The 57671-nt window shown below is 53.4% G+C and carries 48 protein-coding genes and 4 pseudogenes (2 of these 52 cut by a window edge); 32 read left to right on the forward strand and 20 right to left on the reverse strand.

Translation table 11 applies throughout. From position 1 onward, the window contains the following. From ACMGGR_RS07400 to ACMGGR_RS07415, 4 genes are all read left to right on the forward strand, one after another. A protein-coding gene (locus ACMGGR_RS07400; protein ID WP_414148538.1) for an amino acid adenylation domain-containing protein crosses the window boundary here: on the forward strand, nt 1-4493 show its 3' portion. 3907 nt of this gene lie to the left of the window's left edge; 4493 of the gene's 8400 nt are visible here — the last part of the coding sequence; its start codon lies off the left edge, out of view; it ends in the stop codon at nt 4491-4493. After that, a complete protein-coding gene (locus tag ACMGGR_RS07405) occupies nt 4493-5233 on the forward strand; it encodes a glycosyltransferase family 32 protein (protein ID WP_414148539.1) in 741 nt (246 codons plus the stop codon). The genes ACMGGR_RS07400 and ACMGGR_RS07405 overlap by 1 nt, the downstream gene beginning before the upstream one ends. A 122-nt stretch (nt 5234-5355) precedes the next feature. Further along, on the forward strand, nt 5356-6045 hold the full coding sequence (locus ACMGGR_RS07410) for a thioesterase II family protein (protein ID WP_414148540.1): 690 nt from the start codon (nt 5356-5358) through the stop codon (nt 6043-6045). 65 nt (nt 6046-6110) lie between these two features. Beyond that, entirely contained in the window at nt 6111-9221 is a 3111-nt protein-coding gene (locus ACMGGR_RS07415; protein ID WP_414148541.1) for a multidrug efflux RND transporter permease subunit, read from the forward strand. A gap of 48 nt (nt 9222-9269) precedes the next feature. Here ACMGGR_RS07415 and ACMGGR_RS07420 read toward each other — a convergent pair whose 3' ends face one another. Further along, nucleotides 9270-10004, reverse strand: coding sequence for an SDR family oxidoreductase (locus tag ACMGGR_RS07420; RefSeq protein WP_414148542.1), 735 nt, complete (start codon nt 10002-10004; stop codon nt 9270-9272). 99 nt (nt 10005-10103) lie between these two features. On the opposite strand from ACMGGR_RS07420, the gene ACMGGR_RS07425 reads away from it, so the two are divergent. After that, nucleotides 10104-10997 (forward strand): AraC family transcriptional regulator, encoded by an 894-nt coding sequence (locus ACMGGR_RS07425; RefSeq protein WP_414148543.1) that lies wholly within the window; start codon nt 10104-10106, stop codon nt 10995-10997. A gap of 25 nt (nt 10998-11022) precedes the next feature. Here the strand turns inward: ACMGGR_RS07425 and ACMGGR_RS07430 are convergent. Then, a pseudogene (locus tag ACMGGR_RS07430) lies at nt 11023-11612 on the reverse strand (hypothetical protein). Nucleotides 11613-11928: 316 nt separating this feature from the next. On the opposite strand from ACMGGR_RS07430, the gene ACMGGR_RS07435 reads away from it, so the two are divergent. From ACMGGR_RS07435 to ACMGGR_RS07445, 3 genes are all read left to right on the forward strand, one after another. After that, entirely contained in the window at nt 11929-12486 is a 558-nt protein-coding gene (locus ACMGGR_RS07435; protein ID WP_414148544.1) for a GNAT family N-acetyltransferase, read from the forward strand. Nucleotides 12487-12593: 107 nt separating this feature from the next. Then, complete coding sequence (locus tag ACMGGR_RS07440; protein WP_414148545.1) at nt 12594-13076, forward strand: glutathione peroxidase; 483 nt, start codon at nt 12594-12596, stop codon at nt 13074-13076. 220 nt (nt 13077-13296) lie between these two features. Next, nucleotides 13297-14025 (forward strand): SDR family NAD(P)-dependent oxidoreductase, encoded by a 729-nt coding sequence (locus ACMGGR_RS07445; RefSeq protein ID WP_246757669.1) that lies wholly within the window; start codon nt 13297-13299, stop codon nt 14023-14025. 153 nt (nt 14026-14178) lie between these two features. On the opposite strand, the gene ACMGGR_RS07450 is transcribed toward ACMGGR_RS07445, so the two are convergent. After that, nucleotides 14179-15129: a GNAT family N-acetyltransferase gene (locus tag ACMGGR_RS07450; protein ID WP_414148546.1), complete on the reverse strand. Its 951-nt coding sequence runs from the start codon at nt 15127-15129 to the stop codon at nt 14179-14181. Nucleotides 15130-15689: 560 nt separating this feature from the next. Here ACMGGR_RS07450 and ACMGGR_RS07455 point away from each other — a divergent pair. Both ACMGGR_RS07455 and ACMGGR_RS07460 read left to right on the forward strand, forming a co-directional pair. After that, a pseudogene (locus ACMGGR_RS07455) lies at nt 15690-15845 on the forward strand (integrase); the annotation flags it as partial. Between the two features lie 179 nt (nt 15846-16024). Then, a complete protein-coding gene (locus tag ACMGGR_RS07460) occupies nt 16025-16594 on the forward strand; it encodes a hypothetical protein (protein WP_414148547.1) in 570 nt (189 codons plus the stop codon). A 460-nt stretch (nt 16595-17054) separates the two neighbouring features. Here ACMGGR_RS07460 and ACMGGR_RS07465 read toward each other — a convergent pair whose 3' ends face one another. Further along, a complete protein-coding gene (locus ACMGGR_RS07465; protein WP_414148548.1) occupies nt 17055-17510 on the reverse strand; it encodes a GNAT family N-acetyltransferase in 456 nt (151 codons plus the stop codon). Nucleotides 17511-18087: 577 nt separating this feature from the next. On the opposite strand from ACMGGR_RS07465, the gene ACMGGR_RS07470 reads away from it, so the two are divergent. From ACMGGR_RS07470 to ACMGGR_RS07480, 3 genes are read left to right on the forward strand one after another with little or no spacing between them, the layout of a single operon-like run. After that, nucleotides 18088-19143, forward strand: a complete 1056-nt coding sequence (locus ACMGGR_RS07470) for an amidohydrolase family protein (protein ID WP_246757664.1) — start codon at nt 18088-18090, stop codon at nt 19141-19143. Further along, entirely contained in the window at nt 19133-20401 is a 1269-nt protein-coding gene (locus ACMGGR_RS07475) for an MFS transporter (RefSeq protein ID WP_414148549.1), read from the forward strand. Before ACMGGR_RS07470 ends, ACMGGR_RS07475 begins: the two co-directional genes overlap by 11 nt. Before the next feature lie 58 nt (nt 20402-20459). Next, a complete protein-coding gene (locus ACMGGR_RS07480; protein WP_246757662.1) occupies nt 20460-21794 on the forward strand; it encodes an MFS transporter in 1335 nt (444 codons plus the stop codon). A gap of 39 nt (nt 21795-21833) precedes the next feature. Here ACMGGR_RS07480 and ACMGGR_RS07485 read toward each other — a convergent pair whose 3' ends face one another. Then, nucleotides 21834-22550, reverse strand: a complete 717-nt coding sequence (locus ACMGGR_RS07485) for an IclR family transcriptional regulator (RefSeq protein ID WP_414148550.1) — start codon at nt 22548-22550, stop codon at nt 21834-21836. A gap of 166 nt (nt 22551-22716) precedes the next feature. Here ACMGGR_RS07485 and ACMGGR_RS07490 point away from each other — a divergent pair, with 166 nt between their 5' ends. Together ACMGGR_RS07490 and ACMGGR_RS07495 are read left to right on the forward strand one after the other, a co-directional pair. Continuing rightward, nucleotides 22717-23412 carry an RraA family protein gene (locus tag ACMGGR_RS07490; protein WP_414148551.1) on the forward strand — a complete coding sequence of 232 codons (696 nt, stop codon included), beginning with the start codon at nt 22717-22719 and terminating at the stop codon, nt 23410-23412. After that, a complete protein-coding gene (locus ACMGGR_RS07495) occupies nt 23409-24356 on the forward strand; it encodes a hydroxyacid dehydrogenase (protein WP_414148552.1) in 948 nt (315 codons plus the stop codon). The genes ACMGGR_RS07490 and ACMGGR_RS07495 overlap by 4 nt, the downstream gene beginning before the upstream one ends. Before the next feature lie 189 nt (nt 24357-24545). On the opposite strand, the gene ACMGGR_RS07500 is transcribed toward ACMGGR_RS07495, so the two are convergent. Then, nucleotides 24546-25451: a LysR family transcriptional regulator gene (locus ACMGGR_RS07500; protein WP_414148923.1), complete on the reverse strand. Its 906-nt coding sequence runs from the start codon at nt 25449-25451 to the stop codon at nt 24546-24548. Nucleotides 25452-25878: 427 nt separating this feature from the next. Here ACMGGR_RS07500 and ACMGGR_RS07505 point away from each other — a divergent pair, with 427 nt between their 5' ends. Further along, nucleotides 25879-26172 carry a DUF1330 domain-containing protein gene (locus tag ACMGGR_RS07505; protein WP_246757658.1) on the forward strand — a complete coding sequence of 98 codons (294 nt, stop codon included), beginning with the start codon at nt 25879-25881 and terminating at the stop codon, nt 26170-26172. 185 nt (nt 26173-26357) lie between these two features. Here ACMGGR_RS07505 and ACMGGR_RS07510 read toward each other — a convergent pair whose 3' ends face one another. Beyond that, on the reverse strand, nt 26358-26789 hold the full coding sequence (locus ACMGGR_RS07510; protein ID WP_246757657.1) for a carboxymuconolactone decarboxylase family protein: 432 nt from the start codon (nt 26787-26789) through the stop codon (nt 26358-26360). A 291-nt stretch (nt 26790-27080) separates the two neighbouring features. Here ACMGGR_RS07510 and ACMGGR_RS07515 point away from each other — a divergent pair, with 291 nt between their 5' ends. Beyond that, nucleotides 27081-27533, forward strand: coding sequence for an acyltransferase (locus ACMGGR_RS07515; protein WP_414148553.1), 453 nt, complete (start codon nt 27081-27083; stop codon nt 27531-27533). 151 nt (nt 27534-27684) lie between these two features. Here the strand turns inward: ACMGGR_RS07515 and ACMGGR_RS07520 are convergent, their stop codons facing one another. From ACMGGR_RS07520 to ACMGGR_RS07535, 4 genes and pseudogenes are all read right to left on the reverse strand, one after another. Then, on the reverse strand, nt 27685-28401 hold the full coding sequence (locus ACMGGR_RS07520) for an N-acyl homoserine lactonase family protein (protein WP_246757655.1): 717 nt from the start codon (nt 28399-28401) through the stop codon (nt 27685-27687). A 233-nt stretch (nt 28402-28634) separates the two neighbouring features. After that, nucleotides 28635-29141 carry an AAA family ATPase gene (locus tag ACMGGR_RS07525; RefSeq protein ID WP_414148554.1) on the reverse strand — a complete coding sequence of 169 codons (507 nt, stop codon included), beginning with the start codon at nt 29139-29141 and terminating at the stop codon, nt 28635-28637. 272 nt (nt 29142-29413) lie between these two features. Beyond that, nucleotides 29414-29494 (reverse strand): annotated as a pseudogene (locus tag ACMGGR_RS07530) (DUF1471 domain-containing protein); the annotation flags it as partial. Between the two features lie 438 nt (nt 29495-29932). Further along, the gene (locus ACMGGR_RS07535; RefSeq protein WP_414148555.1) at nt 29933-30631 is read right to left on the reverse strand and encodes a glutathione S-transferase family protein; all 699 of its coding nucleotides are present in this window, start codon (nt 30629-30631) and stop codon (nt 29933-29935) included. A gap of 165 nt (nt 30632-30796) precedes the next feature. Between ACMGGR_RS07535 and ACMGGR_RS07540 the strand changes: the two genes are divergently transcribed. Further along, entirely contained in the window at nt 30797-31708 is a 912-nt protein-coding gene (locus ACMGGR_RS07540) for a LysR family transcriptional regulator (protein ID WP_414148556.1), read from the forward strand. Between the two features lie 17 nt (nt 31709-31725). Next, nucleotides 31726-31974 (forward strand): annotated as a pseudogene (locus ACMGGR_RS07545) (hypothetical protein); the annotation flags it as partial. 290 nt (nt 31975-32264) lie between these two features. On the opposite strand, the gene ACMGGR_RS07550 reads toward ACMGGR_RS07545, so the two are convergent. Then, on the reverse strand, nt 32265-33053 hold the full coding sequence (locus ACMGGR_RS07550; protein ID WP_414148557.1) for a sulfite exporter TauE/SafE family protein: 789 nt from the start codon (nt 33051-33053) through the stop codon (nt 32265-32267). Nucleotides 33054-33161: 108 nt separating this feature from the next. Here ACMGGR_RS07550 and ACMGGR_RS07555 point away from each other — a divergent pair, with 108 nt between their 5' ends. The 8 genes from ACMGGR_RS07555 to ACMGGR_RS07590 all read left to right on the forward strand — a co-directional run bounded on the left by ACMGGR_RS07555 (nt 33162) and on the right by ACMGGR_RS07590 (nt 43063). Continuing rightward, the gene (locus ACMGGR_RS07555; protein WP_414148558.1) at nt 33162-33929 is read left to right on the forward strand and encodes an AraC family transcriptional regulator; all 768 of its coding nucleotides are present in this window, start codon (nt 33162-33164) and stop codon (nt 33927-33929) included. Between the two features lie 680 nt (nt 33930-34609). Next, on the forward strand, nt 34610-35815 hold the full coding sequence (locus ACMGGR_RS07560; RefSeq protein ID WP_414148559.1) for a bifunctional succinylornithine transaminase/acetylornithine transaminase: 1206 nt from the start codon (nt 34610-34612) through the stop codon (nt 35813-35815). Between the two features lie 15 nt (nt 35816-35830). Then, on the forward strand, nt 35831-36865 hold the full coding sequence (gene astA / locus ACMGGR_RS07565) for an arginine N-succinyltransferase (RefSeq protein WP_246757646.1): 1035 nt from the start codon (nt 35831-35833) through the stop codon (nt 36863-36865). Further along, nucleotides 36862-38328, forward strand: a complete 1467-nt coding sequence (gene astD / locus ACMGGR_RS07570) for a succinylglutamate-semialdehyde dehydrogenase (protein WP_414148560.1) — start codon at nt 36862-36864, stop codon at nt 38326-38328. Before astA ends, astD begins: the two co-directional genes overlap by 4 nt. 13 nt (nt 38329-38341) lie before the next feature. Next, nucleotides 38342-39685 carry an N-succinylarginine dihydrolase gene (astB, locus tag ACMGGR_RS07575; protein WP_246757644.1) on the forward strand — a complete coding sequence of 448 codons (1344 nt, stop codon included), beginning with the start codon at nt 38342-38344 and terminating at the stop codon, nt 39683-39685. Beyond that, nucleotides 39669-40673: a succinylglutamate desuccinylase gene (gene astE / locus ACMGGR_RS07580; protein WP_414148561.1), complete on the forward strand. Its 1005-nt coding sequence runs from the start codon at nt 39669-39671 to the stop codon at nt 40671-40673. The genes astB and astE overlap by 17 nt, the downstream gene beginning before the upstream one ends. A gap of 10 nt (nt 40674-40683) precedes the next feature. Next, nucleotides 40684-42102, forward strand: a complete 1419-nt coding sequence (locus ACMGGR_RS07585; protein ID WP_246757642.1) for an amino acid permease — start codon at nt 40684-40686, stop codon at nt 42100-42102. A 220-nt stretch (nt 42103-42322) separates the two neighbouring features. Then, entirely contained in the window at nt 42323-43063 is a 741-nt protein-coding gene (locus ACMGGR_RS07590; RefSeq protein WP_414148924.1) for an SDR family oxidoreductase, read from the forward strand. Between the two features lie 590 nt (nt 43064-43653). On the opposite strand, the gene ACMGGR_RS07595 is transcribed toward ACMGGR_RS07590, so the two are convergent. Continuing rightward, nucleotides 43654-43956, reverse strand: a complete 303-nt coding sequence (locus tag ACMGGR_RS07595) for a hypothetical protein (RefSeq protein WP_246757640.1) — start codon at nt 43954-43956, stop codon at nt 43654-43656. Nucleotides 43957-44196: 240 nt separating this feature from the next. Here ACMGGR_RS07595 and ACMGGR_RS07600 point away from each other — a divergent pair, with 240 nt between their 5' ends. Together ACMGGR_RS07600 and ACMGGR_RS07605 are read left to right on the forward strand one after the other, a co-directional pair. Next, nucleotides 44197-44727 (forward strand): DUF2778 domain-containing protein, encoded by a 531-nt coding sequence (locus tag ACMGGR_RS07600; RefSeq protein WP_246757639.1) that lies wholly within the window; start codon nt 44197-44199, stop codon nt 44725-44727. Then, nucleotides 44705-44977 (forward strand): hypothetical protein, encoded by a 273-nt coding sequence (locus ACMGGR_RS07605; protein WP_246757638.1) that lies wholly within the window; start codon nt 44705-44707, stop codon nt 44975-44977. The genes ACMGGR_RS07600 and ACMGGR_RS07605 overlap by 23 nt, the downstream gene beginning before the upstream one ends. A gap of 281 nt (nt 44978-45258) precedes the next feature. On the opposite strand, the gene ACMGGR_RS07610 is transcribed toward ACMGGR_RS07605, so the two are convergent. Continuing rightward, the gene (locus ACMGGR_RS07610; protein WP_414148562.1) at nt 45259-46176 is read right to left on the reverse strand and encodes a LysR family transcriptional regulator; all 918 of its coding nucleotides are present in this window, start codon (nt 46174-46176) and stop codon (nt 45259-45261) included. A 103-nt stretch (nt 46177-46279) separates the two neighbouring features. Here ACMGGR_RS07610 and ACMGGR_RS07615 point away from each other — a divergent pair, with 103 nt between their 5' ends. After that, nucleotides 46280-47476 carry an MFS transporter gene (locus tag ACMGGR_RS07615; RefSeq protein WP_414148563.1) on the forward strand — a complete coding sequence of 399 codons (1197 nt, stop codon included), beginning with the start codon at nt 46280-46282 and terminating at the stop codon, nt 47474-47476. A 165-nt stretch (nt 47477-47641) separates the two neighbouring features. On the opposite strand, the gene ACMGGR_RS07620 is transcribed toward ACMGGR_RS07615, so the two are convergent. The 4 genes from ACMGGR_RS07620 to ACMGGR_RS07635 all read right to left on the reverse strand — a co-directional run bounded on the left by ACMGGR_RS07620 (nt 47642) and on the right by ACMGGR_RS07635 (nt 52359). Continuing rightward, entirely contained in the window at nt 47642-48196 is a 555-nt protein-coding gene (locus tag ACMGGR_RS07620; protein ID WP_414148564.1) for an AAA family ATPase, read from the reverse strand. 176 nt (nt 48197-48372) lie between these two features. Continuing rightward, complete coding sequence (locus ACMGGR_RS07625) at nt 48373-49416, reverse strand: NAD-dependent epimerase/dehydratase family protein (RefSeq protein WP_414148565.1); 1044 nt, start codon at nt 49414-49416, stop codon at nt 48373-48375. A gap of 268 nt (nt 49417-49684) precedes the next feature. Next, nucleotides 49685-50428 carry an alpha/beta fold hydrolase gene (locus tag ACMGGR_RS07630; protein WP_414148566.1) on the reverse strand — a complete coding sequence of 248 codons (744 nt, stop codon included), beginning with the start codon at nt 50426-50428 and terminating at the stop codon, nt 49685-49687. 155 nt (nt 50429-50583) lie between these two features. After that, a complete protein-coding gene (locus tag ACMGGR_RS07635) occupies nt 50584-52359 on the reverse strand; it encodes a sensor domain-containing phosphodiesterase (RefSeq protein ID WP_246757632.1) in 1776 nt (591 codons plus the stop codon). 801 nt (nt 52360-53160) lie between these two features. On the opposite strand from ACMGGR_RS07635, the gene ACMGGR_RS07640 reads away from it, so the two are divergent. After that, entirely contained in the window at nt 53161-55287 is a 2127-nt protein-coding gene (locus ACMGGR_RS07640; protein WP_246758060.1) for an EAL domain-containing protein, read from the forward strand. Here the strand turns inward: ACMGGR_RS07640 and ACMGGR_RS07645 are convergent. Then, nucleotides 55284-56204, reverse strand: a complete 921-nt coding sequence (locus ACMGGR_RS07645; protein ID WP_414148567.1) for an AraC family transcriptional regulator — start codon at nt 56202-56204, stop codon at nt 55284-55286. The two genes, ACMGGR_RS07640 and ACMGGR_RS07645, sit on opposite strands and share 4 nt — an antisense overlap. 105 nt (nt 56205-56309) lie before the next feature. Between ACMGGR_RS07645 and ACMGGR_RS07650 the strand changes: the two genes are divergently transcribed. Then, a complete protein-coding gene (locus ACMGGR_RS07650; RefSeq protein ID WP_414148568.1) occupies nt 56310-57143 on the forward strand; it encodes an oxidoreductase in 834 nt (277 codons plus the stop codon). Between the two features lie 95 nt (nt 57144-57238). On the opposite strand, the gene putA is transcribed toward ACMGGR_RS07650, so the two are convergent. Further along, on the reverse strand, nt 57239-57671 hold the 3' end of the coding sequence (gene putA / locus ACMGGR_RS07655) for a trifunctional transcriptional regulator/proline dehydrogenase/L-glutamate gamma-semialdehyde dehydrogenase (protein WP_414148569.1). It continues 3518 nt past the right edge of the window; the window shows 433 of its 3951 coding nt (coding positions 3519-3951); its start codon lies beyond the right edge, outside the window; its stop codon occupies nt 57239-57241.

Below are 57671 nucleotides of genomic sequence, written 5' to 3' on the forward strand. Positions count from 1 at the left end.
CCAGCAATGCAGCGCTGCCTGCTTTTACGCCTGCCGTCAGTCGTGATACGGAGCTTACCCGCTTCTTCAACGTTCCCGTCCAGCTGAGAGAGGGAGACGCGCTGGCAACGACGCTGCGTAGTTACCTTTCCGCTTATCTTCCTGACTATATGCTGCCGGCGGTGTACGTGCCGCTGGACGTTTTCCCGCTGACCATAAACGGCAAGCTCGACTTTGCCGCGCTGCCGGAAGCGGGCCAGGAAATAAAAGAAGCCGCCGCAGAACAGGATCAGCAGTTAAGCGAGACCGAACGCAAGGTGGCAGACGTCTGGGCCGAGGTACTCCAGCTGGCCCGGCCAGCGCTGCACGCCAACTTCTTTGAAACGGGCGGCCACTCGCTGCTGGCAACGCAGGTGATTTCGCGCCTTAACGCGGCGTTTGCGGTGAAGCTGCCGTTAAGAAGCCTGTTCGATCGGCCGACCATCGCCGGGCTGGCGGCCTTACTGGATGATTTGCAGAAGAAAACCGCCTCTGCTCTGCCGCAGCCCGCCGCCATCAGGCCGGTGCCGCGCGAAGGCCTGCTGCCGTTAGCCTATACCCAGCAACGGTTCTGGTTTATGGAGCAGATAGATCAGGGGCCTGTCGGCTCGCATAACATTTCACTGGCGCTGAGGCTGCGCGGGCAGCTAGCGCCTGCCGCGCTGCGTACGGCTATCCAGGCTATCGTGACGCGTCACGAGGCGCTGCGCACCCTGTTTATTCAACATGATGGCGAGCCTGCGCAGCTGATAAGAGCAGAGTGGACGCCAGCGATTGAGGAAGCGGATTTCAGCCATCTTCCCCGCGACGAGGCCGAAACGGCGCTGAGAACATTGCTGTCCGTGCAGGCCAATACGCGCTTCAGCCTTGATGTCGCACCGCCTTTGCGCCTGAACCTGGTGCGGATGGGAGAGCAGGAGCACGTGCTGCAACTTACCCTGCATCACGCTATCTGCGACGGCTGGTCGCTGGGCGTGATGGTGCGCGAATTCAGCGAATGCTATTCCGCCTGCCTGGCCGGACGATCGCCACAGCTGGCGACGCTGCCCGTGCAGCTGGCTGACTTTGCCGTCTGGCAGCGGTCGGAGATGGCGGGCGCGCGTTTGCAGTCTATCCTGCAGCAGTGGAAACAGCGTTTGCAGGGCGTGCCTTACGGTCTGGCACTGCCTTTTGAAAGAGCGCCGCACGCCGACACGCCACAGATGGGCAAAATCATCTATTTCAATTTCGATGCGCTTCAGCTGGGTCAGCTGAAACGCTTTGCTGAAACAAACGGCGCAACCCTGTTTATGGCGCTGGCGGCAGGATACGCCGCGCTGTTGGGGCGCTACAGCGGCGTGGATGATGTGGTCATCGGCACGCCAATCGCCCAGCGTCAGCAGAAGGAGCTGGAAGGCATTGTCGGCTGCTTCCTGAATACGCTTGCGCTGCGTATTCAGGGCGAGGGCGGATTAAGCGGGCAGGCGCTGCTGGCGCACGTGCGTGAACGCGTGCTGGAAGCTTACGAATGGCAGGATGCACCGTTTGACGCGGTCGTCAGCGAGCTTAGCCCGGAACGCTCACGCGATAGCCATGCGCTGTTCCAGACCATGCTGACTCTGCAAAATATGCCGCTGGGCAACTTCACGCTGCCGGGGCTGGAGGTTGAACCTCTTCAGGGCCAGGAAGGCGTGGCGGGCTTCGATCTCAGCCTGACCTTTATTGAAACGGCTGACGCCAGCGGCCAGGCCGGTTTGCAGGGCATGCTCGAATACGATGCGAATAAGTTTTTATATGCGTCGGTAGAGCACTTCGCCACCCAGCTGAAAACGCTGCTGCTGGCGATGGCGGCAAAACCAGAGATGCCGGTCAACAGGCTGGATCTGCTGGCAGCGGACGAGCGCCAGTGGCTGCTGGAAACGCTAAACGCTACCCGCCAGCAGATCCCGCAGCTGTGCCTGCATGAACTTATCGCTCAGCAGGCCTCGCGTACGCCGGACAGCATCGCCATTCGTGATGCCGCTGGCGAGATCAGCTATGCAGAGCTGGAGGCGCGAGCTAACGCGTTAGCCTGCGCTCTGCACGATCGGGGCGTCGGGCCTGACACTATCGTGGGGCTCTGTACCGAGCGCGATCGCGGGATGGTTATCGGGCTGCTGGGAATTATGAAGGCCGGTGCCGCCTATCTGCCGCTGGATCCGGCTTATCCGACCGAGCGTCTTGATTTGATCCTGGCCGATGCCCGGCCGCCGGTGCTGGTCACCCAGACCGCGCTGACGTCGACCACCTCTTTTAGCGGGCCGAAAATTCTGCTGGAAGAACTGGGCCAGGCCAGCCGCTGTCCGGCCAGCGGCGCGACGCTCGCGAACCTTGCCTATATCATCTACACCTCTGGTTCTACGGGCGTGCCGAAAGGAGTAATGATTACCCATGGCGCTATCGTTAACTACCTGAGCTGGGCGCTGGATAACTATATGCCAGGCAGCGAGGGCAGCGTATTGATGACGCCTTCCTACGCCTTCGACGGCAGTATGACCACGCTGTTTACGCCGCTGTTAAGCGGACGCTGTATGCAGCTGATGCTGCGCGATGATGTGCTTTCCCGCATCAGAAACTCTTTGCTGGAGAGCAAAGAGCCGCTGGCGCTGATTGACTGCGGCCCGGCACAGCTGGAGGTGTTGCAGCACGTGCTGCAACCTGAACAGCTGGCCGCCAGCCAGGTCGACGCCATCGTGATCGGCGGCGAGGCGCTGCATGCTGCTACCGTAGAACAGTGGCGTCGCCACGCGCCTGCCACCCGCCTGTACAATGAATATGGCCCAACCGAAGCGACGGTAGGCTGCTGTAATTATCACATTACCGCCGACACCCCCTGGTTTGGCGCGGTGCCGATTGGTCGCGGTATCTGGAACGTCAGGATTTACGTGCTGGATGACTATCTTCAGCCGTTGCCCGTGGGAATGCCTGGCGATCTCTACGTGGCGGGTGAAGGTCTGGCGCGTGGCTATGCAGGGAAACCGGCGTTAACCGCGCAAAGTTTTATTCCGGATCCGTTCTCGGCAGGCGGGCGTCTCTACCGTACGGGCGATCGCGCCTGCTGGGGAACAGGCGGCGTTATCCACTATCTGGGCCGCAGCGATAACCAGGTTAAATTCCGCGGCTTCCGCATTGAACCTGGCGAGATTGAGGAAAAAATCCGTCTCTATCCGGGCGTGTCTGAAGCGGCGGTGAAGGTGCATACGGACGGGCAGGGCGTAAGCCGTCTGGTGGCCTGGCTGGCGGCCGAAAACCACGACGGTCTGGATGCCTGGCTGCGCGAAAGTCTGCCTGGCTTTATGGTGCCTTCGCACTATGTGCTGCTGCCGACGCTGCCCATCTCCGTGAGCGGCAAAGTGGATCGTAACGCTTTGCCGTCGCCTGCGATTATCCACCAGCCTCAGGCATCAGGCGAAAGCCGAGCGCTGAACGCCACCGAACAGCGGCTGGCGGCAATCTGGCAGGAAGTGGTCGGCCATCCGGTCAGCGATCCGCAGGCCAACTTCTTTGAAGCGGGGGGCGATTCACTGCGGGCGGTGAAGCTGATTTTCCTGATTGAGCGCGAGTTTAAACGCGTATTGCCGCTGGCGAGCCTTTTCGGGCTGCACACGCTGGAGGCGCAGGCGGCAGCGCTAACCTCTGACAGCAACGCGGCCACCGACGCGCTGGTGCCGATCCACGTACGTGAAAATGCGCCCAGCGTGGTGCTGGTGCATGATATCTCCGGCCAGATACTTTCCTATCGTTCACTGGCCGAAGAGCTTACCACGTTTGGCGTCTACGCTATCCAGGCGCTGGCCGAGCAGCACACCCGTGCGCCTTCGGTTACCGAGATGGCAGAGCTGTATGCTCGCGCCATTGTGGAAGCCAGACTCCCCGGCCCGCTGATCCTGGTTGGTCACTCCTTTGGTGCGCAGGTGGCTACCGAGCTGTCGCGCAAGCTGACCACCTTGGGCAAAACGCCGCTGCTGCTGGCGATTCTTGACGGCATAGCGGAGCCGGACAGGGAGTCTTTGCAACAGCTTCCCCGCGACGATCTGGATCTGATGGATTACATGATCCGCACCATTGAGCTTTCTATGGATAAACGCATCGATGTGGATGCCGCTCGCCTGCGCGCGCTGCCTGAAGGTGAACGTGAAAGCTGGATTACCGCCAGCATCACCGAGGCGGGCGTCGTTCCTGAACACACCTCACCGGAGCATGTTATGCAGCTGTTTACCATTTACAAAAACAACCTGGAGAGCCTGCACGGCTATCAGCCAGGCCGGGTAGCGTGTCCGGTGACGTTATGGGCCACCGACGCGCTCGCGCAACAGGGAGACGCAGGCTGGGAAAAATATGCCGATCGGGTCACTGTCTACCAGGCCAGCGGCGATCACGTCGGCATGCTTAAGCCCCCGCACGTACAGGAACTGGCCGCAAGCCTGACTAAAGCCATCAACGACGAGATGCGATAATGAGTATTCCACGTATAGTTCATCAGATTTGGTATCAGGGTGAAGACCAGGTTCCGGAGAAATACCGGCGTTACCGCAAAACCTGGCAACAGCATCATCCGGACTGGCAGTGCCTGCTGTGGGATGCACACTCCCTGCGTGAACACGTGGCCAGCCACTGGCCGCAGTTCTTGCCGGTTTACGACGCTTATCCGCAGGACGTGCAGCGGATGGACAGCGCCCGCTACTGCCTGCTGGCCACGCTGGGCGGCCTGTATGCCGACCTGGACATCGAATGTTTGCGGCCTGTCGATGAGCTGCTGACCGGCCATGAACTTATCCTTTCCGAAACCGTGGGCTACAACATCGCCTTTATCGCCAGCGCCGCCGCCCATCCCCTGTGGGAAACGGTATTGCATCACTTAACCCACAAAATCAGCGCCGATTTGAGCGACGTACCTTCCTTTATGCGGGAAAACGTGGCGATGCAAATCGCGGTGGTCTCCGGGCCGCGTTTCTTCACGCTGTGCGTAGAGGAAAGCGGCGTGCTGGCCTTGCCGGGAACGCTGGCCTGCCCTGGCGAATATTTTGAGGGCACCGCCACGCCGGGTTATGTCCACGATAAGCAACAGGACTGGATCCCCTACGGGCGGCACGACATGGATTTGAACTGGATGTCGCCTTCGGCCCGGCTGCTTTCCAGGCTGGCGCGCGGCTTCTCAACGGTAGTCAGCGGCATGCGCGCGCTCGTCAGACAGTAAGTACGGTCAATAAAACAGGGCAGGGCCAGCCGCTGCCCGTAAAGCCGTGATAACTATGTGTGCCAGCGGCGTGGCGGTGAAACAGCCGCGCCGCTTTTAGAGAGAAAAGGAGAGAGTTTCTGATGCGACTGATTTGTTTCCCTTATGCAGGCGGCAGTATGGCAATTTTTCGTGGGCTGGCGCAGTTGCTGCCTGATATCGAGGTACATACTCCCGAACTACCCGGACGCGGTTCGCGGATGAACGAAGCGGCGCACGCCTCGATAGAAGAGCTGGCCGGGCGCATGATCGCGGAGCTACGTCCTCATTTTGCCAGCCCGTTTGCGCTGTTTGGCCACAGTATGGGCGCCGCGCTGTCATTTGAAATCGTTAGTCAGCTGTCTTTGGCCGAGCGCGCCAACCTGCGCCATCTGTTTGTTAGCGCCTGTCCCGCGCCCGGTTTTGCGGCTAATCGACGCAGATCTCTACAGGGGCTTAACGATGCTGACTTTATTGAAGAGCTGCGTCTTCTTGGCGGCACGCCGTCGGAAATCCTGGAAAATGCAGAGCTGATGGCGCTGCTGCTTCCCATGCTGCGGGCCGATTTTACCGCCGTTGAAAACCATCGGGCGAAATCTGACACCGTTCTGGACGCCAGCGTTACCGCTTTAGCAGGCGACAGGGATGAAAGGGTCACTGCCGAAGCCGTTTTTGGATGGCGGCAGGCGACGCGCGGCAGCTTTGAATCGCATCTGTTACGGGGCGACCATTTTTTCCTTAAGCCACAGTTTCCCGCTATCGCTAATATCATCAATTTGCGACTGGCAGCGTAGCTATAGCAGGGCGCTTCAGGATAGCCCTGGTTTGCAAGCCCTGATTCACTCTATGGAAATCCCCGATGTCGCCGTTTTTTATTAACCGACCCATCTTTGCATGGGTCATTGCCCTGTTTATTGTTCTGGCAGGCTTGATTGCCATCCCTCAACTTCCCGTTGCCCAGTATCCGTCAGTGGCACCACCCAGCGTCAGCGTCAGCGTGACCTATCCGGGCGCTACGCCAGAGACGATGAACGAGTCCGTGATCTCACTGCTGGAGCGCGAAATTTCCGGCGTGGATAACATGCTCTATTTCGAATCCTCCAGCGACACCTCGGGCACGGCGAGTATTACCATTACCTTCCGGCCCGGAACCGATATCAAACTGGCCCAGGTGGATGTACAGAATAAACTTAAGGTTGTGGAAGCCCGCCTGCCGCAAACGGTTCGGCAAAACGGCATCCAGGTAGAGGCGGCTAACTCAGGATTCCTGATGATTGTCGGCCTGCGATCGCCCTCCGGTGCCTGGACCGACCAGGATCTGAGCGACTATTTTGCGCGTAACGTTTCGGATGAGCTGCAGCGCGTGCCCGGCGTCGGGAAAGTGCAGTTCTTTGGCGCTGAAAAAGCGATGCGGGTTTGGTTAGATCCCAATAAGCTGTTTACCTATAATTTGTCCGCTTCCGACGTTATCACCGCCTTAACGCAGCAAAACGCCCAGGTTTCGCCGGGACGCGTCGGCGATGAGCCTGCCCGGCCAGGCCAGAAGGTTACCTATCAGCTAAACGTTCAGGGACAGCTTTCTTCCATTGAGGAATTTCGTAACATCACCCTTAAGGCGCAGCCCGACGGTTCTCGCGTGCGGCTGGGCGACGTGGCCCGCATTGAGCACGGCCTGCAAAACTACTCTTTTGCCATTCGTGAAAACGGCAAGCCCGCTACGGCTGCGGCCATCCAGCTGACGCCCGGCGCTAACGCGGTCAGCACGGCGGAAGGGGTGCGGGCGCGACTCGATGAACTCTCTACGGCGCTGCCGGAAGGCATGGCGTTCTCCGTGCCTTTTGATACCGCGCCCTTTGTGAAGCTGTCGATTGAGAAAGTCATCCACACGTTCATTGAAGCGATGGTGCTGGTTTTTCTGGTAATGCTGCTGTTTTTACAAAAGCTGCGCTACACCTTTATTCCAGCCATCGTGGCCCCCGTGGCGCTGCTTGGCACCTTCACTATTATGCTGCTGAGCGGCTTTTCTATTAACGTGCTGACCATGTTCGGCATGGTGCTGGCGATTGGTATTATCGTGGACGATGCCATCGTGGTAGTGGAAAACGTTGAGCGCCTGATGGCAGAGCAAGGGATGTCGCCAAAGGAGGCAACGCGCGAGGCGATGCGCGAGATCACGCCAGCCATCATTGGCATCACGCTGGTGCTGACGGCGGTATTTATCCCGATGGGGTTCGCCAGCGGGTCAGTTGGCGTGATTTACCGCCAGTTTACGCTCTCTATGGCCGTCTCTATTCTCTTTTCGGCCTTCCTCGCCTTAACGCTGACGCCGGCTTTATGCGCTTCTTTGCTGCATCCCGTTACCACGCGCGGTAAGGACAGAAAAGGCTTTTTCGGCTGGTTTAACCGGCGTTTTAATCGGCTGGCAAACGGCTATCGTTCGGGGCTGCGGTTTAGCTTAAAGCGCAGCGGCAGAATGATGATCCTGTACGCCCTGTTATGCGGCATCGTTTTTATGGCTTACCGCACGTTACCTTCTTCCTTTTTGCCTGATGAAGATCAGGGATATTTTATGACGGCTATTCAGCTGCCGTCAGAGGCTACCCAGGAGCGAACCCGCAAGGTGGCCGAACATCTGGAATCTGTCGTGGGTAAGCGGGCCGGGATAAACGGCAATATTACCGTCTTTGGCTACGGTTTTTCCGGCTCTAGCCCGAATACGGCGCTGGCGTTTACCACCCTGAAAGACTGGGGCCAGCGCAACGGGGCGACGGCGGAAGGCGAGGCGGCGTTTGTACAGCAGGAGATGGATACGCAGCCTGATGCGATGGCAATGAGCCTGCTGCCGCCAGCGATTGCCGATATGGGCACTTCCTCCGGTTTTACCTTCTATCTGGAAGACCGGGGCGGAAAAGGCTATGCCGCGTTACTGCAGGCAGCCACAAAGTTAACGGAGCTGGCCGCAGGCAGCAGCATAGTCAGCGGCGTTTACACCGACGGATTGCCCGAAGGCGTCAGCGCCAGGCTGAATATCGATCGGGAAAAAGCGCAGGCGATGGGGGTGTCATTTGATGAGATTAACCAGACCTTATCGGTGGCGACCGGCTCTTACTACGTCAATGATTATGTCGACGACGGCCGCGTGCAGCAGGTAATTGTGCAGGCGGATGCGCCATACCGCATGCAGCTTCAGGATCTGCTTAAGCTCTACGTGCGCAACAGTAAGGAGGAGATGGTGCCGCTCTCTGCATTTATCACCACCAGCTGGACGCAGCTTCCGCAGCAGCTCAATCGCTATCAGGGCTATCCGGCGATAAAGATTAGCGGCAGCACGGCGCCGGGCTACTCCAGCGGGGCGGCAATGGCAGAGATGGAACGGCTTGCCGCCACCTTACCCAAAGGTTTTATGGCGGAGTGGAGCGGAACTTCACTTCAGGAGAAGAACTCGGCGGCGCAGATGCCGATGCTGCTGACTTTATCGGTGCTGGTGGTCTTTATGGTGTTGGCCGCCCTGTATGAAAGCTGGTCGGTGCCGTTTTCGGTGTTGCTGGTAGTGCCGCTTGGCCTGGCTGGCGCGCTGGCGGCGGTTTACCTTGCGGGCATGCCAAACGACGTCTTTTTCAAAGTCGGCATGATTATGCTGATCGGGCTTTCAGCGAAAAACGCCATTCTTATCGTCGAGTTTGCCCGGCAGCTGCATGCGCAGGGGGCGACGGTTTTCGAGGCCACCATCGAGGCGGCAAGCCTGCGCCTGCGGCCGATTATTATGACCTCGCTGGCCTTCACGCTGGGGGTAGTGCCGCTGATGCTGGCAACGGGAGCCAGCGAGCGTACCCAGCATGCCATCGGCACCGGCGTCTTTGGCGGGATGATCAGCGGCACGCTGCTGGCGATTTACTTCGTCCCCGTTTTCTTTATCAGCGTTTGCGCCGTGGTGGCGAAATGCTCTTCGGTGATTAAAAAAGGGGCGTAATAAGGGCGGTAAGCCTGTGTTTCTGACCGGCTTACCGCCACTTTTGGGCTATGCCAGCGCCACCGCGTCTTCACCAGCAGGAATGCGCAAAGGGGCAGCGGGATCGGTCGCCGCACGCCATATCGCAGCGGTAACATCATCTGCCGTAGTGACGGGCTGCGGTTGCCGCATCTGCTGCATTATCCCTTCCATCATCGGCTGATAAGCCTCCAGCAGCGTGTTTTCAATACGCGGCATCGCATTTTTAGCGAAGTCGGTTGCAGGGGCCATGCCCGGTAAAACCAGACGCACGTTAATGTTAAAAGGTTCTAATTCCAGCGCCAGCGACTCAGTAAAAGCATTTACCGCTGCCTTACTGCCTGTATAGACTGCCAGCAGCGGCAGGGGCTTAAGAGTCACTGATGAGGTGACGTTAATTATCGTCCCGCTGCGCTTCGCCCGGAAGAGCGGCAACACCGCCTGCGTCAGCGCAATAGTGCCTAGCGTATTAGTCTCAAACACGTCACGCACCGTCGACATCGGGGTGCCTTCCAGAGAGGTCAGCACGCCAATGCCTGCGTTATTCACCAGCACGTCGATATCGCCCGCTTCGGCAATGGCCTTACGGATGCTTTCGGCATTGCTGACATCCAGCGCCAGCAGACGTAAATGTTCTGAAGCCGGGAACAGGTCGGGGTCTGGCGTGCGCATGGTCGCAATGACTTTCCAGCCGCGTTGCAGAAAATAGCGCGCCGTGGCGTGACCAAAGCCGGAGGAACAGCCGGTAATCAGGATCGTTTTCATCTTTTATTCCTGCATTGTCATGGGTGAACACTCACTATAGAGTCTGCGCTCTGGACGCCCTACAATGCAGAGTCCGGTTTTCATTCGCAGGAGTCCAGAATGATCGATCCTCTCGCTGAAATGGTGTCGCTGCTGCAACCGCAGGCGGCTTTCTCCAAACGCGCCTGCGCCAATGGCCGCTGGCGCGTGCACCGCAGTGAAACCGGCGAGCCGTTCTACTGCCTGGTACTTGAAGGCCGTATATGGCTGAATATGAAAGGCTATGAGCCGGTAGCGCTTGAGCAAGGGGATTTTGTCCTGATACCCGCAGCGTGGGAGTTTTTTATGACCAGCTATGAACCACCGGACGCCGCTGCTCCTGACATGCTGCCTGAGATGCTAAGCCCGGGTGAATTCTGGATAGGCGACAAACAGCGGCCCGCCGAGACGCAAACGCTGATTGGCTATTGCCGGTTCAGTTCTCCCGACGCTGGCCTGATTGTTTCTCTGTTACCGCAGTTTATTCATATTCGCGGTGAATCACGGCTTACCACCCTGGTTCAGTTAGCAATGGATGAATGCCGTGCTCAGCGTCCGGCAAGACAGGTAATAATTGAAAAGTTGCAGGAGCTGTTGCTGATTGAAGCGCTGCGATCGCTGCCGCCAGGCCCTACCAGCCCCGGTATCATGCAGGGGCTGGCCGACGATCGTCTGGCGTGGGCCATCCGGGAGATCCACGCCAGGCCCGGCCATTCATGGACAGTTGCCCAGCTGGCAAAAGCTGCCGCGCTTTCACGTTCGGCCTTCTTTGTGCGTTTTCGTGATGCGGTGGGCGTTTCGCCTATGGTTTATCTGCTTACCTGGCGCATGGCGCTGGCGAAAAATCTGCTGCTCAGCAAAAAAATCTCCATCGCCGACGTCGCCGAACAGGTGGGCTATCGCTCGGCCAGCGCTTTTAGCGTCGCTTTTACCCGCTATGCGGGGCAGACTCCCGTAAGTTTTGCGGCGGGTTAGGGGAGAGGCGAGCGGAGGCCATATTTCAACATTTGTTATCAAGACTGGACTTTACGGCCTCTAACATCCTTTTTCGGATCAGGCCGCTGCCCGCGCCGCCGCCAGCCAGTAAACCGCCATTTTCAGATGCGAGGCTCTGTCCGGACAGTGGATAAAGGTTTCTGTCAGTAGTTCATATTTATTTTCAGCAAGCGGCTTAACCTGATAGCGCAGTAACAGCTTTGCGCCGCCTGGTCTGGCTGGGAGCTGATAAGCACTGGCATCAGGCACCGTTTCCAGCCCAAAATCCGCCCGCCAGAACTGTCCCCTTAAGCCATAACAAAGCTCGGATGCCGAGCGTGTTAAAAGCGTAAAGCTCTGTAATCCAAAGCTGTTAAGCGTCTCACGTGACCTGCTGCTTTGAAGTTTTTGCGGAAGTTGTCGCACTGACATTAAAGCATGAAGGACAACCTCTTTCTGGATATCGAATCCTGCTACCAGCGAAAGGATTTTTTCAGGGAATAGGGTGGTAATGACGGCCCGATGTTTCTCATGGAACTGAAATTGAGGCAGTAACGAAGGAACATCCTGCCATTCAGTCAGCGCTTTTCTGGTGACGAATCCCGGGTTTAGCATGGTGATTTCCTTTTATCCACAGAGTCCTTCTGGGGTTACTGATGCCCCGGCCTTTACGCTATCCGTAAAAATTATCCAAAAATTTCACGAAACTATCAGCGATTTATATTGAGGAAAGTGACAGGCTGGCAACAACTACTTCTGCACGATGAAAGCGCTATTTCAGCATTACGATGGAAGTCCTTGAACAGAATGAACGTGCCTGTAATTTCTACAACAAGCAAGGTATGCGGTACATTAAAGACATCATTTTTAAAACTGCTTCACAGCAGAGCATACTCAAAATCATGGGAATGCCTTTACGGGACGTCTGATTATGCATCTTGATGAAATTCCAACTTGTTTTTTACAGCACGAAAGATTTTACCTTACTGCACCTGCTATGAGCCGCACGGAAGAAATGCAATATAAGCTGAACGCATTCACTGCGCTTCATCATGCATTTTTGCTCTGGTCACCCGGCTTTCATTCTTTTGCTTCCGTTCAAAAAAACATGGCCACTGCCGTAGATAATTTTTCAAATGATAATGAAGAATATAAATTTTTAATTATTGATCGTGAGACTGACGAGCTGATCGGCTGTATAAGCTTGTTCATTCGCAACCCGACTATCCCTTTCTATGAAATTGGCTACTGGCTTGCCACAAATGCGATGGGCAAAGGAATAATGAGTGCTGCATGTCAAATGGTCACAAACATAGCTTCAGAATTTTTCCGCGCAAAAAGAATTGAAATTCGTACGGCCAGGCGTAACGTGCGGAGTCAGGCTGTTGCGTTGAAATGCGGCTTCAGGCTTGAAGCTATATTGGCTAATGAGCGACTGGACAGCGCGGGGAAGATTGATGATACCTTTGTCTACACCTGTAGCAGCTAACAGTATCATTCAAGAACTTTTATCATGCATTTAGCGCTTTCGCTGTGTAGTGGTGTGGTTGACAGTTCTGACCTTGAATCTTCACAGGCAATGCTAAGGATTACGACATGGCCACTTTTTATCAATTTACCGCCGTTAGTCTTCATGGCCAGCTCATCTCTATGGCTGATTATGCGGGCAAGCTGGTTATTGTGGTTAATACCGCCAGCCATTGTGGATTTACGCGGCAATACGCAGGGCTGGAAGCGCTCTACAAGAAGTATGCTGCCCGGGGGCTGGTGGTGCTTGGTTTTCCCTGCAACCAGTTCGGTAAGCAGGAGCCCGGCGGCTCTGAAGAAATCGCGCAGACCTGCCATATCAATTACGGTGTAAGCTTCCCGATGTTTGAAAAAATTGAGGTTAACGGCGCTGCTACGCACCCGATGTTTCGTTATCTGAAAGACGAATTGCCTGGCGTGCTGGGTGGACGAATCAAATGGAACTTCACTAAGTTTCTGATTGGACGCGATGGTAAACCGCTCAGGCGTTTTGCACCGTTTACTACCCCGGAGAAGATGGAAACCGTCATTCTTGCAGCACTTGAAGCCTGAGTTAATGCGAAGAGTCTACTTTTAAAGAGCCTTCGGCAGGCTGTTTATATCCTTGGGAGATGAATGTCCGCTTTTCACTCGTTGTGGGCGGTTTACTCCTTTTTGCCAAAGGCGGGCGTGCATGGGATACCTCTGCAAAAACGGGTGTACCCATAGATTTCGTATTCAGGCGTCCCTGATTCGGGGATGCGGCAGTGCTGCATCAAAGTGGAGAAGAGTAATGGAAATAGCAGATAAAGTTTTTATAGTGACAGGCGCGTCGTCAGGAATTGGCCTGGCAACAGCTACGGCGCTAACAGAGCGAGGTGCAAAAGTTGCACTCGTCGCACGTAGTACCGATGTATTGCAGACGTTAGCTGGCACTTTGAATGGCAGCCTGGCGGTAAATGCCGACATGACCGATATCGCCTCGGTGCGTTCAGCCATTCAGCAAATCCACGATCACTATGGTCGTATCGATGGCCTGATAAATAACGCTGGCCGCAGCTATGCAACCTCTGTTGAGGAAATAGATCCAGAGCTTTTCGATGAGATTTTCCACCTCAACGTCCTTGGGCCCATTGTGGCGATGCAGTCAGTCATTCCTGTTATGCGAGCGCAAGGAGTGGGGGCTATTGTCAACGTCAACTCGGGCACCGCCTTTATGACGATACCGGGCTACAGCGTGTATTCTGCATCGAAGCGGGCATTACTCGGATTTAGCATGACCGCACGGCTGGAATTGCAAAAAGATGGCATTGTCGTATCTGAGGTATACCCATACATCACGGCAACTAACTTTGGAAAAGCACGTATGGGTAGCCATGAAGATAAGGGGGGTGGTCCAGCCTCCGACTATGCGAACGGGGACACGCCAGAGTTTGTGGCCGGCCTGATCCTGAAAGCCATTGAGGAAGGGCAGGCACAGTACTTTGCAAACGATAAGCTTAAAAAACTGGCGGGTCAGTAAGTTAGCGATGGTTCTGTCATCATCACTGCTACAAACGCCGACATATCCTCTGATTGCATTCTGACAATATTAAATTCAATGCACGCCCGCAGCCGCGGGCTTTTTTACTATGTCTGCAATTCGCTCTGCAAAGAAACAAGTAACCAGAGTTGCCTAGTTAATTTTACGTGTAAACTGCTGCTCAGTGATAGGACTGCCCCACTGAACGCCTTCCCACTCTTTTGACAATTCAAACCCGAATGTTTCGTAAAGTCTTCTGGCCGCCGTAAGTTTATTGAATGTCCACAGCTGAACCGCAGAAAAGCTTTGTTCATCGCAAAAGTTCACTGCTTCCGCGATTAGCTTTTTGCCCAGGCCGCTGCCACGGCAACCATCGTCAAGGATGAACCAGCGTAGATGCGCTTCATTATTTCCCAGGTCTTGACCGTCGATTGCGACAGAACCGACTATGCGCTCGTTTATCATTGCCAGCCAAATCTGATTACATGGCTTATCAATACGGGCAACAAAGTCCACAAGCCCCGCTGCTACCTTCCCTTCAAAAAAAGAGCCAAAGTCATGCTCTCTTGCATAATAACTACCGTGCATTTCAGTAATACGGCCAATCATACCTGCGTGATAGCCCGTAACGATTTTAATGCTGCCACGCTCATTGATATCGGTGTTATCACGACAAGCTTGCAGGGCCCGTGCATAGGAAGAAAGACCCTGAGAAACAGCATCTTGTTTAAACGGATCCAGCTTTTTCAATGCAGCTATGACACGCTCGTCGCCGTATCTGTTTATAGCGGCCACGGTCTGTTGACCCTTTTCGGTCAGACTTAACAGTTTAGTTCTCATGTCTTCAGGGGAGACGCTTTCTTTCAGTTCTCCGGCCTCAACAAGCTTTGCCAGCATGCGACTGACGCTGGACTTTTCAAGCCCCAGAATATGTACCAGCTGAGCCGCTGTAATTGAACCTTTTGTTTCGACTTCCAGTAAGGTATGGACGGCAGAGGGAGGATAATCAGTCGCCGCAAGAGTATTGTTCATAAAACCCAGCTCCCGCACCATTAAACGAGAAGCTAAGCGTATCTCTTTGATAATTTTTGATTCTGCACTCATTCCTGTAACCTCTTGCGCTATAGTTGTATGATACAACCATATGCGACCAGATGTTGTCAATTAATTACTGATGTCCGCTTTCGTATAACAGCCTGTAAATCAGTCGTAGGGTTTTTTTTGCCGTTCGCCACAAGAACCAGGACGGGTGGTTCGGAACATATCCGTGCAGTGGCGGCATTTATTGACTCTGCCGGCGAGCGCAGTAGGAGCGTCTCCTCAGCAATGCCGGAACGCCAGAGGAGGCCTCGGAATATTGATGTTTGCTATGTGCCAGAAGTGGACATAAAAATTGTACGAATACACCACTTCAGGCGAACCTTTCCAGTGCACCTGTCAGATAACTGATGATAACGGTCGAGATTACTTATCCATAATCTATGGGTGTTGCTTGCTACATTCTGATGCACAAGAGTTTAAATCGACTCGAAATTCACCTTAAAGTTAGCCAGTTTATCCTCAGCTTTTCGCTCATAGCAGATAGTGTCTGACCAGTTGTCGCTTTGTGCCAGAAGGGTAAGTAGCTAACAATAGCCCGTGTTGATTCACGGGGAGCAGGGCATATCCGCAGAACTAAACCATATCTCATCTACAAAAAAACGAAAAATCCAGGGGGGAGCCAGCTACTGTTGGGTCATAAAAAACGCGAAAGCACAGTTCGTTACCCTGGTATTGAAGTCGATGATGTCCTTGAGATATCTGAGACGATTGAAGTTTGACTCATAGGGCTGCAACAGCAGACCTGCGCCAGTAGTAGACTAAGCAGTCGCGCAGGCTCATATGTCGTACGCGGATGCAACGCATATTCATATCTCTTAAATTTTTTTATCAGCAGGCTTCAGGGTCCCTTTGCTGTTCACCGCTATGCTTACAGCTCTACTTAATAAAGGAAACCAGCATGAAAAACAACACGCTGCGCGCGCTTGCGCTTTTATACGGATTTACAGTCATTTCTTATGCCAGCGCCGATGACGGTGTACATGCTGTCCACGCCGACTCGGCAGAACGGACGGTGAGCAACGGACAGACTCAGCCGCCGGTAAAATTTGCCACCATATGGGCTGATGGTGAAGGGGCGACGCACGTCGGACACTGCCGCTTTGAAGGCCTACAGTTTAAGAGCTATGCTCCCCCTTCAGCGCCGCAGTGGATTGGCGTTTCGCCTGATGAGGTGGAGAGCATTGCCTACGCCGTGCTTCCCCCAGGCTACGTCGGCAGCTGGCATCATGCACCGGGCCCGCAATGGGTCATTACCCTCTCTGGAAAATGGTCCGTGGAAACCACGGACGGCACCACGCTGGTCCAGGGGCCGGGCGAGGTGCAGTTCAATGCTGACAGCAACTCCCGGCCCCGCAGCGATGATAAAAGGGTGGGGCATGTGTCGCGAACGGTGGGAAGTGAGCCGAACGTGCAGCTGATTATTAAACTTAAGCCGGGTGCGCGCACCACCGGTTCCTGTGCAAACTGAGGAAAAAAATGTGTTGCCGCTTTACTAAAACGCCTTTTGTGTTGGCTCTGATGATGACCGGTTTCTCTACCATGGCGGCAGATGTGCCCGGCATAAAAATCGTTACGGAGGCGCCGCGTTTCGCGAGCTGGTAACCAGTAATGCCCGTCCGGAGCTTATTACTGACAGAGCAGTATGGGCCGAGGGCCCGATATGCACTCCCGAGGGACTGTTTATTTTCAGCGACGTGAGGCAGAACCGGGTCATGAACTGGTCAGATGACTGCGGATTTCGCGTCTGAACATCTCAATTGTCCACCTCCGAAGAATAAACTTATACGATTCAAAGAAAAGCCAGGCTGGCGATCGATTCCATACCGGAGAAGCTCGGCCTCCTTCCGGTTTGTGCCAAAAGCGGACTTTGATACGCGGTTTTGATGCTGGAGATGAGCCTGGCAAGCTTATATTGAGTAAATTTTATGTCAGCTTTGCAATGACTTCGAGAAACATATAGCCTCTCCCCGACCTACGTATGGCCCGTAATTCTCGATGCGTATGTATCCGTTTTTCTTATAAAAATTCACGGCTATTTGGTTAACATGACGGGTTTCAAGCCATAGTTCGTTATATCCCAAACTCTTTGCGGATGCTTCCAGAAAAGTAAGTAAAGCACTACCAATGCCGGGTGAGCTTCGGTCCGAATACATCCTTTTGAGTTCAGCTATGTTTTCTGTTAACGGTCGAATAGCGCCGCATCCTATCGCATTACCCTTGCGGTCCTTTGCCAACGCCCAAAGAGCCCTTTCTTCATCCATTAAGGTAATGGTGAAATTGCTTTTGCCACTATCACCAGTAATAGAAGTGAGCTCTACTGACAGTTTTTCTATTAAATAAAGAGAATCTGGAGAAAGCGGATCTGATTTTTCTACTGTTATCATGCCAGTATCCTTTCAATCATCTTTGTCAGGCTGGAAACAAATGATGATAAAGACATTATCTATCAAGTGATAATGCTAAGAAGATAGTTTGCAGCATACTAGCTTAAACGGATATGGCTTTACGTCCGCTTCTCGCTCTTAGCGGACAGTGCCCGGCCAGCTGTCCGCTATGTGCCAGAAGCAGACATAGGTATTGTAGGCAACTATAAATACCGGTAGGAGATTATGGTAATTCTGACATACAAGGGGCGATGAGATGAGTGAAATCTGCCAGAGCATGGCGGCTTCGCTGCATGGCTGATGCCAGACGACTATTGCTTTTTCTTTGGCAGGTGCATACCCACTGAATAGCGTCTGCGTTAATCAGCGTTGAATCAATCTTTAACTCACTGAAAAATAATTACTCCTTCTCAATACTCAACTTTCCTCCTCTTTCACAAGATGAAACATCTGTGATTCACCTCTTATTTACATCATTTAAACCAATCGTTAACTGGATAAAAACGCGACAGCCTCGTTATAGTAGTTTTGTAAAATAAAACACAGTTGTACACAGTGCAACAAATGCGAGGTGTTCATGGAAATCGTTACCGCACCGCATCTTGCGGTCAGAAACGAGTGGCTTGTGCTACATCGTGAGACGCCACTACAACCCGAGCTGCCCATCATTGATGCGCATCATCATCTCTGGGATCGGCAAACCGGACGCTATCTCACCCATGAGTTCAGCGACGATATCCAGACCTCAGGGCATCGCGTTTTCTCATCTGTCTACGTGCAGTGCCGTTCTATGCTGCGTCTCGAAGGGCCGGAAACGCTGAAACCGCTTGGTGAAATCGAGTTTGCCAGTGGCATAGCCGCGATGTTCGCTAGCGGAAATTATGCAAACGCTCTCGGATGTGAAGCCATCATCGGCGGCCTTAGCTTGCTGGCGGGCGATGCGATGCAGCCTGCCATCGAGAGTGCGCTGGCTTTATCAGGCGGGCGGTTGCGCGGAATGCGTAATCCACTGGCCTGGCATCCGGATCCGCGGGTAACGTCCAGCCCGGTTACGCCACCAGCAGGCCTGGCGCTGAGCGCTCCGTTCCGCCAGGGCGCTGTCTGCCTCGCGAAAAATGGATTGTCGCTTGACGTGTGGGTTTACCACACGCAGCTGGATGAAATTGCCGAGCTGGCGCGGCAAATACCAACGCTACAGATTGTGCTCGATCACTGCGGCGGGCCAGTCGGCGTAGGGCCTTATTCAGAAAGGGATCCTGACATGTTTCAGCAGTGGCGAAGCAGTATGAGAAATCTGGCGGCACTGCCGAACGTATGCGTAAAAATTAGCGGCTTTGGCATGACGGTCAGGGGATTTCACTTCGCAATGGCAGAGACACCACCTGATTCGCGAATGCTGGCACAGGCCTGGCAACCGTGGTTTGAGACGATCGTTTCTCTTTTCGGTGTGAACCGCTGCATGTTCGCCAGTAACTTTCCGGTCGACAAAGGCATGTTCAGCTACGGCGTCTTCTGGAATGCCTGCAAACGCCTGGCGCAACAGGCTTCCCCTGACGAACAGGCGCAGTTGTTCTGGCGCACTGCCGCAACCTGCTACCGGATAGCCTCTGTGGAGAATATCAATGACCAGTAAAAGCGAGTTCAAGCAGCTTACTGCGACTAAAGCGACGACAGACTCTTTGCCTCAGCACGTGGCTGAGAAACGAACGCTGACGCTGGGTGGCCTTGGCTGGGCATTTGAAAGCTACGACTCATTCCTGCTCTCATTACTATTGCCGGTATTAGGGGTAGTGTTTGGCGTGAATAAAAGCGAGCTTGGACTGTTTATCAGCGTCACTGCCGGTGGACAAATCGTCGGCGGGATCCTTTTTGGTTTTATCGCCGATAAAATTGGTCGGGTAAAAACGGCCCTGACCTGTATCGCCATCTATTCACTCTTTTCCGGACTGTTAGCCTTTACGCACGATCAACAGCATTTCGCACTTTTGCGTTTTTGTGGTGCGCTGGGTATGGGCGGAATGTGGACGTCAGGTGCGGCGCTGATTGCTGAAACCTGGCGGCCTGAACGGCGTGCGCGCGGCGGCGCTTTGATGCAAATGGGCTTACCTGTTGGCGCTATTCTGGCTATCAGCCTGACGGCAATCGTGAGTTCGGTTAACGGCGGCCTGGAGCAGGGCGCATGGCGCTATCTGTTTATGATCGGCGCGCTGCCGGTATTCATTATGAGCGTGGTGGCCAGGTTCACGCCGGAATCAGAGGTTTGGCTTGCACGGCAGCAGGGGAAAGCTAAGCACACTCAACCAGCCTCGAAGCTGGGCAAACAAAATCTGAAAGGCCTGCTGCTGGCTTTCGTCTTTATCTTTTTTATTCAGTATCTGTTCTGGGGTGTATTTACCTGGACACCAACCTATCTACGGGAAGTAAAACATCTGGATTTTCTGCACAGCCTGAAATTTGTGCTCGCGCTGCAGGTCGGGGCGATCGCAGGTTTTCTGGTCTTTTCAGTGCTGGCGGATAAATGGGGGCGTCGTCCGATGTTCCTGATTTATCTGTTAACGGGCGCCATAGCTGTTGCGCTTTACCTTGTTACTACTCAACCCCTCATTCTGATGCTGGCGATTTTCATGGCTGGTTTTGGTGTTAACGGTATTTTTGCGGGCTCGGGACCCTTCCTGGCTGAAATCATCGGAGACACGTCATCGCGTGGCTTCCTGATGGGGCTCGCCTACAACGGAGGCCGGCTGGGCGGGTTTATCGCGCCCCTGCTAATCGGCGCCGTGGCCAGCGCTGGCGGTTTCACCGCGGGACTGGCGACTACCGTGGTCGCCTTCCTGGCGGCAATGGTGGTGGTGTGGCTGGCGCCGGAAACCAGAGGCGTCAAGCTGAAGTAAGGTATGACATCTCTACATCGTTTTCCTGATAAACATAATGAAACCCTGCGAGGAAACAATGACCGATCAATTACCGAATAGCGCTATCGACAACGACGCGCTGGAAAAAGAGACCATGCGGCGGGTTATCTGGCGCATCCTGCCTTTCCTGGTCGTAAGCTATCTGGTCTCGATTATTGACCGGGGCAATATAGGTATGGCTGCGCTACAGATGAATGAGGATCTGGGCCTGAGCAAGGCGGCTTTTGGCTTCGCCAGCAGCTTATATTTTGTGGCCTACTTTATATTTGAGGTACCCAGCAACCTGGCGATGCAGAAGGTCGGCGCACGATTGTGGCTCCCGCGGATTATGATCAGTTGGGGAATGGTATCGATGTGTATGGCGCTGGTGCAAAATACAACCTCCCTTTATATCGTGCGTTTTCTGCTGGGAGCGGCGGAAGCGGGCTTTTTCCCGGGCGTGGTGCTCTATCTTACCTGGTGGATCCCTTCGCGTTACCGTGCGCGCATTATTGCCTCTTTTATGGTGGCCATTCCGCTGGCTAACTTTATTGGTTCACCGCTTTCAGGTTTGATCCTGACGCTGGATGGCTGGTTCGGGCTGCGCGGCTGGCATCTGTTATTCATTATTGAGGGGCTGCCTGCGGTGCTGCTGGGGATAGCCGCATTTTTTATCCTGCGGGACCGCCCGCATCAGGCTGGCTGGTTGAACGAGCGGCAGAAAGCGTGGCTGGAAAACACGTTAGATGCCGAGCGCCAACAGCAGAAACAGATCGGCCACATCAGCACTTGGCAGCTGTTGAAGCACCGCCAAATCTGGCTTATGGCGCTGATTTACGCCGGCGCGTCCTCTGCTGGAACCACGCTTAGCGTCTGGTCTCCACAGCTACTAAAGTCATTCCATCTTGATAACCTGACTACCGGGCTGCTTAATGCCATCCCCTATGGCCTGGCCTCGGTGCTGATGATTGTCTGGGGACGGAGCTCGGACCGCACCAATGAACGCCGCTGGCACACGGCTCTCACCCTCTTTATGATTGCGGCTGGCGTGTTCGCTGCGTTCATCAATCTGTCGCTGCCGATTACCATTGTTATTCTCAGTACCATATTAATTGGCGCTTATTCGGCGAAGGGGCCATTCTGGGCGATGGCCTCAGGCTGGATGAGCAGCACATCAGTCGCCGCGGGGCTGGCGGCAATCGGCGCGATAGCCAACCTGATTGGCGGAGTGGTGATGGTGAATGCCTACGGTATTATTAGCGAACAGACAGGAAGCCATACGCTGGCGATGCTACCACTGGCTGGCTTGTGCCTGGCAGGCGGCATTGCGGTGCTGATCATGGGGCGTCATTACTCGCAGCCTGCCGGTCAGGAAAAACCGGTCACCCATTAATAAGCAAAGGCGGGATTTTTCCCGCCTTTTCAACATACGTTATTCTTTTATACCGTAAAATTTTTCGCAGAAGGGTTTACTGGCCCCTAACTTGATCGACAGGCGGTTAGCCGTCTCCCGCATAAGCTGGCTGAGGCCGCTCTCTTTGCGGTCTGCAGTCAGACGCGATGACGGTCCTGTCAGCGCCAGTGCCGCGATGGGGTTATCGTGGACGCCAAAAACCGGCATCGCAAAGGCCGCAGTGTGCGGATCTCGCGCGCCAGAGGTATAGAACGGCAGCGTTTCTTCGTCTTCCGGCAGCGCCTCACCCAGTCCCCAATGACGTAAAACTTTGCTGATAGCGGAACCATCCAGTGGGAATTGACTGCCGGGCAGGTTGCTATGGCGTAATCCCTCTGAAGTTTCGGCGCGGAACAGACACAGGCGTTGGCCGCCCTCTATCACATACCAGCTCGCACTTTCACTGGAGGCCTGAGACAGCGCCTGCAATTCCGGTTGTACAATTCTCGCAAGCTGAAATGATTGCTCAAAAAGTTTGCCGAGATAGAGCAGACGGTGGCCGAGCGTATAGGTGCCATCGTCATGCCGGATAATGTAGTTCATACGCTCAAGCGAATTCATTAAGCGATAAACGGTGGTTTTGTGGTATCCCGAAAGCTGGGCCAGCTCAGTTAACGTCAGGCTGTCATTACCGGGACGGAAGCAATCCAGTAAAGCGAGCGCCTTTTCAACGGCAATTACGCCTTCATTCCCCATCACTTTCTCCTTTTGGCCGAACAAAATTGTACCTGAATTTTGTGATTAACTTCGTGTTTACATCACAAACAAGCTCGCAACTCTGGCGAAAAGAGAAGCAATGCTCGTATAGTTGTTTTATATAGTACATCAATGTTGTACACAGTAAAACAAATGGAGACTAACCATGCCTGCCTCACAACAGAAATTAATAAATTTGAATATTGAGCGCGTTAGCGCGGAAGAGGTCCGTCAGGCCGCCGAATATCAGGCGGCGATTCTCGCTGATGTGGCCGGACGCCGCGGCACATTACATGGACGTATCAAGCCACTGGCGCCGCACATGGCTGTGGCTGGCCCGGCGATTACCGTAGAGGTCCGCCCGGGAGATAACCTGGCTATTCACGCTGCGATGGCCGTCGCCAAACCTGGCGACGTGTTAGTGATAGACGGCAAGGGCGATCTCTCTTGCGCTTTACTGGGTGAGATCATGGCAACGCAGGCACAGGCCAGCGGCATCGCAGGTATCATCATTGACGGCGCAGTTCGCGATGCTGAAACCTTAAGTAAACAAAGCTTTCCTGTTTTTGCAGCCGGTCTCAATCCGTGCGGCCCTACCAAGTTCATTCCAGGCCGGGTCAATCATGCTATTTCGGTCGCGGGCGCCGCGGTGCAGGCGGGAGACCTGGTGGTTGGGGATATTGACGGCGTCGTGGTTATCCCCCGCGATGAAGTAGGCACCATCATTGAGCTGGCGAAAGGTAAACTGGAAGGGGAGGTAAAACGTCTGTCGGCTATCCACGACGGCGATCTTCGCCCACACTGGCTGGAGAACGCTTTGCGTCAGGCGGGTATGCTGAGCGAAGGGGAGGTATTGCCATGAGCGTTAAAAAAGTCGTACTGGTAACCGGCAGCGATTTGGCTGAAGCGGCGCTCGGCATGCTGGAAGATTATGAACTCGTATTTGCTGGTCGCCAACCATCAGAAAACCAACTAATAGAATTATGCCAGCAGCATAATCCGGTCGCCATATTAGTGCGCTATGGCAAGATTACAGCATCTGTGATGGATGCCGCTCCGGCATTGAAGGTAATTTCCAAACATGGCAGCGGCATTGATGTAATTGACGTCGAAGCGGCGGCGGCGCGCGGCGTGATGGTTCGTGCAGCGACAGGCGCTAACGCCGCGGCGGTTTCAGAACACGCCTGGGCATTAATTCTGGCCTGTGCCAAGTCAATCATTCCGCTTGACCGCCGCCTGCGCGAAGGGCACTGGGATAAATCGACGCATAAATCGCTCGAACTGGAAGGCAAAACGCTGGGGCTGATTGGTCTGGGTGCGATTGGCAGTCGCGTAGCGAAAATTGCCGGCGCCTTCGGTATGAAGGTGCTGGCTTACGATCCTTATGCCGCCACGGTTCCCCCCGGATGCGAACGTGTTGATGTACTCAAAAATCTTCTTACGCAGGCTGATGTTGTATCTCTTCATTGTCCCTTAACGCAACAAAATCGGGGAATGATAAATGCCGTTACGCTGGCACAGTGTAAACCCGGCGCCATCCTGGTCAATACCGCGCGGGGCGGATTGATCGACGATGCGGCGCTGGCAGCGGCATTAAAAGGGGGGACGTTGCGCGGGGCGGCGCTCGATAGCTTTAGCTGTGAACCATTAACCACGCCGCACATCTGGGAGCAGGTCGAAAATGTCATTCTGTCTCCGCACGTTGGTGGCGTAAGCGACGCCTCTTACGTGAAAATGGGTACAACCGCAGCGGCCAACATTTTGCAGGTGCTACAGGAGTTATCTCAGACAGAGACGACGTACTAATTTTTATTCCCTCCTGTTTTTTAACAGCTCCGGCTCGTTCGGGGCTGCTATAACTTATGCATTATTTTTTGTCACAAGAGAAAGGTCAGCTTTTCGCTCTGAGCGGACATTAACCTGCACAGAGTCCACTATGTGTCAGGAACAGACATTGTTTGCTTCATTTTGGACATCGAAAAAATAAAAGCTAACTCAGGCAAAGTAAGGTTTTAAAATTTCTTCTGTCCATTTCATAAAGGCTCTTACGCGCTGAGAAAGGCTGCGTCGGTGCGCGACGACAAAAGAAGCGGCCAGCGGCTCGGGAAGCAAACCGGGCAGTACTTCAGTCAGCGTTCCGCCTTTTATATGAGGCAAGAGAGAGGAATAACCGCCCTGGATTAAGCCTAAACCCGCCAGCCCTGCTTCATGGTAAGCTGGCACACTGTTGACCCTCACCGAGCCAGGTAACAGCAGAGTCTTGTAGCCATTGCCTGTCGGATACTCCCAGCCTTCAGGTTTAGAACCAAAATTTCGCATGTAATGCACCATCCTGTGTCCCTGGCTGACAAGATCATCGAGCGTTTCCGGAACCCCGAACCGGTCCAGATAATCCGGACTTGCCGCATTAATCATGCGCAGATGGCCCAGCGGCCGAGCAATCAGTGTTTCATCAACTATGGGCCCGAGACGGACAACGCAGTCAAATCCTTCCTCGACGAGATCAACACGGCGATCGGTACTTGAAAGTTCTATTTCCAGGTCTGGGTGTGCTTCCAGCAACTCCGGCAAAGCGGGGATTACCACGCTTTGTGCCAGTACAGCGGGCATATCAACGCGTATCCTGCCCCGCAGTGACATGCCGCCCTGAGAAAACATTGCCTGCAGTTCCTCCGCTTCGGATAACAGATCACGCGCACGCGAATAAAACGCCCGCCCGTCTTCCGTTAATTGCACTGTCCTTGTTGTCCGGTGAAGTAGGGTTGCGCCTGTCTGCTGTTCGAGCTCACGCACCAAGACTGACGCGCGTCCTTTATGAATTCCGAGACTTTCTGCAGCCCGGGTAAAACTCTTCATTTCTGCCACTCGTGCAAAAACAATCAGCGCTTCCAGATCTTTCATTGTTAACCAACCGAGTAACAGTGCGTTATTTTTTTCGTTATTTAAGGCAATACTAATACCAAATACACTGCTTTCACAACGCATATCCTCCATGACTCCGTATAAAGGCAACTAAGATGACTGAAATTTTGAAAAGACTGAAGCCGTTGTTATCTATCACTCCGGCTATGGGCATACGGCACGAATGGCGGCGGCGGTAGCTGAAGGTGCCAGTACCTCGCTGATTACTATTAACTCTGAGGGAAATATAACTGAGCAAGACTGGGTAAAACTCTGTGAGGCCGATGTCATTCTGTCCGGTTCGCCAACCTCTATGGAGGACCCAGCTGCACAATTAAGTTGAATATTTTAAAACACTTTAGCTAATTTTACGCCGGTCTGTGTGCTTATGCAGTAATACAGCACCGCTTATAAAGGATAAAGAGAAATGAATAAAGGTTATTTAATCGCTCACGTGACCGTCTCGGATAGGGTTGCCTATTCTGAATATGCCAGAGCCGCAGGGGAGGCGATGCAGGCTTTCAATCCGAAAATAATTGCCTGGTCCGGACAATATGAAAATCTTGAAGGAGAATCTCATGATAAACATGTCATATTTGAATTTGACTCTTTTGATGAGGCCAAACGTTTTTACGAAAGTCCTGAATATCAGGCTGCCAGATTGATACGGGCGGGTGCTGCAACCGGAACGTTTGTGTTGGTTGAAGGGGCAGGCCTCTAATACAATAAACTGACAGGTCCGCTTTTCGCTCAAAGCGGACGTTACTGGACGCATGTCCGCTTTGTGCCAGAAGCGGACGTTGGTTAAACTCGGTTGGGTATGCCCTAAAACAGGGCCGGGATGGTGGCTGTCTGATAAAGCCTTATGAAAGAGGATAGGTAATATCAAGATAAGCTAAAGCCAGATTATTGACGCATTCCAATAGCCAGGCGATTAAAAGCAGACATCAGGGAAATTGCAAAAGTCAGATCAGAAATTTCTGTATCACTAAAGTGAGCTTTCAGAGGGTTAAAATAACTATCCTTTCCGAATGTCTCACTTACGTTGACTAATGCCTCCGTCCAGTCCAGTGCCGCTCTTTCCTTATCATTAAAACGAGAACTTACTTTCCATCCTGAAAGCGCGTCAATTTTTGCATTATCCACACCTGCAGTCCGCAAAGACTTTGCATGCATTTCCAGACAGAAAGCGCAGCCGTTTATCTGTGATATTCGCAGGTAAACGAATTCGATAAGTTCTTTTCCTAACGTACTTTTCTCAAGCGCCTTTTTTGTAGATGCCAGGCCTGCATAGGCTTCTCCCGAAAGCGAGGTATAAGGCAAACGAAGTTGGGACATTGGATATCTCCTTAAGATGTAGGCTGAAGATATTATACGTTTCTGTCTGTCTTGAAGTGATCCAGAGTGCTCCTGAAGGAGCAGGGAAGATGCATGGATCCTGTCCGCTTTTCGCTCATAGCGGACTACACGCCTGCATCTGGCTGCTTCGTGCCAGACATGAGCCTTGCAATCATCATTGTGTTCGAATATGTGAGTAGGTTAGTTTGACCACCAGGTAGGGCTAAAAGACTGTTTAGAGCTTTTTAAGCCATTCTGAGCCGAATCATCTCAAGTAAGGACACAGCTGATATGAAAATTATTGAAAGCGGCATTCGTGGCGTAGAACAAGGTAAAAATGTGAAAGTAGTCATGCCGGTAAACATCTATGAATGTGAGCTGGGCGATGATGTTTTTGTAGGGCCGTTTGTAGAAATACAAAAGGGATGCATTATAGGCGACAGAACCAAAGTACAATCTCACACTTTCGTTTGTGAAAACGTTATCTTAGGTGAGGACTGCTTTATAGGTCATGGTGTAACCTTTGCTAACGACCTTTTCAAAAGTGGTGGTCCTGATGCTTCTGCAAAAAGCTGGATAAATATTGTATTGGGCAACGCAGTAACAGTGGGCAGTGGCGCAACAATTTTAACAACGGAAATTTGTGGTGGTGCGGTAATTGGCGCAGGTAGCGTGGTTACAAAGCCCGTGCAGGTAAAAGGAATATATGCTGGCAATCCCGCTCGGCTTCTGAGAAAACTTTAAACATTATCTCTGCATTTTCCCTAAATTCATCTTCCTTTTAGCCCAAAAGACGTCCGTTTCTCGCTCAAAACTGGCTATTGAACCTTGCATTAAGGCAATTTTGTGCCAGAAGCGGACATTTCAAAAATGTGGTGCATCAATAAGTAGACAGTTATTCATAAAAGGCTGGGGATAGACGTAACGATGCCCACTGTTCAGTATCATGCCCGTAGACCACAAACGCTGCATTTTCACTTGCAGCGATATCTGCAATTTTCCGTGTACTCCGCCTTATACCGGTCTCATCATCCATATCTGTAACGTATATCTGACGTGTAGCCGCATCTGCCATCGAATGATGCATAACAGCATCGGCTGCAAGCAAAACAACCCCTGTTTCAGGAAGTCGCAATAAAAGGGACTGGTGCCCGGGGACATGTCCGCTGGTTTCGAGCAACGTGACTCCCGGTACAAGCTCATAATCACCCTCTATCAAACGATACTGGAGAGCAGGATGATCCCATGATGTACGATTTGCTTCGAAACGGGGATGTCCACTTCTGGCCAACTCATAATGTTCTTTCTGAATGATGAATTCGGCACTGCTAAATAAATCATGATTGCCGGAATGGTCTTCATCAAGATGGGTGCATATAAGGTAGTCAATATCGGCCGGACTAACGCCGATGGCTTTGAGACGAGCAGTAACTGTATCCTCGGGCCTAATCTGAATTGTAAGATCCGGCGGATTTACAGGCGTATCTACAAAGGAGCGAGGCCAGCCAGTATCGACCAAAATATTAAACCCCTCGTCTGTTTGAATCAAATATCCTGGTACCGGTATCTCCCCTGGCTGCATAGTACCCAGGTAAAGCATGTAAAGACGCATAACATTTTTCCATAGTATGTTTAAAGGTAGATGAATATATTTCCTCCTACAGAATATCCAAAAAGATTTACCTGATAAATTCTAACTTCTGTATTTCGCTCATCGCAGACAGTGACTGTTCAACAGACCGCTTTGTGCCTGGAACGTAAGTTGTGGTCGTTATGACCTGAGTATCAATAAGCGTTGGAAAAATTAAAAGCCGCCAGCTCGCGGCTTATGTGCGGAAAATAAATTCATCTGTATTCAATAATATCAAACCCTTCGTCAAAAGATGGTTCTGAGAAGTAACTTGTTATAATCTCAAATTGTTTATCTGAAGCTGCAAAATGGTGAGTATCTTCTGCATTGCGGGCACGTAACCGGCTTTTACACACTTCATCTGGCACGTTCAGGAAATGCAGGCGATTTGCGGCACCAGACTCTTTGATGATACTCATCATCCATTCACGATTTGTTCGTGTATTTGCGGGGAAGTCCAGGACAACTGATATCCCCGCTTTGAGTAACGATACCAGATGGGGGTTCAAGGCGTTTCTGAGCCTGGCGGAGTACTGCACATAATCAGCGACTGATTGCATTTCATTTCCATAGAGTGCAGCAAGCCAACTATCCTCGTTGATAATGACCGTACGGAAGGCAGCTCCTAATTTTGTTGATAACGTAGATTTACCTGAAGCAATTTTCCCACATAACAGATGCAGAGTCGGTTTTTCAGATGATGTGGCACTGGTGATATCCATTGTTTACCTCACTGGATTGCTCCCGGTAAGGCCCACCTTACCGGCGGGAAAATGGCAAACGTTATCCCACCTTAGCCTGAAAGGTGATAATAATGAATGAATAAGACAACGCTGAGTAAGTTTTCATCGCTTTCAAACTAGCAGGTTAAGACTATAAAAGCAGCCATTGCTTCACTTTTAATTTTGCATGTCTGCTTCTCGCTTATTGCAGACAGTGACTGTTCAACAGTTCGCTTTATGTCAGGTGCGGATGTTTAAACATTAGTGTTCATCACGCTCTGTGCGAAGCTGGCTGCTGACATCAGTGAAAGAGCGGCGGCGACGGCGATAGACATTGCTTTGAAGGTTTTCATGGTTTTTATCTATAGTTTGTATGGTTGAAAGCTTGTTCGCTTTCGAGGAGGTAATAATCATAGTTACTATCGCTATGTTAACAATAAATACTGGTATTGTGATCGCCCTGACTATCTCGGTGATAAGTATTCTCAATAAGGATTTCTTCAGCATCATGTACAATGAAAAAGCCGCCTGAAGGCGGCTTTGTGTTATCAGTAGTACTTAGTGGGCCGCCTTTACTGCATCCAGACCATTCAGGCAGTGTCACAACCCTTTATCACTGGCAAGGTATTCTTCCGATCTGCCGCGCAACGCATTTGGCGTTAGCTTTAATCTCACTGAACCGACTATCCTCGGCCGAAGCAGACTCCCATGCCTGCCCACTACCGCCCCAAAGTAGACCTCTTTGAACGCGCGAAATCCACGGCTGGGTTTTGCGCAACTTTAAAGTCAGATCACGCTTTATTATCGAGCTCAGGGATACCGCTGCTTCGGTCAGCATATGCAGCCTGGAAACCCGGACGCTGTTGCCAGCGCTGCCAGTATGCGTCCAGAAACTCGAAACGTTCGTCCAGCGGCGTAGCATTTACCGGGAACTTCGAGAACGCGATCGCGGTTGCCAGCGTGATGTCGGAGAAAGTAGGCTCTTCGCCCCCCAGCAGCCATTGGCGCCCGTCGGAAAGATGTTTATTGACCAGTGCAGCATGCGCTAACGCTTCTTTGCGGCAGTGTTCGCCCCAGGCTTCGTTCTTCGTCAGTTCGAGTTTGAAGCCGAGACCGGTATGCAGAACGTGGAAAGCCGTGACGATTCGATACAGGATGTGAACCCAGATGCGGTTATCCCACATGTTGTCCAGGCCCTGCTCCAGCGGCGTATCCCCCATGATCTTGCGGCCCGGGTAGGACTGGTCCAGGTACCGGACCACAGCTGCAGTTTCGGAGATATAGCTACCGTCAGCGAGCTCAAGGGTCGGCGTCTCACCCCAGGCATTCATTTTCAGGTGACGCCATCCACGCTGTTCGCCAACCGGCGTCATGTCGTAAATAGTCTCCTTGAACTGATCTGCGATCCCTTTTTCATGCATAAACAGGCGCAGGCGCTGTGGGTTAGGGAAAGCCGAAGGCGAAGTGAAAACGTTCAGTTTGCTGGTCATTGTGTAGCTCCTAAAAGTAGGTCGAGGTGTAGGCCAAGACCGAGCACTGCTTGAGTCGCGGGGCCTTGATGCGTTGTTGCTGAAGTAGTAGACATACTTTAATGCGTAGCTTTTGGTTAATAAACCGTGTAACAATCAATTCATTTATTACAAATGGTAATCAATATGGCAACGGGTAGCCCACTTCAGCCTGGCAGCATTGAACAGTTCTGTAGAGCAGCGGAGACCGGCAGCTTCACCGGTGCGGCTGAGATTCTCGGTTTGACGCCGGCCGCAGTCAGTCGGTCGATCAGTCGGCTCGAGCAGCGCCTTGGAGTACGTCTTTTCTTGCGGACCACCCGCGCTGTCAAGCTTACAACGGAGGGCGAGCTCTATTGGAAAGAGTGTCATCTGGCGCTTGAGCAAATCGCCGAGGCTGAGCGAGCGATCACGGGTTCACAAACCATTCCTAGCGGACCGCTACGCATTAGCGTCAGTGCTGCTTACGGAACATTTCGCCTTTTACCCTTAATGCCCAGGTTCACTGAGCTTTATCCGCAGATCGATATTGAGATTAGTATCTCGGACAAAATAATCGACTTTGTTGAAGAGGGCTTCGATCTGGCAATCAGGCTAGGCGTTCCTCAAGATTCGCGTCTTGTCGCCTTCAAGCTTGAGAACGCCTCGCTTGGGGTATTCGGAACTCCGGCATATCTTGCAAAAAAAGGTGAACCATATCGTATTGATGACCTCAATCAACATGATTGTATCCAGTACATATCACCCAATACAGGGCGCCCGCTGCAGTGGCTGTTTACCGATGAATCAGGGACTCTAATCGAGAAACAGATAACGAGCAGGATGCGTGTACTTAATGATGCGTTAGGGGCTGTCGCCTGGGTTAACGCAGGCGGAGGCCTTTATCAAACCTATAGTTTTGCAGTGGGAGACGCTTTAAGGCGTGGAGACCTTGTCGAGGTCCTTCAAAAATACGGCGGCCGCTCTCGCCCATTTTCGATTCTCTACCCCCAGAATCGTCATCTGTCGGCGCGGGTTCGCGCATTTGTAGAGTTCTTGCGTTCAGCAGTTAAATCATGACTTACAGGATACGCTCCAATGATTCGGATATCGCCGGTCATTTTTACTCACAAAAGCTCGCACGCACCGTCCAGTACGAGTCCGGACTTGAACTTAATATCATGACGCGGTTGGAGCGTAGCGATCAGGTTTCATTTTATCAGGAACAACCCGTTGTTATACCGTACAGTTTTAAAGACAAACTCCGAAAGTACTATCCGGATCTGCTCGTCACCTTTAATTACCTCACGACAATGTTAGTAATGCACACTCGGCGCTGGGAATAATTTCGTACTACCGCTCCTCGCTCAAAGCCGCCGCTGCTGGTCATGCGCCCGCTCTGTCCGAAAAGCGGCCTTTAATCATCGCTAAGTAAGCTTTTCCGGTACGTGGCGAAACAGGCTATGCTTTCAAATCTTTAGAAATTATATCGCTCGTGATTTCGCAAGCCATTAAACGCCCATCGCGGTTCCAATCTTCTGGGGATAACGGAAGTTTTTTATTTCTTAGAACTGAGTTGAGAGGCAGGAATGACCAATCAGGAAGCACCTCAACAGGTTTTTATCGGCACTAGTGCTTACAGCAGCATTGCCAGCAGCACAGAGCACAATAGCAGCACATAAATTCGCGCATGCCAGACGTCCGGTATGGCGGGGGACGTTCTTCGGGTAATCAGAATACCGGCCAGTCCCGTTAAGACCAGCAAGGCCATGATCTTCAGGTTCACAAAGCCCAGGAAGCCGCTTACCGGAATTTTTTGCCATCCGTCGATTACATAAATGATGGTTCCGCACAGCGCCACCGGCAGAGAAAGCAGGGTAGCGGCGCTGATGCAGTCGCGCATAGAGTAGCCGTGCCGCCGCAGCAACGGCACCGTCATTACGCTGCCGCCAACACCGAGCAAAGCTGCGATTATGCCAATCAGGATGCCGCCGCCCGTCGCCGATGCCAGCGATAAACGACGCGGAAGGCTACCGCTGAAGAAACCTTTGCGAAGCAGGCAATCGCCAATCGTTACCAGCATATAAAAGATAAACAGTAGGCGGATCGGTTCTTCGCTTAATAGCCCTGCCAGCCATGAGCCGACCACCGCGCCAGCGGCAATAAACCACACCAGCGGCAAACATGCCTGCGTTGAGATGGCGCTTGCACGCCAGTTTCGATAGCTGATCCATCCTGCGTTAAATATCATGACCGCCGTCGAGGTGGCGACAGCTATATGCATCGCATTTCCGGCCATTTCAGGCTGGTGGCGTAACAGCTGGTAAACAAAGGGTACGACGACGAAACCGCCGCCAAAGCCAAACAGCACCGTCGTAATGCCGGTGGTAAAGCCTGCCAGCGCAATAATGAGAATATCGTTCAAGGGAATGTTCCGCAGTGGAAATGGATTGATAGCTTATCGCCTCTACACACCGCTTCCCCTTTGCGAAACACTCAATTACCCTTGCAAAACGGTCAGAGGGAGACAAAAGTGCGCAACGTAAGCATTGATGATGTCGATTTTATGCAGCGTGATGTGGTCGCGATTGGTAATGACTATGCGCAGGGGTTTTTACTGGCCTCCCATCAGCATCGCCGCGCGCAACTGCTGTATGGCGCAACCGGTCAGATGCATGTATCAACCCGTGACGGAGAATGGGTGGTACCCCCGCAGCATGCAGTATGGATCCCTCCTCAAACACTGCACGCTGTAAAGTTTGTGGGCGTAACCACGCGGAGCCTGTATATAAATCCAGAATGCGCAGCGCGGTTAAATCATGGCAGTCGCTGCGAGGTCATAAGCGTATCGCCACTTTTGCGTCAGCTACTGCTTGAAGCGGTAGATTTACCGCCGCTCTACGACAGCGATCGCGATCGTGCGCTGATGAACCTGCTGTTACTGGAACTGGCAGCCATGCCGGTGCGCGCGTTCGATATTCCGCTGCCGCAGCATCCTGCGCTGCTGGCGCTGTGCCAGGCGTTTTTGCTCGCTCCGACTATCCACGATCCAGCCGAACGCTGGGGCAGGGCGATGTTTATGAGCGCCAGCACCTTTCGTCGTCATTTCCTGCAGCAAACGGGCATGTCATTTTCCGGCTGGCGTCAGCGAGCCTGTGTGGTCAGTGCGCTGACGTGGCTAATATCGGGCAAACCGGTAAACGAAGTGGCGCTGTCTCTTGGTTATGATAACGGTTCATCGTTTGCGACCATGTTCCGCCGCGTAACAGGCCAGTCCCCCTCTTTTTATCACCCGATTTAAGCGATCCGGCCTTTAATTTCTGTTATGGAAATGGTCAGCTCCAGGCGATAAACGGACCTTATTACTACGCATTGAAAAAGTGTCGCGCCGCAACAAAAATATCGATGATTATCTAATTCCGCCTGACAAGATAGCCTGCACAATGATGAATGGCTTCGTCATCCATTCGCAGGAGAATATCAACAGCGAACCGTTAAATGTCTCGAGGCAATAAGATAAATCCCGGTTGGATTAACGGCAGTAAGGCTGACATTAATTTTTTACGTGCTTTTTTTGCCAGGCTGCAAAAAATAAAATGAAAAATTATTGCGGTGCGCATATGAATAATTAATCAATTTTTTACCGCCTTATACAGTGCATTTTTATGCAAATTGTATGCAGTAAAGCTGCATAAAAAAGATTTTTTCCATTTCTTTCAGATCTTTGAAAGGGGTCAAAAAGTGAATAGAATGTCTCCACGATGTATTGACTTTGTTACGGCGGGCGGTAAATATCATCCTCACTTAAAACGGAAGGAACAGATTGATTTAATCAAACTTCACCCGAACCCGGCATGGCTATCTATTTAATGGTCAATATCGATCGCGATATGATTAATTAATCGCGCTGATTAACTTTCCTGCCAAATACATAGATCCGTTTCGCCGATATTCCCTTTTTTCATTTCAGGAGAAATGACAATGTCTGCACGTCCACACCGCGACGATTTCGATAAATATATGGTGCCCTGTTTTTCTCCTGCGCCATTTATTCCGGTAAAAGCCAGCGGTTCGCACGTCTGGGATCAACAGGGCAAAACCTATATCGATCTGGCCGGCGGCATTGCGGTTAACGCGCTGGGACATGCCAATCCTCACCTGGCCGAAGCGCTTAAAGCGCAGATTGACCGGCTGTGGCATATCGGCAACGGCTATACCAACGAACCGGTGCTGCAGCTGGCGAAAACCCTGGTGGAGTCCACTTTTGCCGACAAGGTCTTTTTCTGTAACTCCGGCGCGGAAGCCAACGAGGCGGCGCTCAAGCTGGCACGTAAAGTTGCTGCCGACCGCCACGGCAAAGGCAAAAGCGAAATTATCGCCTTTCAGAACGCCTTCCACGGGCGCACCCTTTTTACCGTGACGGTCGGCGGCCAGCCGAAGTACTCGGCGGACTATGCGCCACTGCCCGGTGATATCACCCATCTGCCCTACAACGATTTACAGGCCGTCAGCGACCATATATCTGAACGCACCTGCGCCGTGATCGTCGAGCCGATTATCGGCGAGGGCGGCGTTCGTCCTGCCGATCCCGCTTTCCTGCAGGGGCTGCGTCAGCTTTGCGATCGCTACCACGCCGCGCTGATTTTTGACGAGGTGCAGACCGGTGCCGGGCGCACTGGTTCGCTTTACGCTTACCAGCACTATGGGGTTGAGCCAGATATTTTAACCAGCGCCAAAGGGCTGGGCGGCGGCTTCCCCATCGGCGCGATGCTGACGCGCGACGCCTGGGCGCAGGCGTTTCAACCCGGCACGCACGGTACCACCTTCGGCGGCAACCCGCTGGCCGCTACCGTCGCCAACAGCGTACTGGCGCAACTCGACAGCGCGCTGCTGGAAGGGGTGAAAGCGCGTCACGACTGGATCGTGGAGCGATTAGGCGCGCTGACCGCGCAGTTTGAGGTGTTCAGCGATATCCGCGGTGCAGGCCTGCTGATTGGTGCCGAGCTGGCAGCGAACTATCGCGGCAAAGCCAAAACCCTGACCAATCTGGCGGCGGAAGAGGGGGTCATCGCCCTGATCGCCGGGCCGGACGTGCTGCGTTTCGCGCCAGCGCTGAACATACCCTTCAGCGACCTGGAGACGGCGTTTACGCGGCTTGAGCGTGCCATCGCCCGCTTTGTCGGCTAACAGAGGAGAACTGCCGTGCTGTTTCGTCCGGTAAAAGAATCCGATTTGCCCGATATCCTGCGGCTCGCTGCGCGCGCTGGCGTTGGGATGACCTCACTGCCACATGACGAGGCGCGTCTGCGGGCGCGTATTCGCGGCAGTATCGACACCTTCGCGGGACGGCTGCCGCGCGCGCAACAGGGTTTTCTCTTTGTGCTGGAAGATCCGCTGACTGCGCGCGTAGTCGGCATCAGCGCGATTGAAGTTGCGGTCGGGCTGAACGAGCCCTTTTATAACTTCCGTATTCAGCGCAGCGTGCGCGCCTCACGTGAGATCGGCGTCTATAAAAATCAGGAGCTGCTGCACCTGTGCTATGACCATACCGGCCACAGCGAACTCTGTACGCTGTTTCTCGACCCGGACTATCAGGTCAACCGTAACGGTTTGCTGCTGTCAAAAGCACGCCTGCTCTTTATCGCCGCGCACCGCCAGCTTTTCTCCTCACATCTGTTTGCCGAGATGCGCGGGGTGGTAGATGAGCAGGGCACCTCACCGTTCTGGGACGCGCTGGGGCACCACTTTTTCGAAATCGCCTTTTCCGAAGCCGATCGCCTGACCGGCACCGGCATGAAAACCTTTATTGCCGAACTGATGCCCTCGTGGCCGATCTATATATCGCTGCTGCCCGCCGCGGCGCAGCGAGCGATTGGCGAAGTGCATCCGCGTACCGCGCCCGCCAGAGCTATCCTGGAAAAAGAGGGTTTTAGCTGGCGCGGCTCCGTCGATATTTTCGATGCCGGTCCGGTGCTAGAGGCGGAAACCGACGCCATCCGCGCTATCCGCGACAGCCGCATCGTCATGGCCGGACGGGCGGGCGAGGTGCTGGCTGAAGGCTGCGCGCCCTGCATCGTCGCCCGCGACGATTTCGAACATTTCTGTGCCGTGCTGGTGCAGCCCGCCGCCGACGGCCGCTCCCTGGTGCTTAACGACGCCCAGCGCCGCGCGATGCAGGTCGGCGAGGCTGACAAATTGCGTCTGGTTTCCCTTAATCCTGAAGAGAACTCTTTATGAGCTATGCAGCACACTTTATCGCCGGCACGTGGCGCCAGGGCAATGGCCCGCGCCTGACCAAATATTCCCCGGACGACCAGCAGATCCTCTGGCAGGCGCAAAGCGCGGATGAGGCTGACGTCAGCCTGGCTTGCGATGCGGCGCGCGAAGCATTTCCGCGCTGGGCGCGTCTGCCTGTAGAGGCGCGTATGGAGATCGTCACGCGCTTCGCCGCCTGTCTGACGGAGGCGAAAGAGCAGCTGGCCACGCTGATTTCGCAGGAGACCAGCAAGCCACTGTGGGAAACCCGTACCGAAGTCCAGGCGATGATCGGCAAATCGGCGATTTCGCAGCAGGCATGGACGCAGCGCACCGGCTTTAGCGAAGTGGCGATGGCCGACGGTAAGGCGCAGCTACGCCATAAGCCACACGGCGTGATGGCGGTGTTCGGGCCTTATAACTTCCCCGGACATCTGCCGAATGGACATATTATTCCTGCTCTGATCGCGGGCAATACGCTGGTATTCAAACCGAGCGAGCTGACGCCCGCCACGGCAGATCTGACTCTGCGTCTCTGGCAGCAGGCTGGCTTACCGGATGGCGTGCTGAATCTGGTGCAGGGCGCGAAGGAGACGGGCAAAGCGCTGCTGGAGAACCCGCAGATCGACGGCGTACTGTTTACCGGTAGCGCGGCGGCGGGCTTTCATTTCCACCGCTATCTTGCCGGCCAGCCGGAGAAAATGCTGGCACTGGAGATGGGCGGTAATAACGCGCTGATCGTCGACGACTATAGCGACCTCGACGCCGCGGTTCAGCTGGTTATTCAGTCCGCTTTTATCTCGGCCGGCCAGCGCTGCACCTGCGCCCGCCGCCTGCTGGTAAAAAGCGGTGCGCAGGGTGACGCGCTGCTGGCCCGCCTGGTAGAGGCCAGCACGCAGATCCGCGTTGGTCAGTGGAATGCCCAGCCGCAGCCCTTTATGGGGGGCGTGATTTCGTTGCAGGCGGCTCAGGCGATGCTGGAGGCGCAGCAGAGGCTGCTGGCGCTGGGGGGTAAAAGCCTGCTGGCGATGCGTCAGCCCGAGGCGCTGGCCACTCGCCTGACGCCCGGCATTATCGAAATCACCGGTATTGACGCGCCGGACGAAGAGTACTTCGGCCCGCTGCTGAGCGTGATGCGCTATACCGACTTCGACGAGGCGATCCGGCTGGCGAACAAGACGCGCTACGGCCTGGCGGTCGGGCTGGTTTCGCCTGATGCGGCGCTGTTCGAACGGCTGACAGAGACGGCGCGCGCCGGGATTGTTAACTGGAACCGACCGCTGACCGGGGCCTCCAGCAGCGCACCCTTCGGCGGCGTTGGTGCCTCCGGCAATCACCGCCCCTCCGCCTGGTATGCGGCTGACTACTGCGCCTGGCCGATGGCCTCGCTCACCAGCGATGTGCTGACATTGCCCGCCACGCCTGCTCCGGGCCTTCCTTTCTGATACTGAGGTTTCTATGTCTGGCTATGAAGCAAACTTTGACGGGCTGGTTGGCCCGACGCATCACTATGCAGGGCTGTCGGTCGGAAACGAGGCTTCGTTACATAACCGCGACGGCCTGTCGAACCCGCGCAAGGCGGCGCTACAGGGATTGGCGAAAATGAAAGCGCTGGCGGATCGCGGCTTCGTGCAGGGAATTTTGCCGCCGCAGCCACGCCCCAACATTGACGCGCTGCGTGCGCTCGGCTTCAGCGGCAGCGATACTCAGGTGCTGGCACGCGCGGCGGCGGCGTCACCGCATCTGCTTTCCGCGCTCAGCTCCGCGTCGTCAATGTGGACGGCGAACGCGGCGACGGTATCGCCTTCGGCAGACAGCGCCGATGGCCGGGTACATTTCACCGTGGCGAATCTTAATAACAAGCTGCACCGCTCGCTCGAAGCGCCGGTGACCTCGGCGATCCTGCGCGCCACCTTCAACAACGACGCCCACTTCAGCCATCACGACGCGCTGCCGCAGCAGAGCGATTTAGGCGACGAGGGTGCGGCTAACCATAATCGGTTTTGCGGCGACTACGATCGGCAGGGCATTCAGTTGTTCGTCTATGGCCGTCGCGCCTTTGGCGGCGGCATCGCGCCGCAGCGTTATCCGGCGCGTCAGACGCTGGAAGCGAGCGAAGCGGTGGCGCGCCTGCACCAGCTTCATCCTGACTACACCCTGTTTGCCCAGCAGAACCCCCAGGCCATCGACAGCGGCGTGTTTCACAACGATGTGATTGCGGTCAGCAACCGGCATGTGCTGTTTCACCATCAGAACGCCTTTGTCGATCAGGATCGGCTGCTGGACCAGCTGCGCGAAAAGAGCGCCGCGCTGGACATACCGTTTGAGAGCGTTGAAGTGCCGCAGGATCGCATCTCGCTACAGGATACCGTCGCTTCCTATCTGTTCAACAGCCAGCTGCTGAGCAAGCCTGACGGGAAAATGATAATCGTGGTGCCGGAGGAGTGTCGCCAGCGCGAGAACGTCTGGCGCTACCTGAACGAGATGACGACGCGTGCTGGCTCGCCCATCGACGAGATCCAGCTATTCGACCTGCGCGAAAGTATGCGTAACGGCGGCGGACCCGCTTGCCTGCGGCTGCGCGTGGTGCTGAACGAGGCGGAGCGCACCGCCGTCAATAGCGGCAGTCTGATGAACGACGCGAGCTATCAGCAGCTGACTCGCTGGGTGGAAAAGCACTATCGCGACCGGCTGCACAGCCGCGATTTGGTGGATCCGCAACTGCTGCGCGAGGTTCGTCAGGCGCTGGACGAGCTGACGCAGATCCTGGCGCTGGGGAGCATCTATGACTTTCAGCGCTGAGAAGGGCGAGACGATTATTGAGGCGCTGCTTAACTGTCGGCTGCGCAACTTGCGCTTTCCCGCCGCCCTGCAGGCGAGCTGGCTGGAAGAGGGGGTGTTACAGCTGCTGCCTGCGCATCCCACCGGGGCGGTGGTGATCTCCGCCGGGATCCACGGCAATGAAACCGCGCCGGTGGAGATGCTGAGCGCGCTGCTGGCGTCACTGATGGCGGGCGAACAGCGGCTCAGCCAGGCGCTGCTGGTGGTGTTTGGCAATCCGCCCGCGCTGCGCGCCGGAAAGCGCTATCTGCACAGCGATATGAACCGGTTGTTCAGCGGTCGTCACCGCAACGCCGTGCCGGGCAACGAGAGCCGTCGCGCGGCGCAGCTGGAACAGGTGACCGCCGCATTTTTCCAGCGGGTGGAGGCGGAGGGTGCGTTGCCACGCGTTCACCTTGATATGCATACGGCGATCCGCGGCTCGCGTTTTCCGCAGTTTGCCTTGATCCCTTTCCATCAGCATCGCTACAGCGCGGCGTTTTACGCGCTGCTGGCAGCCTGCGAGCTGGATGCGGTGGTGCAGCATACCGCGCCGGGCGGCACCTTCAGCCACTACCTCAGCGAAACCTTCGGCGCGCAGAGCTGCACGCTTGAGCTGGGAAAAGCGCGGCCGTTCGGGCAAAACCAGCTCGGTCGCTTCGCCGCCGTCGACAACGCCATCCGCGCTCTGTTGGCAGGCAGCGCGTTGCCGACAAGAACACAGCCGCCGATGCGCTTCTTTACCGTGGCGCAGAGCATTATCAAAACCAGCAGCAGCTTCAGGCTTAACCTTGATCCGACGGTAGAGAATTTTACCCGGCTTCCGGCGGGCTATGAGATCGCCTGCGAGAACGACAAAAGCTGGCGCGTGGACGACGCCGCGCCCTGGATCCTGTTTCCCAACGCCAGCGTCGCGCCGGGTTTACGCGCCGGTCTACTGCTAAAACCGGATCTTTTGCCTCATCACTGAAGGAATTGCCATGACCGTTAAAGAACCGCATGCGCCGTCAGCATCCTCCTCCCCACAGCTGGAGCGGGGGCTGAGCGAGCGCCATATTCAGATGATCGCGCTGGGCGGCGCGATCGGCACCGGGCTGTTTATGGGCGCCGGAAAAAATATCGCCGTGGCGGGCACCTCTATACTGATCATCTACGCGCTGGTCGGATTTTTTATGTATATGGTAATGCGCGCGATGGGCGAGGTGCTGCTATCAAAACTCGACTACCGTTCCTTCGCCGATTTTGTAGCGGATTACCTGGGGCCGAAAGCGAGCTTTTATCTTGGCTGGTCCTACTGGCTGAGCTGGGTGGTCACCTGCATCGCCGACGTGGTGGTGTGCGGCGGCTATATGCAGTACTGGTTTCCCGAGATGTCCGCCTGGATACCGGCGCTGATCACTCTTGGCGTTCTTTGTATGTTCAACCTGCTGTCGGTCAAAATGTTCGGCGAGGCGGAGTTCTGGTTTGCACTGATTAAAGTGATAACCATTGTCGCGCTGATTTTTACCGGGATTTGGATGGTCGCTACCGGCTGGACTTCGCCGGACGGGGTGCAGGCTTCGCTGCATCATCTCACCGACTCGGCGGTGTTTCTGCCGCATGGCGTGACGGGGTTTCTGGCCGGTTTTCAGATCGCCATTTTCTCCTATACCGGTATCGAACTGCTCGGCACCATGACCGCCGAAACTCGCGATCCGCAGGTAATCCTGCCGAAAGCGATCAAGGCTATTCCGCTGCGCATTATTATCTTCTATATGCTCTCAATGATCGTGATTATCGCCGTGACCTCCTGGGCGGCCATTTCGCCAGACGTCAGCCCGTTTGTTACGCTGTTTGACAAGGCAGGGCTGCCCGCCGCCGCCGCGATCATCAACTTTGTGGCGCTGACCTCCGCCATGTCTTCCGCCAACAGCGGCGTCTACTCCAGCACCCGCATGCTCTACGGCCTGTCGGTTGAGAATCATGCCCACTGGCAGTTTCGCATTCTGTCGCGAACCACGCGCATCCCGGTGCGCAGCCTGCTTTTTTCCTGCTGCTGTATGCTAAGCGGTACGCTACTGCTCTTTCTGGTACCCGACGTGATGACGCTGTTTACCATCGTCTCGACGCTGGCGGCGATACTGGTGATTTATAGCTGGGGTATGATCCTGGTGGCCTATCTGGCTTACCGCAAGCAGTGTCCTGAACTGCATGCGCAATCTCGCTTTAAAATGCCAGCGGGTATTGTGATGAGCTGGCTTAGCCTGCTGTTTTTTGCCTTCTCGGTGGTCATTATGGTGTTCGACCCCGATACGCTGGCCGCGCTGTGCGCCATGCCGTTCTGGTTCGGACTATTGTGGATTGTCTGGAGAGTAAAGGCGCGCAAAGCGCAGGCGCTGAGAGCGATTAGCAGCTCCTGACCGCTGGAAAAAAGAAAAGACGACACAAGCCGGTGCCGCCTTCGGGCAGGAAGGCGGTATCCACCAGTCTGGTGGAGAGCGTTGCATTGACCCGTTAAGCTCACAGCCGGAAGCAGATAGTCAATCTGTAAGGTCATAGTTGCATGCTGAAACAGATGACCGCTGATGTTTATTTTTTGTAATGTGTTCGAGAATGTTAAAGCCAAATGAGAGAGTAAACGTGAGCAGATTTGAGGGTAAACGCGTACTGATTACTGGCGGTTCCAGCGGTATGGGGTTGGCAGGTGCTCAGCGCATTGTCAGAGAAGGCGGTCATGTAGCCATTACAGGACTCAATGAAAAAAGGCTGGAATGCGCCCGTAATCTACTGCCTGAAACATCGCTTATTCTTAAAAGCGATGCTGCCAGCGAAGCAGATATTAATGCGCTGCAGACCGCTATTAGCGGCTGGGGTTCGCTTGATGGATTGTGGCTCAATGCCGGTTTCGCTGAGGTAAGCTCTCCGGAGTCAGTAACGGCAGAGGCCTTTAATCGTATGATGAATACTAATGTACGAGGTCCGATGCTTCAGCTGGCAGCTCTCTCCGGTTCCCTTAGTTCAGGCGCATCTGTTCTGGTAACTTCATCTTCTTCTGTGTATGAAGGTGCGGCAATGACAAGTTTATACGCAGCGACGAAAGGTGCGGTTATCGCTATGGTTAAAAGCTGGGCTGCCGCTCTGGCTGAACGCGGTATCCGCGCTAACACTCTGGTGCCGGGAGCAATTGAAACGAACTTCAGGCATTTTATGCCAGAAGAGTCGCGTCAGCAGTTTGAAGATTTTGTGGTAAGTCAGGTCCCTCTGGGGCGTGCAGGAACAGCAGAAGAAGCCGCTGCAGTTGCACTTTTCCTCCTGTCTGATGACGCATCTTACGTTACCGGCAGCCAGTACGCTGTAGATGGCGGACTGGTACATTACTGATTTTTTACCAGGGTGGCGACAGCTTCCCAGAGGCAGGCGTTTAATTTCCATCGGTAACCACCTCAATCTCGTCGTAGGTTACCAACTCGTCAGGCAGTTTTCGGGTTTGAGTGCTAAGCAAGTACTGGCGAATACTCAGAAAATCACTGCGGTTTTTTGGGGCTATACAGCCTTCAGAAATGCCTGGAGGCCCTAGGAAAGTAAAGTCGAAAATTTCCGTGTTTCACGCCGTTTATCCAGGTAAAGCCATCAATTTTTCCATCCTGCCTGTAAAGGGCAAACTATTCGCCTTTAATAACGAACTTCATACCATCGCAGGCTGAAGGACTTTAAAAAACCGTTTTGCTTATCAATATCCACGCGAAATCCACCGCCACTCACTTTTATACATGCCTGTGCACTTGTATAAAACTTGTCAGAATGCGTTTTCGGAATTTTTGGCAGGGAAAAGTGTGCTTTTCGACCGAAGACTGCAGAAATGCGCTGAGGGCGTTTCTGCGGTGAGGGCAACTGAGGTTATGTTAAAAGCGAGGACTCTGAGCATTAGAGTGTGCCGCCGGATGAGCGGCATGGAAATGAGGGAGGGACCATCAATTACTCGTTGAATGGGACTCCCTCCACTGTTTAACCATATCCTTAGTTACTTCTTTTTTGTAGCAGATCGGTGAATAACCACCAGCCTTACTCCACGCGCTGCGGCCACCACAGGAACTGCCATTTCTTGCACTATTAAAGGGGCACGCGCATGTTCCAGGATAGGCTGCTATTGATTCATCAATAATGGCCTGTTTTACCTGTGCGTCTGACACAGTTCCTTTTGCTGTGGCAATAGTGTTGAAAAGAAAAGGTACCAGTAAAGCCGATAACAGACACAAACGTATGGTCTTAAGCATTTAACGATCTCCTGGGAATGATCCTAAGAAGATTGCATTTTTGTATAAAAAATCAACCAAAATCAGTTCTTACTGCAGATGTTATGGTAAATATGAGTGAAGGGCAGATATGGAAGAGTTTTGGCCGTGGGCGTCAGCCTGCCCGTTAATTTCACTCTGCAGGTGTGATAGCATCGCCCGATTTACTGGCATGCCTGATAGCTTACAGGGAGCGTTTAATGCAATTACAGGGAACGTGTAATGCAATTGATGAGAATGACCTATGACGATCTGACAAAAGGCGGTGGCGAGGCAAAGCTGCACGTTTACGGCGTGGGGACTTTTCCGGTCTTTTCCGGCCAGAAGCCTTATACCAACGATCCAGACTGTACCTACAGGCCTAACAGTGCCATTCCGATCGGGCGCTACTGGATTGTTCCGCGCCCGGAAGGCAGTATCGCAAATCGGATCAGAGGATGGGCCGTCGACATTTGGAACAGCTCAAATCATTCAGAGTGGTTTGCGCTCTTTAATTCGGAAACGATGAATGATTCCATCTTGATCAACGGCGTTGCACGCGGCGGTTTTCGCCTGCATCCGCTTCGGCCAGACGGGTTCGGAGAAAGTGAAGGGTGTATCACCTTCGTGCGGCGTGCTGATTTCTACATGGTAAGGCAGGCGCTGCTCCGGAGAAAAAAAGTTCGCGTGCCGGGTTCGCGAAACGGCTTGATGGCATACGGCTACGTTGATGTTCAGGGAGAAAGTAACTTTGCAAACTGCAAAATTCGTTAGAAAAAAAGCGGGATTTTTCGTCTGCTTTATTTTGGCCTTTATGGCGTCACGTTACGGAATGCCGCTCTATCCGCTGACAGCGTGGCTCGTTGAACATTCTTACCAAATTTTCAGCCGTTACCAGGATGACGTATATGAAGCAGGTACGGATCCGGTGACGTTTTTTTCTCTGATGACTGTTACCGCGTTTTACGCTCTGGCCATGTATTGGCTGGTAAAAATGGCAGTTAAAAAAGTAAAACGCAGGTAGGCTGATCCGGTAAAAGGCAAGGGCGCTCTGTTTCCTTCTAATTTCGGTTCGGTAGCGGGTCAATAACATCAGGCGCTTCAAAGTAGCTTATTATAAATAGCAACCCATCATAAAGAGAGAGCTAAGGCCATGATTGCCATGCTTCACTCAGCGTTCTGAACAAGGTAGTGAGCAGCAAAGTCAGGCCTGGCTTCTGGTCCGCTATAACAACAAGCGGACGTTCTGTGTTAAGTAAAGATTTATTATGCCAACTGGACTTTCTGTAGCGATGCAATAGCGCCTTATGTTGCCGGAGACAGATTGCTTAATTCCTGCTGCATGAAATCTATGAGCGCTCTTGTTTTAGCGGGCAAGTAGCGCCGATCTGAATAAATTGCGAATAATTGCAGTGGGGCTGCGGATTGTTGAAACTCAATTTCTATTAACCGTCCATCGTTAATGTAGGGTTGGCAGGCTTGTTTCGACAAAATCGCAAACCCGACACCTGCCAGTGCAGCTCGTCCTGCCATCTCTCCGCTGTTTACCCGATAATGCCCTTTAACCTTAACCGTCTCGAATCCTCCTTTCATACTGGTAAATTGCCAGGGAGCACCTTTCAGTGCATTTACCGTTGTAATACAGGGTAATTCTTCAAACTGCCGGATATGAGAAGGGATGCCATACCGTTGAATGACGGAAGGGGCTGCAACAATGGTGCAAGGGATAGTCATCAGATGACGGGCTACATAGTCACTGTCATCCATCTGACCACGGGTAATAATGACAGCTAAATCCAGATCGTCTCGCAAAGATTCAAAGCCTGACAGATTTGTGACGCAGCTAATCTCCAGTTCCGGGTACTGACAGGCGAAATCGGCAATAACAGAACCCAGCAATGCAGGCCCTGATTCATTGGGGATACAGATGCGCAATGGACCCTTAAGTTGCATTTGCCGCAATGTTAACTCTGTTTCAGTTTGCTCAAGCGCCTCCAGTAATGGCTTTGCTCGGATATAGAGCAGGTGCCCCGCCTGGGTGAGTTTCATATGTCGGGTGCTGCGCTCAATGAGCTGAAGATTTAGTTTTTCTTCTAACTGAGAAATACAGCGACTGACGTTTGATGTCGGCATTTCAAGGAGTTTAGAGGCCCCAACAAAACTCTCTTTTTCTACCACAGCAATGAACACTTTTAGAGTATTAAAATCAAGAGCCGAACGCATCAACTATCCCATATATGATAATAGTGAGTGCCATTTTTACCATATAATAATCATCAGTGATAGCAGTTAAACTCAGATATCTTTTATCAACAGGTTGCCTGCTATGCCACCGATCGCACAAACATTTAATCATAAATCCCTTATGCGGATGGCCATTGTAATAGCTTTTGTCCAGTTCACTAATGCGCTGGAGTACATGGCGTTAACGCCTGTCTTTGCTTTTATGGCAGAGAGGTTTTCAGTGCCAGTAGCGTTTTCTGGCTATGTCTCAGGTATGTACACGTCAGGTGCCGTCATTTCTGGAATTGTCGCTTTTTATTGCATCGACCGGTTTAATAAAAAACAATTTTTATTGTGGAATATGGTACTGCTGGGAGCGCTAACATGTTTTTCTACACTCACTACTCATTTTGGCATGCTTCTGGTGCTCCGATTTTGCGCAGGATTGGTTGGGGGGACAACAATGGGGGTGGGTACGAGTATTGTGATAAATAATGTCCCAGCAAACTTACGTGGAAAAATACTGGCAACGGTGATTGCCTCATTTTCGATGGTAAGTATCGTCGGAATGCCTGCTGTATTATTTTTGTGCACGCATTACGGTTGGCCTACTGCGCTATGGTCCATCAGTTCACTTTGCATACTGTCTTTACCGTTAATAGTATTTATCCTTCCCGGGGAGAAAGTCTCGCCAGGCGTGAAGGTTAACCTGTCTGTTAATACTCAAACTTTACTTTTCGCATCTTGTACTGCACTGGTACAATTTAGTCCAATGCTGATTATTCCTGTTTTAACGCCATTAATGATGCAATATATGGGAGCACAGCAAAACCTGTTGCCCTTATTGTTTTTAAGCGGAGGTATTGCAGGCTATTTGTCCACAAAGATAACAGGTATTTTAACGACGCGTTTATCTGCTCTGATGTTGGCAACAGTTTCAACCCTGTTATTTATAGCAAGTTTGCTAATTCCTGCGATGGGGTATCATAGTGCATTTCTTTTTATAACTTTATTTCTTGCAGCCTCATATAGCCGACTCGTTTCCGCTTCTTCAGTTGCTGTCCACTATCCTGAGAACGAACAACGGGCCAGTTTTTCTTCGCTACAGACAGCAATCATGTACCTGATAACTACTCTCGCATTCTTTCTGTCTTCCTTATTACTCCCTGACCGGGGAATAACAACGCAAAATCTAAACAGACTGCTGGTTGTAAGTGCGTTAGCCGCATCTGCATTTCCCGTCATGGTCTTAATACTTCAAAAGAAGCTGGCTAAGCGTACTCCTGACCCTCTCCATTGATTAGCGATGTTTGCTTCTGGCACAGGGCTGCCCTAACGCAAGGTTTAACAGGCAACTTTGAGCGATGAGCGGACAGGCTGGCGTTTCACGTGCATTGAGCGAGTCAGTAATTTAATTGAGTCAGGTACAGATTATTATGACTGATTGATTCTTCTCAGAGGAGTATTAACCTTTTTTGAAATCCCTGTTTAGATCCCAGTTTTGATAGCAGGCGTGAATATCACGGGGTACTGTCAGCATCAGCTTGGGGATCGTTGCCCGCTCGAAAATCTTCCTGTGCCGAAGGTGATTTTCAGGCGCAACATGCACTATGTATTTAAGCATTTCCCATGTCACATTCTCCCTTCCAGTATTGAGTCCACCGATCCTGGGATTTGACGAATAACATCGGCGTATATAGCGCTGCAACGCTATTACCACTGGCACATCAAGTAAGATCAGTCCTGTGGCACGTTCAAGTCGCGGAGACAGGCACTTTGTGTAATTACCGTCCATTACCCATCTTTCTTCGCAAACTGCCTCTGCATGCAACCGATAAAAATCTTCTGGTTCACGAGGGACCCATTTTGTATCAGGCAGATGGTGCAATTGATCAAGATGGATTAAAGGTAAAGCTGTTTTAGAAGCTATGGCTTTTGCCAAAGTGGATTTGCCGCTATTTGATGGCCCCATGATACAAATGCGTGAGCCGAGGCCATCTAATGATAAAGAAATATTCACCTGCCAGCCTCTCAAACACCCTAAAAAGTAACTATAGGATATAGCCATATCAAAAGATTATATTCTCCAGCAAGCCCTGAGGTTCTGCTCTCCGGTAATGAATACTATGCGGACCTGATAACGTCCGATATGAAGAACAGGTCAGTAGCCCGCCAGACGACGGGCTACCTGAGCTGTCAGGGAATAAGTTTACTGCTTCGCATGGCTTGCAGATGCTCGATCAACACATCATCGGAGCGCCTGATCATGGCGTCAAACCCCTCCTGGCGCGCTTTAGTGACGTCAAAGATGGCATCTTTCTCAACATGAAAGATGAAATCTCCAAATCCTCCCAGCGCCAGCTTATCGATATCCTTCTCTTTCAGTTGCGCCTTGTCGGCGATGGATGACCAGAGAGGCTTGAGCCCGCCAAGACGTTCGCTAAGCGAGACAGGCTGCGCCTCGCCAACCGCTACGCCGAACCATTCAGCCAGTTTCGGCCAGACATGACACCAGCGAAACACGTCACCATTGGTAATATTGAACGCGCCAAACCTGGCATTTTCGGCAGCCCAGATAGCGCTTTGACCAAGGATACGGCTGTCGGTAATGTTCACCAGCGTATTGCGATAAGCTTCATCCGTGCCGGGGAAATGCAGATCGGTTCCCGTTTCGCGGCAAATCGTACCGTATACGCCAATCAGATTTCCCAGATTCATAGGCGATCCAAACGAGTGGCCGATGACGATATCCGGACGCAGCGCAGTCCAGCCGATGCCTTCCTCGCCAATCTTTTTTGCATAGTCCTCATGACGGAAATAGAGGTTTGGCGGAAAATGACGGCTGTCCTCTTCCCGTGCCGGGGTACGGTAAACACCCAGATGTGCGCCATAAACCTTCCCGCCCTGAATAAAGATAATGTGCTTTAACATATTGCCTGACGAGCGCACCGCACCGATCAGGTTCTCGAACATTAGCGCATTAATATCCGCCTCCACGCCTGGATTGGGATCCTGACGCAATGCCGCGTAAAAGATATGGGTCACTGTTTCAAACGCTTCGCGGTGCTGATGAAGATCCTCTGAAGAGGTCAGATCGGCGCTGATATGAGGAGAAGGATGGGGACTGTGCGAGGAACGCCCAAGAGTAGTGATTTGCCAGCCCGCTTTATGGAAGGAATCATGAGCGGCAAAGCCAACTACGCCGCTTGCACCGACCAGCAATACGTGCTTGTTATTCATACAGTTCTCCACTTGGTTTCACGTCGGCAGAAAACAGAGCTGTTGCCGAACGCCGTCATTAAAAAGTGATCTATATGGCGTAATGAGTCAAACAAAGATGAGCGAGCGAAGCGGATATCAGGTTTCTTCAATGCAGAAAAGCGATTTTAGCTATCTTCTACAACCCTGAAGCGTGTATCGCTCTGTAGAACAACTACAGCAGCGTAACTATTACCGTAAAGAAATTTATTCAGCTGCATTATTCAGGCTTTAATTAATAAGGGCCAGGCTACTGAACAGAGGAAGGCTCTTGTTTTCTGACAAATTTGAGCATTTTACTTACAGTCGCATCGTCCGGATAATTGACCTCGCGCAGATGATCGCCTTTACCTGAGATCAGCTGTATCGCATGTTGTTCTGCCAGTTCATGCATAGCGGTGTAATACGGATCTTCGCGTCCTGCCCAAAATAAGACCGGCGCTTTGACGTTAAATAAGTTTCTCGTCTTCTGCGCAGGCTTTCCTAATTCATTAAAAAAGCGTGCTGCACTTTGTTCATCATCCGGGGAAAGGGCAGAGGTGAGTTCCGGTGCTACTTCCCGCGCAAAGGACATAAAAACATCAAAAGTGAGTTTACCCATCGGCGTTTCAGGAAGTCCTTTTAAACAGTCCCAGCCTCCCAGAATCACAGAATGTAACCGGTCCGGGTAACAATGGATGAGCTCCATTGCCAGCCAGGCTCCGGCGGAATAGCCAATTAAATGCGCTTTGTCATAACCCAGCTCATCCATCAGCCTCACAATGGCTAAAGCCTGGCTCTGCCGCGTATACCATTCCTGCTTATCCAGTTTTTCGCTTGCTCCATGTCCCACCATATCGGGACAGATAACGCGGAAATACGGGCTAAATGCTGAGATTAAACCGTTATTCTCCCAACATTGCCCATTCATCAAAAGGCCGTGCAGCATGATGACTAAAGGGCCTTTCCCTTGCGTACGGTAAAAGAGTCGCGGTGTTCCTGATGTGTAAGGCATGAAGATTCCTGTGCTTTTATCGTACCTTTTAACTCTGAACCCGCTCCTGAAGAAAGTCCAATCACCATTTCCTGGTTAGATTCACCCGGTAAGAATAAATGAAAAAGTAAATTCAAACCTGATTACCAGATTAGCAGGAAGCCCTCAAAATCCACTCAGCACTGGTCGCGCAGCTTCCAGGAGAGCCATTTGTCGAGTTCCACCTCAGGCAGCGGCCGGGAATAGAAAAATCCCTGAACCTGGTCGCAGCCGTATTCCGCCAGCGCGGTGACGGTCTCCGCGTTCTCGACGCCTTCGGCCAGCACGGTATAGTCCAGCTCTTTGAGCATGCCAATAATGCTGCGGGCAATAATGCGTGACGCCGTATCGGATGAAATTTTGCTGATAAGCGTCCTGTCCAGCTTAATAATGTCCAGCGGCATACGTCGCAGGTAGCTGATATTACTGTAGCCGGTCCCAAAGTCATCCAGCGATATGCCGAAGCCGCGCAGCTTAAGCATTTCCAGTCCCTTGATGGCAGAGGGACTTTCAATAATCCGCTCCGTCTCCAGACACTCAATGCCCAGCAGCGAGGTAGGCAATTTTGCTTTTATCATCTTCATTTCCAGCACGTCGGCAAAATCCTGGCGGGAAAAGTCGTCGCTGCTGATATTAATAGTGACCGGAAGCTGAATGCCGCTGTTCCGCAGGCGCGAAAGGCGTTCGATTACGCGGTCCGTGACCCAAACCGTTAGCGCGCTGAGCAGTTCGGTTTGTTCGGCCAGCGGCAAAAACTGGGCCGGGCTAAGCTCGCCGCGCTGCGGGTGCCGCCAGCGGATTAACGCTTCCAGCCCCACCGGTTTACCGCTGTGCAGACAAATTTTGGGCTGCCAGGCAAGCCAGAGTCCATTATCTTCGCGCAGGGCGGAAGCCAGCTCGTGGATCAGGGTAAAGTCTCGGGTATGGCGCGTATCGGCGCACTGGTTGAAACGCATTGAGGAAGCCCCGCGTGCGATGGCTTCATGTAGGGCACTTACCGCGCGGCGCAATGCCTCCTGGGCAGAAATTTCGTCAGGCGTAAAGGTGACTTCACCGGTATGCGTTGCAAGGGCAACGGCGATACCTTCACCGAGATCGGCGCTGATACCTGCCAGCTTACTTGCCACCCAATCTGCGGTCAGGTGACTGTTATCTCGCGTCAGCAGCGCGAAGCGCCCGGTGGCAACGGTGTACAGCATATCGCCGGACGCAGGCCGCAGGCGCAGAGGAAGCAGCGTGGCCACATCCTTAAGCAGGCTTTCCACTGGCCCCATGCCCATTGAGCGAGCCAGCTCATAAGCGCGCGGCATATCGATGCAGTCAATCAGCACCAGCCGGCGTGGCGCAAGGTCTTCGGATGTTGCCAGAAACTGCAGGTCGCGGATCAGGCGCTGGCTGTTAGGCAGGCCGGTAACCGGATCGGTAAAGCTGGCCGCATGCCAGGCTTCCAGAAACGACGTCACCAGCGCGGCCAGCAGTTTCAGCGTAACCATCTGCTCGGCATTAAATGGATGAGGGGCGGTGTCGGTCACACACAGCGTCCCTACCACGACGCCTCCCTGATATTTCAGCGGCACGCCAGCATAAAAGCGAATATAGGGCGCGCCGGTAATAAGCGGGTGAGTAGCAAAGCGGTTGTCCAGCCAGGTATCAGGTACGATCACCGCAGTATCGCCATCCACCGCATGCCGACACAAAGAATCTTCGCGCGAGGACTGTGCGAGGGCAAAATTATGGGCCGCCTGCACGTGCTGGTGCTCGTCGTCCAGTACGGAGATAAAGCTGCCCGGAATACCCAGCGACTGGCTGGCCAGACGGACAAACCTGCGCAGCACATCGTCGCGGCTTTCATCGGGGCTGCGCAGCGCTTTCAGCGCCTGGCGATCTTCGTCGCCGGTAAAATTCATTTGCATAAGGTCCTCCGCCCCGGCCCTGTTCCGATGCGAAATTAAAAAAAGAGTGAGTAGTGGATCGTAATAACGCGCAATGTTTGCGAAGGGAAAACAATTGAAGCTTTATTTTAATGCCTACAATAGGCGATAACTGGTCTGACGTCACTTTTTATTTCTTTAATGAAATAATTAGTGAGGAACGATTCTTTTATTTCATTATGCGGTTTTTATTTTATTAATAAGACTGGCGGCTATTTGATTTAAAAAAACACATGCGTATTGATAATACAGGTAAGCAAGCGCCATACAAAGTAATCAGGATCCATACAAAGTAATAAAGTGTATTTAATTTACTACTTTTATCTTCCTTATCCTGTAGCGTGCAGCCATGTGCGCCTGCTAATGCCGAACGAACTACCTGTGCAATTTGCGTGGATGCCTGCAAAAAAATAACAGGAATCTTTGCGCCCGGGTGCCTTAAGTTCTTCCGGAGAAGGTCGATATTAGGGTAACGACATTAGCGGAAAACATTATTTTGCGGTAACTGGTGGCTGGCTGGGGTAGGGGCTTCACCTGCCTGATGCATTGCCCGCTCATGTTACGAAAAATGATAATGCGATAAGACTTTTTATCTGACCCCGCCTGTGGCAGGGCCAGGCTTTTCGGGCCTTTCTTCCGGCGGCGACACGGCAGAGTTCAGCTGTCTCGTCTGATTGAACGTGTCCCCATTTGCTGCGTCATGTCGGCTACAGCACACCATAACAAAGGGGACAAACTCTGAAACGCCCACTCTCAGACCAGGAAGCTGCCCGCCTTGCCGCACTGGCGCAGTATCAGCTGACAAACGAGCTTCCGGAAGAGGCGCTCGACCGTCTTACCGCGCTCGCAGCACGCCTCTTTCGCGTGCCGGTCGCTTTTATCTCACTGATTGACGACCAGCAGCAGCTCTTCAAGTCCTGTTACGGGCTGAATATTTCCGGCACTGCCCGCAGCGTAGCGTTCTGCGATCATACGCTGATGCAGGCTGATATCCTCTGCGTGCCGGACGCGCTCGACGATCCGCGTTTTTGCGACAGCCCGTTGGTGCACGGCTATCCTAACATCCGCTTTTACGCGGGTATTCCGCTGTCCACGCCGGATGGTTACCGTATCGGCACCGTTTGCCTGATCGATACGCAGCCGCGTCCGCCGCTTACACCGGCAGATCGCCAACACCTGGCCGACATTGCCGCGCTGGTTATGGACCGGATGGAAATCCGTCGGCTGGAGCTGCTGCGCCATGCCAGCCAGCAGCGGTTACAGGCGATATCCACGACCTCGCCAGATACCATTATCTGCACCGATCTCTGCCGCGGTATCACTTTCTGGAATCCTGCGGCGACCAGAATGTTCGGCTTTGACGCGCAAGAGATGGTCGGTCAGTACGTGGCGGATCTCATCCCCAAACGCTGCCAGGCCGATTACCGCAACGAGCTTGCGCATCTGATCAGTGACGAAGAGGCCATTGCCCGTCCGCGTACCATCCAGATTTGGGGACTGCGCCGCAACGGCGAGGAGTTTCCGGCCGAGGTCTCTTTCTCGGGCTGGCGGGAAAACGGTGAGAGGCTGGTCGGCATGATCATCCGCGACGTGACGGCCAGACATGAAAGTGAAGCGCGCCTGTGCGAGCTGGCCTCGCTGGATATGCTCACGCGCCTTGCCAGCCGCAGCGCGTTCATGGAGCAGCTTGGCCAGCTGACCGAGGCCGGCGTGCCTTATACGCTGCTGATGACCGACCTTGATGGCTTCAAGGAAGTTAACGACACCCTCGGCCACGCCGCAGGCGACGCGCTTTTATGCCATGTGGCCGAGCAGATCCGCGCGGTCTGCGAGCATGCGGTCATGGCTGCGCGGCTAGGGGGCGACGAATTCATTATCCTGCTGCCGGGCGGGAGCAGTGAGGCAACGCTGACTGCCGGACGCCTGATTGCAGCGGTACAGACGCCGTTTCGCTATCACGGTTCGCCCGTGGTGGTCGGCGCGAGCACCGGGATTGCATCTTATCCGGAACATGGACAGGATCCCTCATCCGTGATGTCAGCGGCAGATCTGGCTCTGTACCGCGCCAAAGCGTCTGGCAAGGGGTGCAGCGTTCTGTTTCTGCCAGCGTTTCGCGAGGCCGAACAGCGGCGGCGGCGTTTTGAGCGTGAACTGGAAACCGCCGTACGTCAGCAGCAGTTTGTTCTACATTACCAGCCGCGCTATGACGTCGGAAGCGGACGTCTGCTCGGCTGCGAGGCACTGGTTCGCTGGCAGCATCCGGCTCGTGGCCTGCTGCTTCCGGCCGCTTTTATCGACATGCTGGTGAAAAGTCCGCTTTCGGTCACCCTGGGCGAATGGATAATCCGTACCGCCCTGGCGCAGGTTCGCCAGTGGCAAATCCGCTGCCCGCAGCTGCGCGTCAGCATTAATCTGTTTCCTCGCCAGCTGGCCGGCAACGCGCTGGAAACGGTACTGCGCGAGTGCGTTGGCGGCGATGCGGACTTTGTTGATTTCGAAGTGGACGAGCCGTTGCTGACGACGCTGTTTCAGGATGCGCCCGCGCATTTCGAAGCGGTCCGGAAAACGGGCGCTTCTTTTGTTATCGATCACTATGGCCGCACGCTGGGTGCCATGAGCCTGCTGCGGCACGGTTTCTTTAGCGGGTTTAAAATTGACAAATCGCTGACGCACGAGCTCAGCACTAACATACATGTACAGACGATGTTCCGGGCGATGGCCGCGCTGGGCAAAAGCCTGGGCATTAACGTGGCGGCGGAAGGTGTCGAAGAGGGGATGCAGCAGGCGTTTGTGACCAGCGCGCAGTGCGACATTATGCAGGGTAACGGATTATGCCGACCGCTTACCGTATCGGACTTTGAGACGCTGCTGACGGAGGAACGCAGCACGTCGCCGCACAGCAAATTTTAATGGGAAGAAACGAATATCGACGCTGGCTGCACCGGTGGGATGGCGAAGTTACGCTGCATGCGTTTTATCTCTTCTGCCGGGGGCAGGCCAAACAGGCGTTTGAACTCGCGATTAAACTGCGAAGGACTTTCATAGCCGACGGCGTAACTCGCGGCGGCGGCAGTGATATGTTGACGCACCATCAACATCCGCGCCTGGTGCAGGCGCACCGATTTCACATACTGCATCGGCGGCATACGGGTTATTGCTTTGAAGTGAGTATGAAAAGTCGGCACGCTCATTCCGGTCTCTTTAGCCAGTTGCGTCAGCGTTAACGACTCTGCGTAGCCGGTATGGATGCGCTGGATCACTTTGCCGATTTTGCCAAACTGTCCGTGTAAGGCCAGCGCGGCGCGCATTGCATTGCCCTGTGCGCCTGTCAATACGCGGAAATAGAGCTCCCGAACCCTGGCGGGGCCGAGGATCGCCGCTTCAAGCGGATCGTTCAGGCTCTCAAGCAAGCGCAGCACGGCCATGGTTACCTTATCGTCCATCGGACTCGAGATCATACTTTGCGGTGTGGCAGGAGGATGCGGGACAGCATTCTTTTCGATCTGCAACAGGAGTTCAGCGGCCAGCTGAAAATCCAGATGCAGATAAATTGCCAGCAAGGGATGTTCTGCTGACGCGTCGGTTTCCATCACAAACGGTACCGGCACCGAAACCGCCAGATAGTGCCGTTCATCGTATAAATAGGTCTGCTGACCGAAAAAGCCGCGCTTGCTGCCCTGGCAGACAATGACGATCCCCGGATCGTAAAGCACCGGGGTTCTGGCGAGTGGACGATCGGCACGCAAAATTCGTACATCAGGCAATGCAGTAAGGTTATATCCCTCCTGCACGGCGAGTGCTTTCACTAAGGTGATCATCACGGACATCACTGCACCTCATAAGATCAGGCAAGAAAAACAGAAAATACGGCCTAAAAAAGCGGCAAGGCAGAGAATACCATTCAACTTCCACTGTTCATGGGAATTCTTTTTATGACATCTGCAAAAACACTTTTAATCACCGGCGTCAGCAGCGGGTTTGGTCGTGCGCTGGCGCAGGAAGCCCTCGCCGCAGGCCATCGGGTTATCGGCACCGTGCGCAATCACGAGGCACAGCAGGCTTTCGATGCGCTTGATGCGCAGCGGGCCTTTAGCCGCCTGCTTGATGTTACCGACTTTGAGCGTATTGATAAGGTGATTGCGGAAATTGAATCCACCGTTGGTCCGATTGACGTGCTTGTCAACAATGCCGGTTACGGCCATGAGGGCATCATGGAAGAATCCTCGCTTGCAGAAGTGCACCGTCAGTTTGACGTAAATGTGTTCGGCGCGGTAGCGATGATTAAAGCCGTGCTGCCGGGCATGCGCCAGCGGCGTCACGGCCATATTATTAATATCACCTCGATGGGCAGTTTTATCACTATGCCCGGCATCAGCTCTTACTGCGGCAGCAAATTCGCCCTGGCTGGGATATCAGAAACGTTAAGCAAAGAGCTTGCTCCGTTCAATATACACGTGACGGCCGTGGCGCCTGGCTCCTTTCGCACCGACTGGGCCGGACGATCGATGGTACGCAGCGCGCGCAGCATCCCGGACTATGACGCTTTATTTAATCCCATTCGACAGGCACGTGAGGAAAAAAGCGGTAAGCAACTCGGCGATCCCGTGAAGGCTGCACGCGCCATGCTGGCAATCATTGAGAGCCAGAACCCGCCAACACAGTTGTTATTAGGCAGTGATGCATTAAGTCTGGTGCGGCAAAAGCTCGCGGCGCTTAGCAAGGAAATAGAACAATGGGAAGAAGTGACGCGCTCAACGGATGGTTGAATAACGAAAGATAAGCGCTGCAAAATTTACACAGAAGAAGAGAAGAAAACGGGGCGAAGTTCGCCCCGTTATTATGTTGCTACAGTAAACGGAGATTAACCGATGGTCATCAGGCTGGCATTGCCGCCTGCCGCCGCGGTGTTAACGCTGAGTGAACGCTCAATCAGCAAACGCTCCAGCAGCAGATTGGTTTCACCACGGCCAAAGCCCTGTACCGAAACAATCGCGCCTTCCCGTGCGGCTACGGTTTCGCAAACGCTGCGTAGCTGATCGGCATCGCCGTGATAAATCACCGCGTCAAACTCAGTTTGCTGCGCCAGCGGACTGGCGGCAAAGTCGATACGGCTTTGCACTGTCGCAGGCAGCTTCTTCGCCAGCGAGCGATGCAGTTCATCATCCTGCCACAGCGCACGACTGCCTACGGCGGTCACGGCGGCAAGCTGCACCAGCGCATCCTGCTCGTTATCCGCAAGGCAAAGTACGCGCTCGCGCGGCAGCAGCGTGAAGGTGTTGCGCTCGCCCGTTGGG

Origin of the sequence: Erwinia sp. BNK-24-b (assembly GCF_047456155.1) — a bacterium.
Lineage (GTDB): Bacteria > Pseudomonadota > Gammaproteobacteria > Enterobacterales > Enterobacteriaceae > Erwinia > Erwinia phyllosphaerae.

What these genes read in the sequence shown, in the direction of transcription:
- ACMGGR_RS07625 (WP_414148565.1), bottom strand. Translation starts at nt 49,416, where the DNA reads ATGAATAACAAGCACGTATTGCTGGTCGGTGCAAGCGGCGTAGTTGGC.
- ACMGGR_RS07405 (WP_414148539.1), top strand. Translation starts at nt 4,493, where the DNA reads ATGAGTATTCCACGTATAGTTCATCAGATTTGGTATCAGGGTGAAGAC.
- ACMGGR_RS07490 (WP_414148551.1), top strand. Translation starts at nt 22,717, where the DNA reads ATGCCTGCCTCACAACAGAAATTAATAAATTTGAATATTGAGCGCGTT.
- ACMGGR_RS07615 (WP_414148563.1), top strand. Translation starts at nt 46,280, where the DNA reads ATGCCACCGATCGCACAAACATTTAATCATAAATCCCTTATGCGGATG.
- ACMGGR_RS07415 (WP_414148541.1), top strand. Translation starts at nt 6,111, where the DNA reads ATGTCGCCGTTTTTTATTAACCGACCCATCTTTGCATGGGTCATTGCC.
- ACMGGR_RS07460 (WP_414148547.1), top strand. Translation starts at nt 16,025, where the DNA reads ATGAAAAACAACACGCTGCGCGCGCTTGCGCTTTTATACGGATTTACA.
- ACMGGR_RS07465 (WP_414148548.1), bottom strand. Translation starts at nt 17,510, where the DNA reads ATGATAACAGTAGAAAAATCAGATCCGCTTTCTCCAGATTCTCTTTAT.
- ACMGGR_RS07445 (WP_246757669.1), top strand. Translation starts at nt 13,297, where the DNA reads ATGGAAATAGCAGATAAAGTTTTTATAGTGACAGGCGCGTCGTCAGGA.
- ACMGGR_RS07470 (WP_246757664.1), top strand. Translation starts at nt 18,088, where the DNA reads ATGGAAATCGTTACCGCACCGCATCTTGCGGTCAGAAACGAGTGGCTT.
- astD (WP_414148560.1), top strand. Translation starts at nt 36,862, where the DNA reads ATGAGCTATGCAGCACACTTTATCGCCGGCACGTGGCGCCAGGGCAAT.
- ACMGGR_RS07435 (WP_414148544.1), top strand. Translation starts at nt 11,929, where the DNA reads ATGCATCTTGATGAAATTCCAACTTGTTTTTTACAGCACGAAAGATTT.
- ACMGGR_RS07635 (WP_246757632.1), bottom strand. Translation starts at nt 52,359, where the DNA reads ATGCAAATGAATTTTACCGGCGACGAAGATCGCCAGGCGCTGAAAGCG.
- ACMGGR_RS07595 (WP_246757640.1), bottom strand. Translation starts at nt 43,956, where the DNA reads ATGCTTAAGACCATACGTTTGTGTCTGTTATCGGCTTTACTGGTACCT.
- ACMGGR_RS07650 (WP_414148568.1), top strand. Translation starts at nt 56,310, where the DNA reads ATGACATCTGCAAAAACACTTTTAATCACCGGCGTCAGCAGCGGGTTT.
- ACMGGR_RS07485 (WP_414148550.1), bottom strand. Translation starts at nt 22,550, where the DNA reads ATGGGGAATGAAGGCGTAATTGCCGTTGAAAAGGCGCTCGCTTTACTG.
- ACMGGR_RS07410 (WP_414148540.1), top strand. Translation starts at nt 5,356, where the DNA reads ATGCGACTGATTTGTTTCCCTTATGCAGGCGGCAGTATGGCAATTTTT.
- ACMGGR_RS07610 (WP_414148562.1), bottom strand. Translation starts at nt 46,176, where the DNA reads ATGCGTTCGGCTCTTGATTTTAATACTCTAAAAGTGTTCATTGCTGTG.
- ACMGGR_RS07600 (WP_246757639.1), top strand. Translation starts at nt 44,197, where the DNA reads ATGCAATTGATGAGAATGACCTATGACGATCTGACAAAAGGCGGTGGC.
- astE (WP_414148561.1), top strand. Translation starts at nt 39,669, where the DNA reads ATGACTTTCAGCGCTGAGAAGGGCGAGACGATTATTGAGGCGCTGCTT.
- ACMGGR_RS07420 (WP_414148542.1), bottom strand. Translation starts at nt 10,004, where the DNA reads ATGAAAACGATCCTGATTACCGGCTGTTCCTCCGGCTTTGGTCACGCC.
- ACMGGR_RS07450 (WP_414148546.1), bottom strand. Translation starts at nt 15,129, where the DNA reads ATGAGTGCAGAATCAAAAATTATCAAAGAGATACGCTTAGCTTCTCGT.
- ACMGGR_RS07425 (WP_414148543.1), top strand. Translation starts at nt 10,104, where the DNA reads ATGATCGATCCTCTCGCTGAAATGGTGTCGCTGCTGCAACCGCAGGCG.
- astB (WP_246757644.1), top strand. Translation starts at nt 38,342, where the DNA reads ATGTCTGGCTATGAAGCAAACTTTGACGGGCTGGTTGGCCCGACGCAT.
- ACMGGR_RS07540 (WP_414148556.1), top strand. Translation starts at nt 30,797, where the DNA reads ATGGCAACGGGTAGCCCACTTCAGCCTGGCAGCATTGAACAGTTCTGT.
- ACMGGR_RS07480 (WP_246757662.1), top strand. Translation starts at nt 20,460, where the DNA reads ATGACCGATCAATTACCGAATAGCGCTATCGACAACGACGCGCTGGAA.
- ACMGGR_RS07525 (WP_414148554.1), bottom strand. Translation starts at nt 29,141, where the DNA reads ATGGATATCACCAGTGCCACATCATCTGAAAAACCGACTCTGCATCTG.
- ACMGGR_RS07475 (WP_414148549.1), top strand. Translation starts at nt 19,133, where the DNA reads ATGACCAGTAAAAGCGAGTTCAAGCAGCTTACTGCGACTAAAGCGACG.
- ACMGGR_RS07645 (WP_414148567.1), bottom strand. Translation starts at nt 56,204, where the DNA reads ATGTCCGTGATGATCACCTTAGTGAAAGCACTCGCCGTGCAGGAGGGA.
- ACMGGR_RS07500 (WP_414148923.1), bottom strand. Translation starts at nt 25,451, where the DNA reads ATGAAAGATCTGGAAGCGCTGATTGTTTTTGCACGAGTGGCAGAAATG.
- ACMGGR_RS07495 (WP_414148552.1), top strand. Translation starts at nt 23,409, where the DNA reads ATGAGCGTTAAAAAAGTCGTACTGGTAACCGGCAGCGATTTGGCTGAA.
- ACMGGR_RS07585 (WP_246757642.1), top strand. Translation starts at nt 40,684, where the DNA reads ATGACCGTTAAAGAACCGCATGCGCCGTCAGCATCCTCCTCCCCACAG.
- ACMGGR_RS07515 (WP_414148553.1), top strand. Translation starts at nt 27,081, where the DNA reads ATGAAAATTATTGAAAGCGGCATTCGTGGCGTAGAACAAGGTAAAAAT.
- ACMGGR_RS07520 (WP_246757655.1), bottom strand. Translation starts at nt 28,401, where the DNA reads ATGCGTCTTTACATGCTTTACCTGGGTACTATGCAGCCAGGGGAGATA.
- ACMGGR_RS07535 (WP_414148555.1), bottom strand. Translation starts at nt 30,631, where the DNA reads ATGACCAGCAAACTGAACGTTTTCACTTCGCCTTCGGCTTTCCCTAAC.
- ACMGGR_RS07630 (WP_414148566.1), bottom strand. Translation starts at nt 50,428, where the DNA reads ATGCCTTACACATCAGGAACACCGCGACTCTTTTACCGTACGCAAGGG.
- ACMGGR_RS07505 (WP_246757658.1), top strand. Translation starts at nt 25,879, where the DNA reads ATGAATAAAGGTTATTTAATCGCTCACGTGACCGTCTCGGATAGGGTT.
- ACMGGR_RS07560 (WP_414148559.1), top strand. Translation starts at nt 34,610, where the DNA reads ATGTCTGCACGTCCACACCGCGACGATTTCGATAAATATATGGTGCCC.
- ACMGGR_RS07440 (WP_414148545.1), top strand. Translation starts at nt 12,594, where the DNA reads ATGGCCACTTTTTATCAATTTACCGCCGTTAGTCTTCATGGCCAGCTC.
- ACMGGR_RS07510 (WP_246757657.1), bottom strand. Translation starts at nt 26,789, where the DNA reads ATGTCCCAACTTCGTTTGCCTTATACCTCGCTTTCGGGAGAAGCCTAT.